Raw genomic sequence first — 57,671 nt, forward strand, 5'->3', positions numbered from 1 at the left:
ATTTCCATTTCCATCTGTTAAAGCAACAAGTGCAGCACCATTTCCAGCTGGGTTTGAAGCGTAAAATAATCCTGCTCGGCCTCCTGTACCAGATGATACTCCGAAAATTCCTGCTGTCCCAAAATTCCCAAAAATCGAATTTACTTCGCCACGAACAGCTGAACCAACGCTATTGGTGTTATTTAAAGTAAATGAGGCCGCATTCCCGATGGTATTATCAGGAATATTCCCATTAGTATTCGAAGTTACTTCAAAGGTATTTACATCAGTATTATTTGCATTGGTATTTATAAAATTACCCGCTTTACCCTTGCTGCCATTACTGCCTATTTCACCTTGAACACCAACTCCAGTGCCTGTTGTGCTTGTGCTAATAAAGCCACGCACTCCATAACCTCCACCATTATTACGCCCAACTACAGCACCAGCAATATCACTTGTAGCAATACCCACAACTGATTCTCCATTGCCAGTATTGGTTCCAAAAATAGCTGCTGAGGTTTGAGCAGATACTGTAGCTCTTACGGCCATACCTGTTCCACTAGATGACGATATTCCATCTCCGTTACCTGATGTTGAAACATTAATTACAGTACCATTTCCTAATGTACTTGCAGATAATGCAATGTTTGAATTGGAATTATTGTTAATAGCTATATTTGCTGCTGGGCCATTTGTAGAAGTTGCATATAATCCCGTTCCGCTATTACTATTGGCATAAACGCCATAACCGCCAGCAGATGAATTTCCATAAACCCCTAAGCCATTTGGTGTAACGCCATACACACCCCAACCACTTCCAGCTTGGCTTCCCCAAACGCCAATACCTAAGCCGCCTGTACCATTATTTATACCTCTTACAGCTGATGAAAATCCACCTGGAGCGGTTGAAGATACAATTCCCCTCACGGGAGCAATACTTGAAGTCGTTGTATTATTAACACCTTCAATAGAGGTTCCATCGCCATTATTGGTAATAGAAAATAAAGTTGCTGCATTATTTTCCGTAGCTGCATATGGAAGTGTTAGAGAACCACCCGCATCTGTTCCTGGTGCCCAGCTCGTTCCATTGTATTTCAATACCTGACCATTTGTAGGAGCTGTTGCAGAAATTGCAACATTTTGAATTCCCTTTACATTTGGGTTAGGATAATTACCCGTTAAATCTCCGCCCGCAACACCAGTTAAGGCTCCAGCAGGGCCAACTGGTCCTATAGGTCCGGCTGGGCCGGTAGCTCCAACCGGGCCTTGTGTTCCTTGTACACCTGCTGGTCCAACAGGACCAATAGGGCCAGCAGCTCCGGTTGTGCCTACTGGACCAGCTGGGCCTACGGGTCCAACTGCTCCTGTAGCACCGGTGGGTCCTGCCGGACCAGTTGCGCCTATGGGTCCTTGGATTCCTGCAGGTCCCGTTGCTCCTGCAGGTCCTTGAATTCCCGTTGGGCCAACTGGTCCGATAGGTCCTGCCGGGCCAATAGGGCCAGGGTTACCATTGGCTGCGTAAAGTGCAAAAGGAACGCTCATCAGTTGTGTAGTGCCCAAGTCTGCGAAGCTTCCGCCACCAATAGCCAATTCAACTTTTAAAAATTGATTGGCATTTTGCCACGGAACACCCGCAAGCGTACCTGTAGATGGACTCCCTTTACCAATTTGTAAAGTAAAAAGACCTAAATTATTTGTGCTTAAGTCATGTGTTTCTGAATATTGAACTGGACCATTGGCTGTATTTCCCAAAATCGAAATTCTAACTTTTATGTTTTGTTTCGCCAAAACCGTCCCATCATTATTACGGGCAACTGCTTGGTAATTTATTCCTGTTAGTCCACTTTGTGCATAAGCATTGCCAAAAAACAATGCAAGTGCGAGCGTAAGTATGTAAGTAAACTTTTTCATGTTAAATTATTTTAATTGTAGAGATAGTTGAAATTATTTATTGCTTGTTGCCAGTTTCCTGCTGCATTGGTGGCATTTTTACTTCAGATTTAGCCTCTTTTTTCTCCTCTTTTTTTTCAGTATCTGAAGCCATTTTTTCATTTGCCTGCGCACCTTTTTGAGTAGCATTAATACGAGTTTTTTGAACTGCTGGCGTATAGTTTTGAAATAACCTCTGTTTTGTTGGTGTACTTACATCCTTGGAAACAGCTTGTACCTTGGGTTTTTGCAACTTAAGTTCTTCTGTTGTTTTATTTGGGAATAAAGTGCCAATGGTCGATTTTTGAGCCTTTGCATTTGCGATGCCAACTACGGCCAACATCAGCAAGAAAAATAATTTTTTCATTTTTTTAGATGGTTTATTGGTTGTTTAATATTTTAATCAATTGAATAACTTAAGGTGAACTTGATCCCGTTTCTTAGTACGTATCTTTTAGAAACTGGGGCGATGTAGCTCATATCAAATTGAAACGGTTTTAATTTTAAGCCTATCCCTGCGGCAAAATGCTGTCTGTTTCCTTTCTCTGGATCCTCATAAAAATATCCCGAGCGGATAAAAAATTGATTCTGATAAGAAAATTCCACTCCTCCAGCGATTGTAAATTCTGATATTTCTTCTCTAAAGCCACCTGGCGCATCAAAAAGAGAAGAAAACAAAGCATTGGGAACACTTCTGTTTGGATCTTTACCTTTCTCGATTTCTGATGTAGCAATTCCATTTGCATCCAACTTATATCTTGGAGGAGTTGGCACCATCAGTTTATTTACATCAAGCAAAAAGGTTAAGCTGTTAGATTTATTTTTTAAGAGGGTATAACCACCGCCAATTCTAAGATTCATGGGTAAAAAAGATTCTCCACCCGGGGTTGATGAGTATTTTAATTTTGTTCCAATATTGGTTAAACTTACGCCCCATGCATATCTCGAATTGGTTAAGGTTTTTTCAGAGTATACACTAACATCGGCAGAATATCCATTTACTGCACTCACTTCCATGCCATTAAAAGTGCCCATTCCGAGGTCGCTTCTAATGTACCTGCCCGTTAATGCGATGGCAAGTGCATCTCCAAATTTTCTAGAGTAAGTTCCATCTATAGAGAATTCGCTTGCTTGATATTGTTGTAATAGGCCTCCGCTTTCATCTCTAAAATTGATGCTTCCCAAGTCTAAATATTTTAAGGAAAGTCCTATCGCTTCCCGATCTCCAAATTGATGATAGGCACTTAGATTCCCTAAATGTAAATTCTTATCGATTTCCCTTAACCACGGAACATAAGAAACACTGAGACCGGTTTTATCAGCAAAAGAAAGCTTGGCGCCATTCATAAAGCCAGAGTTTGCATCACTCATTAATCCGGTTCCTGCCTCTGCAACACCAGTACTTCGGGCATCGGGGCTAATGAGTAGAAATGAAGCACCTGTGGTTACAGTATTATATTGATTTTGAACTTGAGCGTGGCTGTAAAATGCAATGCAAAGCAATGCAAATACACCATATGCGATTTTGATAAGCGTTTTCATGAAAATATTTTAAGTAGGTAAAAATTAACTTTATTGAATAACGAGCTTTTCAGAAAATGTTCGGAAATTAACGTAAAGCACAACGTGATACATGCCAGAGGCGAGACCATTTAACGGAATAACATATTCTATTTTGCCCGCAAGGCTCGTAACCGTGCTAGAATGAACAATTTGGCCAGCGTTATTTACTAAATTGATCAGCACTTTGGCATCCGTTAATAAATCAAAATCGACTTTGGTTTTTCCAACTGCTGGATTTGGATATACTCTCATATTTCCAACTGCTGGCGCAGCTAAAGAGGAGATGGTGAATTCTGGCTGTTGAAAACCTTGAGTAAGTAAAACAGCAGAACTTTGTTGCGTAAGAACGGCAACTTCGCCAACAGTGAATTGAATAAGTGTATTGCCAGCCTGTGCGCTTCCGCCAGTACTTGCAACAACACTTCTTGTTAACGTGGTTTGAGCGTTAATATTTGTTGAAAGGAGCCAACAAAATAATGAGAGTACAATTACCTTTTTCATAGAGCGTCGAAATTGATTAGTTAATAAGAATTATGATGACATAACTCTTGTGATCAAATTTCCCATCGCTATTTTTAAAAAAATAATGATGTTGGGCTGTTGTTTGATCTACACAAATTGACATAAAGCAATTTGTTATTTCAATACGCTTTTTACGGTATTTTTACAGGTTTGTAGCCTTAAATAGATTGGTATCTGTATATAGAATACGTTGTGTTTTAATCAAGCCCCAAGAAAATTTTATTTTCCAAGGCATATTTAACCAATGATGCGGTATTATTTAAGTTTAGCTTATGAAAGATGTTTTTTCTGTGCGTATCTACCGTTCTAATGCTTAAATAAAGCATATCGGCTATTTGGGCATTTGTATTGCCATCAATAATTAACCGAACAATTTCAAGCTCTCTAGAAGATAGTAGCTGTGGCTTATTGCCCTTGTCGGGGTTTTTATTGTTTAGTAGAAACTCTTCAAGAATAGATTCAAGATCCTCGGTAACGTAAAACCTTCCATTGCTCACTTCATCAATGGCTTTGAAGAGATTTTTATCGTCTGTATTTTTGAAAAGATAGCCTTTTGCACCAGCTTCTAACATATTCCAAACGCTTCTTTTATCATTAAGCATTGATAAAACAATTACATTTATATCTGGAAAATCTGCTTTTATCAATTGGATTGTTTGATAACCATTTAGCATTGGCATATTAATATCCAGAAGAATTAAATCTGGTTTCTCTTTTTTAACCAACTCGATAACTTCAATCCCATTATTTGCCGATGCGATGACTTTAAAATCCTTTCTTACGGCTAAAATTAGTTTTAAGCCGTTGATCAGCATATTATGATCGTCTGCAATAAGTATTTTAATCATCTATCTTAAATTTTATATTCTGCCGTAAATTTATAATAATGGTTACGGCAACGCCTTTTCCAATCTCAGTGTCTAATTCAATATCAGCTTTTATGGCTTTTACATGGGCTTCTATATTCGATAATCCATAACCTCTCTTTACCGATTCATAGTCAAAGCCTTTTCCATCATCTTCATAAAGCAATATTAACTTTTCATCGCGGTTTATTATCGAAATATAAATATTTTTTGCTTGGGCGTGCTTTATTGTATTGTTAATTAACTCTTGGCAAATTCTATATAGTGCATATTGTTGGGCGCTTTTTAACACTGTGGTAAAGCCAGAATAATCGAAATGGATTTTAACAATTCCCAACTTTCCAATACTTTCTGTTAAGTCTTGCAGGGCAATAATTAATCCGCTTTCATCGAGCGTTTTCGGACTTAAATTAATCAAGGTTGTTCGCAGAACATTAACGGCTTCATCTATATATTCTGATGATAGGGTTCTAAGCTCTCCGCTATCAATCATTTTGTTAATATCACCAGCTAATAAATAGTGTTTCAGTGATGAAAGCTTTAGGCCAAGATCATCGTGCAGATCATCTGCAATTCTTTTCCTGTCTGCCTTTTGGAAATTAATCATTTGCCTCAATTGTAGAAGTTGCTGGTGTTTGATCCACCTTAAATATAAATACAGAACTAGCGCAGATAATAAAATTAAACTGATGGACATGGAAGAGATAAACCACCACTTTTGCCAGAAAGGTGCACCTATTGTTATGGACAATGTTGTTTTTAAATTACTCTGTGCATCCAATAATTCCAGTTTAAAACTTCCCGATGGCATATTTGGAAATCGAATTCGATTACTCCCTAAAACAGTTACTTCCTTATTATCATAGCCAACCATTCTATAAACTATTTTACGTTGCTTGGGGTTAATGTAATCCATTGAACTAAAAGCAAAAGTTAGCGTATTTTGATTGTGCTTTAGGTTTAAATTGTTTGTTGTAATGGGATTTCCAGACTCAGTGTATGGTTGATCATTTATTAAAATCTCGGTAATTTTTGGCTGAGAAACGCTTTTATAAATATTTGTTTTATTCGGATTGAAAAGATTTATGCCATTAATCCCGCCGATTGCAATTTGATTTTCGTCGATCAACGAAATGCTGTTGGAATTAAAAACCATGCTCTGCAAACCATCAGATATGGTGTAACGGGTTTTGCTCTGCTTTTGGTTGTCATAAAAATAAAGCCCATTATTGCTTCCAATCCAAAGGTTTTGATTTTTATCGGCCAAAATACTTGTACAGTTTGCGTCGAAAATACTTAGGTTATCTAAAATACTGGTTGTCGTATTGTATTTTATTAATCCCGATGTTGTAGCCAGGAAAATTTTATCTCCAATGGTTACATTCCCATTAATGGCATACGGTGATCTGCCAATTTCTTTTTCGTATTTAAATTGCCCATTATTAAAACTGTACAGATAAGTGCTGGTGTAAAATGTCTGAACTAAAAGTTTATTCTTCGAAATGGGAATAAGTCTTTGAATATTTGGCCAGTTGAGCGAGCGATTGATATCATCAACCATATTCAAAAACAAAGATTCATTATTTCTGATATTTGCCTTTGCAACCCCATACTCTGTTGCTGTATATAAGTCATCACCAAATTTCATAATCTGGTTTATTTGAACCTTTCCGTTGTAGGTTTTCGAAAAACTGGTTTTTAAAGGCAGGAATTTATCGAGTGTACGAACATAAATATAAAATGAACCGGTAGAAAGTTCGATTAAAAGATTGCCATTATCAAGCTCCACCAGCTTGCTAATTCCCATTTTTAAAAACTCATGTCTGGCTGATTTATCCAGGCCCTGATTATAAATAAGTAAGCCAGAGTTTTTGGTTCCACACCAGATTTTTCCATATTTATCTTTTAAGATATAGCTGATGTCGTTGTCGAAATTTGCATTATTCGATTCTTTTTTATCTAAATATCTAGGAAAAATAACCTTGTTTAAATTTGTATAATCCAGACCATAACCATCTACTGAAATAAATAGATTTTGTTTTTTATCAATATAAATCCGTCTGATATAATTGGCCGAGAGACTAAATAAATTACTGGATTGATGTACATATTGATCAATGAATTTTTCTGTTGTTAAATCAAAAATCAATAAACCGTTGTTCCGGGTTCCTACAAAAAGCCAGGGTTTTCCAGGATATTTAGCTATAGCTGTGCAAGCAATATTTTTTTCTTTTAGGTAGCTATTAAAGGTTTGATATTTTTTTGATGCGGGATTTAATTTTATCAAACCCTTATCGCCGGCCATCCAAAATAATGTATCAGAAGCAAAGTACACATCTTCAATATGGCTTACTAAAGTTTGGCTACCCATAAAAAATTCTTTAACATGCTTTTCTTTTACATCATTTGCCTCATTTAAATAAATTCCCTTTACACCTCTACTTACAAACCAATTTAGCTTTTTGTAACAAGGAATGGGGGTAAAGGCATACCCGTTTGAATATGTAGTTACATAACTTAATTTTTTCTGCTTCTCTGCATATTTATATACATTGCCTGCCAGATAAACCCATAAATTTTCCTCGGCATCAATGTAAAATGGAAATGAATAGTAATTTGATTTTAGGTTTGGATTGGAAAAACTATAAGCTTCAAAACTATCTTTTGCTTTATTGTATTTAACAAGATTACTTTGCGAACCAATAATTAAATTACCCCCCTTATCTTCAATAATTTTTGTGATGTAATTCCCGGGAAAGCTCGATCTATTTTTAGCTGATTCTTTGTAAGTGATACACGATGTCCCATCAAATCTATTTAAGCCATTCTCCGTACCGATCCACAGGAAATTATCCTTGTCGGTATGTAAGGCCTTAATTGTCGGATCACTCAATCCATCTTCTTGAGTTAAATGTTTAAATAGTAAGGTTTGCTTATTTTGAGCGATGACTTTTGTTGTAAAAACACAAGAAAATGCAATCAGCAGCTTTAAATAAACAATAAAGGTTGAGGTTGTTTTCTTTATCATATTGATAAAATTGAGCTGGACTTGCAATTTGTTCAAAATCAAATATAGAAAATTATAGCTACTAAAGATTTCTTGATGGCTCATTTTCAGGTTTTTGAATTCTGAGGAAATCCCAACATATTTTTTAAAAGATATTCCGGTGCAAATAGTATATATTTGTGCTACTCAAAGGGGTGCTTTTTAATGATGCAATTTCTGTTGCAATTAACTGGCTGAGATTATACCCATTACCTTGAGGAATGACCAGTACGAAATAATCAATATCAGATTTTTGAAATTGTTTATTTAGGGATTGTGAATTCCTTAAAGTATGCACCTGATTCGGATAATGCCGACGTAGGGAAGAGGTTGACTTTACAATACTGTTTCGCCCCGAAAACAGTACTTAGCGTATTTTTTTGGCTTTAAGCAAAATGTATTGTAAATGAATTTTCAAGATTGGTTCGGGCTTTTTATAGCGCAGATTTTAAACACCTCCATCATAGAATGGCTAGTTGTAGGCTTTGGTGTTTCAGAAGTATTATTAGCTAAAAAAAATAACATTTGGTTGTATCCAACAGGCATTGTCTCTATTTTATTAGGGATGTTTTTGCTTTTTAAAGCAAATCTGTATGCAGAAATTATCCTTAATTTTTACTACCTCATTATGAGTATATATGGTTGGATAATTTGGAAGAACAAAGAAAGCCATCATCATACAGAAGTGTATTGGTCTACAAAAAAAGAGCTTATTATTGCTGTATTAATCTCCATTATTGGTTTTGGAGTCTTCTACTTTTTATTGCTCAATCTGCCCGAGCATTTCATAATTAATGGAGCCAATATTTATTTTACAAAATCGGATGTTCCATTTGCCGATGCTTTTGTGTCTGCTTTTGCCTGGGCTGGAATGTGGTTGCTAGCCAAACGCAAAATCGAAAACTGGATTTTTCTAAACATTTCGAATATTGTAGCCATCCCGCTATTAATTCATAAGAAATATATAATGATGAGTTGCTTAACCACCTTTTTATTTGTGGTTGCCATTTTTGGGTATCTCGATTGGAAAAAAATTGTGAATAAGAAAAAATTGGCGCTGAATTAAAAATTAGGCACAGATATAAAATCATTGCTTACTCAATCATCCCCTAAAGGAAAAACATGCAAGATACATTAGTACAAACCTGGCAAGAAAAAGTCAATGCTTTGGCCGGTTATTCAGAAGAAATGGGGCAACTTCACCCAGAAATTTTAGAACTCGCTTATCAAGAGCAATGGTTTAAATTGTTTGTGCCGAAAATTTATGGTGGTCCCGGTAAAAAGTTGCCGGAAATTTTAAGGCTTGAAGAATCTTTAGCAGAAGCAGATGGAAGTTTGGGCTGGACCATTACGCTTTGTGCTGGAGCTGGTTGGTTTGCCGGGTTTTTAGATCCGGAATTGGCCAAAGAAATTTTTGCAGATCGAACGGTTTGCTTTGCAGGCAGTGGTGCGGTTGGTGGAACAGCAATAAAAACTTCAAACGGTTATTTAATTAATGGCCATTGGAAATATGCAAGTGGCGCCTTACACGCTACAATTTTTACAGCCAATTGTGTTTTAAAAAATATAAATGGATCTGACATTTTGGATGAGGCCGGAAATCCAGAGATCAAATCGTTTATCCTAAAAAAAGATGAAGTCAATATTTTACCGGGTTGGTCTTATTTTGGTCTTATTGCAACAGGTAGCCATGCGTTCGATGTTATAGATATTGAGGTTCCAGCCAATAGAACCTTTAAAATAAATAATACCATCGAGATTGAGGAAGAAGGTTTTGACTATCCGTTTTTACAATTGGCAGAAACAACACTTGCCGTGAACAATCTGGGCATGGCAAATCATTTTGTTGAATTAGTTAAACAATCCTTTTACTCAAGATCTGGATTAAAACGGTATACCGAAGATCAAATCGCATTTTTTGAGATGGAGCTGAATTCAGGAAGAAATACTTTAGCAAATATTAAGTCAGCGTTTTATAAGGCTTTTGATGAATCCTGGGATGAATTGGTTAACAATAAAATCATTACAGCTGAAAAGCTGAAAAGCGTTAGTGCATTGAGCAGAAAGCTTGCGCATGCCTCACGAAAAGTAGCCGATTCTTTGTTTATTTATTGTGGATTAGAGGCGGCAAGAAAAGACACAGAGCTGAATAGAGTTTGGAGAGATTTACACACGGCAAGTCAGCATGCCCTGCTTACATTCGAATCTTAATCTATTTTGCTTCTTGAGGTATAATTTTATCCTTAAAATCTGATGCAAATTTGTTGAGTTTAGGCTGTATTACAAAAGCACAATAAGGTTTACCCTGATTTTGATTGAAGTAATTCTGATGGTAATCTTCAGCCTCGTAAAAATCAGATATTGGGCAAATTTCAGTAACGATTGGACTATCGTAAACCAATTCCTTTGTCAGTTTGTCAATCATTTTTACCGCCTGTTCTTTTTGATCTTGATTGGCATAAAAAATAACGGAGCGATATTGAGTGCCCGTATCATTACCCTGCCTATTTAATGTTGTAGGATTATGAGTTTTAAAGAAAATTAATAAAAGTTCGCTAAAGCTGGTTACTTTTTCATCAAACTCAATCTGAATTACTTCTGCATGACCGGTATCTCCGTTACAAATTTCCATATATGTAGGGTGTTTTAATTCTCCACCCATATAACCCGAAACGACTTGACTTACACCTTTTACTGATTGAAAAACGGCTTCGGTGCACCAAAAGCACCCACCTCCAAAAATTGCTGTTTGCATATACTAAGTTAACGAAAACCATGCCATTTCGGATTTTTTAACAGGCATAAAAAAACCTCGTAAAAATTAATTTACGAGGTTATGATAAATTGATATTAATTATTGATACTGAATATAGATCGGTTTCGGCGTAAGTTTTAATAATTCCTCTGGAGTCATTAAACGCTTAGGCTCTTTTTTCAGATCATTTTTATAAAACAATTTAAATCCTGTAAACTGAACAGGTTCACCATAAATAAAATGGCGGTATGTTCCTTTTTTCAGTTCTGGTTCACCCCATCCATCCATATGCATAATAACCTGAACTTCAGGACGTAATTTAATGTTTTGATAATTGGTTACCATTTTCTTGGTAAAACGGTGCAGTGTGAAAACCTTTGGAGGCAAGTTGTGTTTTTTAACAATATCTGCTAAATAACCCGTTACATAGTTAATATCCGCCGCATCGTAAGTTCCAATTTTTTTGCCTGGCAATGTACCATCTTTCATAGAAAACTCAGGGTCGATTCCCAAATGTACGTAAGGCAACTCCAAATATTTTTCGATGTGAGGCAATTCTGCTTTTATAGTACTTAAAGCAACCTGCAAATCTAAAAATACAATTGTTCCCGGTTGCATTTTAGCAATGGTTAAAACCGAATCAATTTGTTTGTTGCCCATTCTGTTGATGTACTTGCCATCTTTTCCTGGTGTTCCGCTGGCTACCGCTGCAATGTAGTGTAAGCCTGGTTGTACCGGGGTAGAAGGATCTGCTTTTTCCCAATGTTTAACCTCTGCATTTAAGCGTTGCCACATTTCTTTCGGAGCATATTCTCCCAAAGCACCCATTTTTTTTGAGTGGAGATTACCATAATAAACCACAATGCGTTTAAAAGGCAATATTGCACCTGCTAGTGGATAAGGCTGTTTTTTTACAGGCCATTTTCCGGTTGTATCTCCGTTAGCCAATTTGCGCACTAAAGAATCATAAAGTTTCGGATCAACAGGCTTCATTACATTTGCTGTAGAATCTGTTTTCTTTTTTGTTGTATCCGAAGAGAAGATTTTGCTTACGCCACCCTTGCCATCCGAATTGCAGTTGGCAAATAAGCTGATCGCGGCAAAACCAAGCATTAGTGTGCCCGCTAATTGAGGTAATTTCATAGATTTATATATAGATTTTAATGTTTAATCAGTTTTTCCGAATCTGTATTGTATGAAAGTAGGATGGAAAACCGGTAGTGCAAAATAAAGTATTCAACATTTACACATTGCAGAATTTGCCAAAAACGCCCAATGGAAGTTTAATGCCTGCTGTGGCTTGTAAATACAATTCACCGGTTTCTAAATTTGTAACGCTAGGGAAGGATGTGCGAATTAAATTTTCTACAATAACGGAAGAAAATCCCAAAGAATAAGTATTAAGAATTAAAAAATGTTCCTTTTCATCCAAAAGCTGTACAACATCCTGCATCATTTCCTGAATGTGGTCTTCCAGCTTCCACTTTTCGCCATTTGGACCATGACCATATGCGGGTGGATCTAAAATAATTCCATTATATTTTTTACCTCTCTTTAATTCTTTCTTAACAAATTTCAGGGCATCTTCAACCATCCAACGGGTATTTTTTAAACCAGATAGTTCTTGGTTTTCATTTGCCCAGGTAACCACTTGCTTAATAGAATCTACATGGGTAGTTTCTGCGCCTGCTGCATTTGCAATTAAGGAAGCAGCTCCTGTATAAGCGAAAAGATTTAAAACTTTTGGGTTTGGCGTAGTAAATTTTTTGATTGATGAAGATATAAAATCCCAGTTCACTGCCTGCTCAGGGAAAACCCCCACATGCTTAAATGAAGTTAAGCCTAATCGAAGTTTAATGGCAACTTCGTTGTTTTTATATTCTACATGCCAACGATCTGGCAATGCAGGATTTTTTTTAACCCATTCGCCAGATGTAGCCGAACGACCTCTAAAAGTTATATTGGCAGTTTTTTTCCATTCTTGTTCTGATAATGTTTTTTTCCAAACCGCCTGAGGTTCAGGTCTGATTAAGATAACATTGCCAAAGCGTTCTAATTTTTCAAAATCCCCGCAATCAATCAGTTCATAGTCTTTCCAATGGGTTGGGGCAAGTAATTGTATCATTTATTATAAAATATAACTCGTCATTGCGAGGTACGAAGCAATCTAATCGATATAATTAAAGAGATTGCTTCGTGCCTTGCAATGATGATCGTTAATTGAAATCTAATGGTTTATTGAAATCATCAGCAATATAAAGTATAGTGCCCTTAGCTGCTCTATATAAGCTTTTTGGCTCTTCAACAATATTGCCCTCTTCGCTAGTTGATTTAGAAAAACTTTTGTAATGCTTAGCTTTTAAAAAATCGATAAAATCTTCCACCTCATTTACCATATCATCAGGCAAGGTTTGCAATTTATGAATGATATTTTTTGTAGCCGTGGTCATAATCAAATATAATGATTTTCTTAAAACTTATCCTTTGCAGCTTTCATGAAACGGCTGGCAAATACAAAATCATTAAGTTCCTGAATATCGGTATGGGCAATTTCTTTATTGCTGCCTTCCCAGAATTTTTTTCCTTCATGCAAAAATAAGATATAATCACCAATTCCCATTACTGAGTTCATATCGTGGGTTACTACAATTGTAGTGGTTTTGTATTCTTCAGTAAGCTCCTTAATCAACTCATCAATAACGATGGATGTTTTGGGATCTAAACCTGAATTGGGTTCATCGCAAAACAAATATTTTGGATTCATTGCAATGGCACGAGCAATACCAACCCTCTTTTTCATCCCACCTGATAATTCGGATGGAAATAATTTATTTTTTCCCTCTAGGTTAACGCGTTCCAAACAGAAGTTTACTCGATCAAGTTTCTCGCTGCGGGTTTGGGTGGTAAACATATTTAAAGGAAACATAATATTCTCTTCAACGGTCATACTATCAAACAGCGCAGATCCCTGAAAAAGCATCCCAATTTCTTTACGAACATCAATTCTTTCCTCGTAACTCATCGGGGTAAAATCCCTTCCATCATAAAGTACAGAACCAGAATCTGGCTGGTGCAAACCAACCATACATTTCAAAAGCGTTGTTTTTCCCGATCCAGAACCTCCAATAATTAAATTGGTTACGCCTTCTTGAAATACTCCTGAAATGCCTTTTAAAACCTCATTTCCGGAAAATGATTTATAAATATCTTTTATTTCAATCATTACAATAATAGTTGAGTAACCAAATAATCGCAAACAAGAATAGAGATACAGCTAATTACAACTGCTCTGGTACTTGCTAATGAAACTTCTAATGCACCGCCTTTAACGTAGAAACCTTCATAGGCGGGTACCGATGTAATAATAAACCCGAAAACAAAAGCCTTAACCAAGGCAACTGTTATGGTGTAAGGGTTAAAATCTGTTGTAATCCCTTGAATATATTCTGCAGGAGTAACTGCACCTGATATAGAACCGCCAATGTAACCACCTGTAATACTCAAGAACATAGAAATGATTACCAACATGGGTACCATGGTTATGCCCGAAATAATTTTAGGTAGAATTAGATATCCTGGAGCGTTTATGCCCATAATTTCCAAAGCATCAATTTGTTCGGTAACACGCATAGAGCCAATTTCCGAAGAAATTGCCGAACCGATCTTTCCGGCCAGTACAATTGCGCTAATGGTTGGGCTAAGTTCCAAGATGCTCGAATCACGATTTACCGATCCGATAATTGTTTTTGGGATAAAATCGCTCACCAACTGGAAAGCAATTTGTAGTGTCATTACCGCACCAATAAAAGTAGAGATAATTGCGATAAGTCCTAAAGAGCCAACACCCACATAATCCATCTGTTTGGCAATTTCCTTAAGATATATCTTCAGTTTTTCCGGCCTTCTAAATACAGATTTGAGTAGCAGGATGTATCTGCCGAAATTGGTAAAATTCATTCCGTATGTTTTTGCTTAATTTAAATGATCATTCTATAATACTACAAAGAAACAATAAAAAAGTTGTAGGCTTGGGTTAATTACAGAAATATTCGTGGTTTTAAATATAAATATGGTTTTTTGCTTACAAAAATTAAACCACAAAACATGAAAGCGGTAATAACAGGGGCAACAAAAGGAATTGGAAAAGCCATAGCAATTAAACTTTGGAAAGAGGGTTATCATCTGGCACTTGTGGCCAGAAGTTTAACTGAACTTGAAAAACTTCGTGATGAATTATTCATAACCGGACGAACTGTTTTAATTTACGCTGTTGATTGTTCCATTAAGGAAGAAGTGTATCAGTTTCTAAATCGTGCAGAAACCGAGTTCGGCCATATTGATGTATTGGTAAACAATGTTGGCGCTTTCTTGCCAGGATCTATGTTGGATGAGGACGACGAAACCTTTGAAAAACAGCAGAATATAAATGTTAATGCAGGATATTATATTAGTAAGTTTTATGGTAAAAAAATGCGGATGGAGAAGCGTGGGCACATATTCAACATATGTTCAGTGGCAAGTAAAGCGCCTGTGAAAAATGGTGGCAGTTATAGTGTAACAAAAGCAGCGATGCTAAGTCTTAATCATGTATTGCGGCAAGAGTTAGCACCACACAACGTTAAAGTAACTGCCTTTTTGCCGGGCTCAACCAAAACCTCATCATGGGAAGGAACTACCATTCCAGATGAAAAATTTGTACAGCCCGAAGATATTGCAGAAACTTTGTTCACCATTTTAAACTTAAGTAAAGGGGTTAATGTTGATGAGGTTTTAATTACTCCGCTCGATTTTTAAACACAAAATGAACAAGATTATGGAAAGGAAGCTTTTTAGAAACGAACACGATAAGATGATTGCCGGTGTAGCTTCAGGCCTTGCAGATTACATGCAAGTAGAGGTTACCATAATTAGATTGTTGTTTGCATTATCGGCTATTTTTATGGCCGGGGGTGGCTTAATAGCCTATATTATTATGTGGATTATTGTTCCGGTAAATAACGATCCGGCTTCAAGATTCTCGAAATTTAACGATTACTTTAACAAGAACAACCCAAATACGCCACCATTTGGAGCCGCTGATCCCTTTGCTTCTACAAATCCAAACTGGAGCCAGCCGATTAACGAAGGTGCAGAAAAAAAACCTTTTGAAACCCAGCCAGATTTTGGCAAGTTTAACAAACCAAATGATACTGGCCGTACCGTTGGAGGTTTATTGCTCTTAGTAATTGGATGTTTCTTTTTAATGCGTGAAATGGATTTTATTCCAGATTGGTTCAGCTTTAGAAACTTATTTAAGTTTATGTGGCCTCTAATTTTTATTGCCTTGGGTGTAAGCGTTATCGCCAAATCTAAGCGAAAAAATGAATGGAATGCGTTTCAGAACCAGCAAGCTACTGCAGAAGAAGAACCTAAAAAACCTGCAGATTTCTCAGATGCAATTGTTGTGGAAGAAACACCCAAAGATGAAAACAATTCAACCCCTACAAACCCTCAAATATAAATATTATGAAACTAGATAGATTAATTTGGGGTATAATCCTGCTTTTTATAGGCGGTGTACTCTTACTGGAAAACTTTGGCGTTATCGATTTTTACTGGCGCAATGTATGGAGCTTTTGGCCTCTGCTACTCATCATTTTTGGATTAAATATCCTTTTCAATAAAAATAATTCTCAAACCGGAAGTTTAATTTCAATTGGAGTTTTGGTAATCGGTTTATCATTTCTTTTTTATCGCGGACAACAGCCTCCAGAACATACTTCATGGTGGGGAAATCATCATTTTAAAAAAGATATTGATATTAATTTAGATGATGATGACAACGACAACGATAATGATGACAACGATCGTGATACCGCCTTTAGTAGTTTAAACCTTACACAGCCATTTGTATCTACCGAAAATGCTAAAAAAACGGTTTTAAATATATCAGGAGGTGGAATCTCTTTCAATCTTGATGGCGAAACGGATGAACTTATCCATGCAGATGTTAAAAAAAGACATGGCAATTTCTCGTTAAATAAAGTAGTTAGCGATAGCGCAACCGTTTTAACCTTTAAAATGGATGACAAGAAAAACAAATGGAATTTTGGAGATGGGGGTAACGATGTAGATTTCAAATTAAATAAAGCCCCTAACTGGGATGTAATTATGAAATTGGGTGCAGGTGAGGCCGATTTTGATTTTGCTGAATATAAAGTTCGTACCTTCCGTTTCGATGGGGGCGCAGCATCCTTAGATATAAAATTTGGAGATTTATTGCCAATTACCGATGTAATTGTAAAATCTGGCGTTGCCGATGTTAAAATAAAAGTTCCAACCAATTCAGGTTGTAGAATTAATACGAAAACCGGCTTATCGGCTAAAGATTTTGAAGGATTTGAAAAAATTAGCGATGGTGTTTATGAAACCTCAAACTATAAAACATCAACCAAAAAAATCTTTATCAATTTAGATGGTGGATTAAGTAACTTTGAAGTGAGCAGATACTAAAGCTCGAAGGTGAAAGCTTAAAGACTAAAGCCTGATGTTCGACTTTAATCTTAAAATCCAATGAATCTCGATCAGTACACAGTAGTTATTAACGGTAAACCCCAAGGGCCATATAATTTATCGGAGCTTAGTGATTTAAACATCTCACCGAATACATTTATCCGCAAACCCGGAATGGACGATTATAAAGAAGCTCATGCAATTCCCGAATTGCGTGAGCTTTTGGGTTTTAGCTTTCAGAAAACAGCACCACAGTATTTTGCGGCTTTTGACCAACGATTATTGGCTTCAGTAATTGATCATTTTTTAATCTTTGGCATTTATATTCTCTTAATTTTAATCAGCTTTATTTTTATAGAAGGAAAAGACCAAAGAATTATGGCCTTTCTTATTCCATTCCCGTCAATTTTTATAGTTAAATTAATTTATGGAATTTTTGCAGAATCCTCTGAAAAGCAGGCAACAATTGGCAAGAGGTTGATCGGGATCAAAGTAAGTGATTTAGAGGGCAGTAGAATTTCATTCGGAGTCTCAGCCATTAGAAATTTCTCTAAAATTTTATCGGTTCTACCGATTTTCTTTGGCTATTTATATAGCTTTTTAAATAAAAAACATCAGTGCTGGCATGATATTGCCGCAAATACACTGGTTATAAAAGATCGGCTAATTTAGTGTGTTAAAACTAGTATAGTAATCCAAACATCCACAACGGAATTTTATTTCCAATCCCTGCTTCCATATCATCATAAGCAATAAAGGAATTTTCTAAATCCATTACTTGCTTTGCCGATTTCCCTTTACCTCCAATTTCGAAAGTAAATTTATCGTCGATAAAAAAATCGCCTTTTAATGGTAAGCATACCTCATGCTGTGCGTTTTTTACCTGATTCATAAAAAAGGCTTCTCGCAAGGAACCTTTATCTACATTATTTGGACTAAGAGCGAACGACAGATTGGTGTTTTCTAAAAATATCTTATCGGGTTTTTGCAATGTGCTTATGCTTTTTCCGGCAGCCGAGGGCGAATTTATCAGTTTTGCTTTATTAAGATAATATAGATATTCTATAATCATGTTTCGACTTATTCCCGTTTTTTCACTAAGACTGCTAATATTGGGTTTAAAAGGAACATTTGTTGATAGGATATAGAGGAGTTGGTAAATTTTTCGAGAATGGTGCGGGTTAAATCCTGCTACAAACTGTAAATCTTCTTCAATAATCAGTCTTACAACTTTTTCTAATCGCAAATGGTAGGTATTGGTATTTTCTATAAAAAACGGGTAATAACCATATCTTAAAAAATCATTAAAGTGCTGTAAGGGTTTGAAATTTGAAATTAAGGTATTGGCAATCTCAACATGGTGGTTAAGCAAATCTTTAAATAAAATAGGTTCTACATTAGCAATGCCTGTAAAACTTAAAAATTCCCTATAAGATAAACCAGTTAATTCATATTGAACTGCTCTGCGGCTTAAATCTGTATTTTGCCTGGAAATATCAATTATTGAAGAACCCGTAAATACAATATTTATGTCTTTGTAAAAATCGTAGATGTTTTTTATTTCCTTTGCCCAATCCGGATATTTATGTATTTCATCAATAAACAATGTTTTTCCACCATTCTGTCTAAATTCTTTGGCAAAATCTGAAAGTAAGTTGTTCGTAAAATAAATATCATCCATCGTAATGTACATTGCCTCATTACTTAAGCCATATATAGATTTAATTCGCTGCAACATTAATGTTGTTTTTCCTGTTCCTCTAGCACCCAGTATACTTATTAATCTATCATCCCAATCTATAGTTTTTGCTAATGGTCTAATAATATCCGTAGCTTGTTGTTGAACAATTAGATTAGATTTTACTTTTAAATTTTCCATTTTGCTATAAATTTATAGCAAAAATAACAAAAAATGCTATTATTTTGTAGCAAAATAAGATTATACAATGTTTAAATAATAGTATTTTTGTGCAACGCCAAATGTCAACCCCCTAGTTGGTGGCTCACCAAACATTCCGTAACCCAAATTAAGACAAGATAATAATCTATAATTTAATCATCTCATCTAAAAACAATTTACAACTTTCCAACATTAAAACATTCCAACAATCCTTATCTTTGCAATCGCATGGAAAATTTATCGGTAAAGCATGATTTAGAGGGCGGATATTGCAATAGTTTAACGCAATATTCTAGGTTTTTAACCCGTGAAGTTAAAATTGGAGATATCGCTATGGGTGCTCATAATCCCATTCGAATCCAATCAATGACAACTACCGATACCATGAATACTTTGGCAACGGTAGAACAAACCATTAGAATGGTAGAATCCGGCAGTGAGTACGTTCGTATTACTGCACCAAGTATTAAGGAAGCCGAAAATTTGGCTAACATTAAAAAAGAGCTTCGCTATCTTGGTTACGATGTGCCATTAATTGCCGATATCCATTTTACCCCAAATGCTGCTGAAATGGCCGCAAGAATTGTAGAAAAGGTTCGTGTAAATCCAGGCAATTATGCCGATAAAAAGAAATTCGAAAATATAGAATATACTCAGGATACTTATGATGCCGAATTGGCAAGAATTTACAAAAAGTTTATTCCGCTGGTAAAAATCTGTAAGGAATATGGTACGGCCATGCGAATCGGAACCAATCACGGTTCGCTTTCCGATCGGATTATGAGCCATTATGGCGATACACCGAGAGGAATGGTAGAATCGGCAATGGAATTTATCCGCATGTGCGAGGACCAAAATTATTACAATCTGGTTATTTCCATGAAAGCCAGTAATACTCAGGTTATGGTTCAGGCTTATCGCCTGCTGGTGGAAACCATGACCAAAGAAGGCATGAATTATCCTTTGCATTTGGGCGTAACCGAAGCAGGTGATGGGGAAGATGGACGAATTAAATCTGCGGTTGGAATTGGTACCTTGCTTGAAGATGGGTTAGGCGATACCATTCGTGTATCTTTAACAGAAGATCCAGAATTTGAAGCACCTGTAGCAAAAGCATTGGCAGATCGGTATCCAAAAAGGGTTGAAAGACAAAAGTTAAAAGCTGAAAGTCATAAGATCGATGGTACATCATCCATTTTCCATGCCACATCTTCCATTAAAACCTATTCTCCTTATTCCTATTCAAGAAGAATTAGTGAATCTGTCCAGCATATTGGTGGGCATCACCACCCGGTTGTGATGATTGATGTTTCTAAAGAAAATCTTAAAGACCCATACTTTTTAAATTCAGTAGGATACAATTATAGCGCAGGTTTAGATAAATATAATCTAGCAGATCAAGCTTGCGATTTGGTTTATTTGGGTGATAATCTTCCATCATTCTCCTTTCCGGGAAACTTGAAACAGATTTATAATTACCAAACCTGGTTGGGCTTAAAGGATAAAAATAATTGTCACCCACTGTTTTCTTTAGAAGAATTTAATAAAACTGGTGTTAAGGACGAGTCTATAAATTTTGTTGAAATTGATTCTACACAATTAAACAATTTAATAATTAACCAGTTAAACAACGTGGTACTCATCCTAAAAACCTCTGCATTGCACGGTATGGCTGAGCAAAGAGCGTTTTTTGTTGCTTTACAACAACAGAATATTCAGGTACCCGTAATTATAAAAAGAACCTATTCTGATTTAGATGCAGATCATTTAATGCTTTATTCGGCAACAGATCTTGGCGCACTGTTTACAGATGGTTTTGGAGATGGAATTTGGATTGATGCTCCTGGTCAAAATTTGGCTTTAATCAATTCGACTAGTTTCGGTATTTTACAAGCAACACGAACACGCATAAGTAAAACTGAATACATTTCTTGCCCGAGCTGTGGCAGAACGCTTTTCGATTTACAGGAAACCACTCAGCTTATCCGTTCCAGAACAGATCATTTAAAAGGACTTAAAATCGGCATTATGGGTTGTATCGTAAATGGTCCGGGTGAAATGGCTGATGCTGATTATGGTTATGTAGGTACAGGGCCAGATAAGATAACTTTGTATCGTGGTCAGGAAGTGGTTAAGAAAAACGTAAACACAGCTTTTGCTTTGGATGAATTGATTGACATTATAAAAGGTGATGGGAATTGGGTAGAGAAAGTTTAAGCTTGAATTCGAAATTAAGGGATTTCGCATTTTTTCCATTTATGGTTGCCGATTGGTAAGGCCTAAGCATTAAATCTCCGTTCTACTTAAATCCGGCCTAACAAATTTTTGGGCATGAAGTTTCCGGGCCAACTTGCTGACTTTAATACAAAAATTTTCAGCCGGCAATTTTTGTTTCTTTCTGTTGTCAAAAAGAAAAGAGCCTGTCCGGCCAGGACAACAAAACATCATCTTATATTTTCTAACTAATAAACCTAAATTACCTTAATGAAAATCCCAGAGTTCCAATCCATATTTAATGAACTTAGAAACTGGCTAAGTAGCAGGGGTCTTGCGGGTAACGAACTTATTTACTCTTATTTCTTTATCGGATTAGTTGGTGTTACACTATTTCTATTCATTACCATATTCATAACCAGACAGGTTTTTATTGGAGCAGTAAAAGGCGCAAGAACCAAATCCAATTGGCAAATAGCCTTATTCGAGTTTAGGGTTTTTAGAGCATTTGCATTAATTTTTGGTGCATACATTATCTACAATGCTGTTCCATTTGTTTTTATAGATTTTAAAAACTGGCTTTTTTATGCGTTAATTTTTGCCAGAATCTATATCGTTTTGGCTGTAATGTTTGCAATAAATGCATTTTTAAATGCCTTGGTTTCTATAATGGAAGCCTCCAGAAAATATGCCGATAAACCCATCAGAAGTTACAAGCAGGTGGCTAAAATCGTATTTTATATTGTTGGGTTTGTACTGATTCTCTCCATTATTCTGAACGAATCTCCTGTGTATATTTTCGGTGGATTTGGAGCTGTAACTGCTGTGTTCATTTTGGTTTTTCGCGATCCTATTCTGGGTTTTGTGGCATCCGTGCAAATGAGTGCGATAGATTTGGTTCGGGTAGGAGATTGGATTACAGTAGAAAAGTACGGTGCCGATGGAGAAGTAACGGAAATTAATTTAACTACAATTAAAGTTCGAAACTGGGATAAAACCGTAACCATTGTTCCGAGTTATGCTATTGTAAGTGAGTCGTTTAAAAATTGGCGGGCGATGGAAGAAAGTGAGGGAAGAAGAATTAAACGCCACATTAATATTAAAATCTCGAGCATAAAATTTTGTGATGAAGAATTGATTGGTCGTTTAAAAAGCATAGATTTTTTAAAAGATTACCTTAAAGAAACCCAGCTTCAAATAGAAACGTTCAATGCGGAAAATACTGTAAACCCAAACAATCTGGTTAACGGTAGGCACATGACTAACATTGGAACGTTTAGGGTTTATGCAGAGAAATATTTGGAAAGTAATCCTTTTATTAATACCGATTTAACTTTTATGGTTCGCCAGTTGCAGGCCACTGAGAACGGACTCCCGATAGAAATTTATGTATTCTCAAAAGAGAAGGGTTTAAAGAAATTTGAAGAAGTTGCTGCAGATATTTTTGATCATCTTTTGGCTGCGGTTCCATATTTTGATTTAGAGATTTTCCAAAGCCCAAGCGGAAGCGACATGCGTGATTTTGTGAGGAGAGGGAATGATTAAAACGATTGTCATTCTGAACGCAGAGAAGAATCCCTAACCTATTGTCTTTACACTAAAATATAGCATTGCTATTTTTGACGATGGGTTAATTAAGGATTGCGTTTTATCGCTTAGAGATTCTTCGCAAACTCAGAATGACAGACATTGTTATTCCCTCAGAAACAACAAACACTTTTCGCAAACCTTAAATAAAAGCGGCGGTAAGGTTTCGCCATCATAAGGTTGTGTTGCTCCATAAACATGATTTGCAGCTTCAATTTTAACCAATCTGCTATTTGGATTAGCATCTGCCAATTTTTGTGCATGTTCAAAAGGAACGTTTACATCATCATCGCCTTGAACAATTAACCACGGAATATTGATGCGTTTTGAGGCATTCAGAATATCGAAGGTTTCTGCATTTTCTTCAAAATCTTTGAGCAATGATACATTTAAAGGCATTTGTTCTTTGGTTCTTGCATTAACAACGAAAATTTTTCCTGTCTTTTTCCATTCCGATTCTTGCTCCTTTTTCCAAAGACTGTTAAAACTAGAAATGGCACTCCAGGTAATTAATTTGTTAATTCGTAAATCGTTCGAAGCTTCGATTATTGCCAAACCACCGCCACGACTATGACCAATTAAATTGATTTCTGTTTCTTTGCCATAAGCTTTTTCAATAAAATCGAGCACGGCGTTCACATCGAAAAGTTCTTTTGAAACGGTATTGCTGGCGAAAGTTGCCATATCAGTAACATCTTTCGGGTTATCGGTAGGAACACCGCTATGCGATAAATTAAATTTGATATACCGATATCCGTTGCTGGCAAAGTAGCGAGCCACCAAATTATGAGCGCCCCAATCTTTAAATCCTTTAAAGCCATGAACAAAAAGTACGATTGGCGTATTTGGATTTTTATCATCAAATGTGATGTCGCCTATAATTAATTTTCCATCTGCGCCACTAAGGCTAAATTTACTTTGTGTTATCATAGTTTTAAGAAATAGGTTCAAATTATAAACCTACGAAATCGAATTTTGTTATATTTTACCTATTGAGATTTTTAAAGGCTTTGAGGGGTAATTCCCCTCTTTAAGAGGGGTGCCCAAAGGGCGGGGTGTTTATATTTCCTGCACCATCCCAAATTCTATAAACCCGATAAAAGTGGAAATACTTTTTGTTGCAGGTCTTCGACAAGCTCAGACTGACAATTACAAAAAGATTGGAACGAATAGCGGGACTAACCTTAATATGAAATACAGAACCTTGCTTTTCTAGTCGTACAATTATATTCTAAAATTAATGATTTACCATTAAAGAAATCATAGTCACCTGATTTTGGAAGCCTTAGGAATTAAACCTTACCAGGATTTCTGAAATAATACCAAGCCCACCAAATAAAAAATACCTGAAACGGCAATCTCAGCCATGCGATAAATGGCATAATCAAAATTTCGCCAAGCATAAAAGGCGCAATCTTGATCATGTAAATATGAACGGGTATAAAAGCAAGAAGCATTAAGATTATGAATAGTGATGCGAGTTTTCTGGTATTTGAGAACAGCAATAAAATGCCCAGAATAATTTCAACAATGCCAGATAGGTAAATTAAAAATTCATGGGCGGGCAACCATTTCGGCATTATGGCGTAATACCCATTGGTGGAGATAAAGTGATTACAGCCCGCAAGGATATAGAATACGGCATAAATGAGGAGAAAAATTTTATAACGCATGAATATTTGTAGTTATAGTCTATTTATTTAAAACCGTTCTAAATTGATGTAAATTACAGGTTAATGACAGTCACATGCCTTGACCATGTTACTTTTGTATCCCGATAATAGTTAATAACGGAAGCACTTGGAATATTTAAAAGTAATCGCTTTTACGCATCACCACATCGACCTAAAATCTTTAGGGAAGTTAGTTATTTGTGATGAGAGTCTGGATAACAGGTTGAAGAATATTCAAACGGAACTTCCCGTTAGCGAAATTTTTTACATAGGTACCTGTAACCGTGTAGAATTTGTTTTTCTTACCAAAGAAAAAACCGATAAAGAATTTGTAACCAAGTTCCTTACTGTTTTGGATATGGGCTTGCCGGCAGAGTTTATGGAACGTTTCCTAGATAATGTTACGGTTTACGAAAACGAAGAAGCTTTTAATCACCTTTTACGCACATCCTGCTCTTTAGAAAGTTTGGTGGTTGGCGAAAAGGAAATTCTTGCTCAAATCCGTAAAGCTTACGAAAATTGCAGAGATGCCGGTTTTACAGGCGATTATATGCGCATGATTATGGATCGTGTGGTTAAAACAGCGAAAGAAGTTTACACACACACCAACATCTCTAAAAATCCCGTTTCTGTTGTTTCCTTGGCTTATCGCAAGTTAAAAGAATTAAACATGTGTGGCAATTCACGCATCTTAATTATTGGAGCCGGCGAAACCAATCAAAATATTGCAAAATACCTCAACAAGCATAAATATTCTAATTTCTCCATTTTCAACCGTACCCTTTCTAAAGCCGAAACCTTGGCAGAAGAGTTAAACGGTAAAGCATATCATTTAGATGCTCTAGAAAATTTTACTGAGGGTTTCGATGTTATTATAACTTGTACAGGTTCTACCGAAGCAATTATTACTGAAGAACTTTATGCTAAACTGCTTAATGGCGATACAGGTAAAAAGGTAATTGTCGATTTGGCAATCCCTAACGATGTTGCGCCTGCCGTTGTTCATAATCACCCAATTCATTATATCGAGGTAGAATCTTTAAAAGAAGTTGCCCGAAAAAATATCCAGGAACGTTATAATGAACTGGTTCATGCCGAAGACATTATTAGTGCAAACATTGCCGAATTCTTCACGGTTTTAAAACAACGCCGTATTGAATTAGCAATGCAGGATGTTCCCCGCAAGATTAAGGAAATTAAGAACACAGCCATGAACGGTGTATTTGCAGATGAAATTAGTCAGATGGATGAAGCATCTCGCGAAGTTTTAGAGCGTGTGATGAACTACATGGAGAAAAAATGCATCAGCGTTCCTATGATAATGGCCAAAGAAATTTTGGTTAATCAATCTTAGGTTATAACCAATTTTTATACTGTCGTCATTGCGAGGCACGAAGCAATCTTAAAGCGCTGGGTTAGTGTGCTGTAATTTTCAGTGTTACTCCTTAAATGATATAATAATTTGAAAAGCAGTCTTATGTGCTTTTCGGTTAATTCACCCCCGCTTTCCGTTTCAATCTTTTTAAACTTCGGTCGTTCTCCAATTATCGTCATTGCGAGGAGGATCGACGTGGCAATCTTTTTCGTTAGCTCATTAAAAAAGTATTTACACTTTGCTGAGGGCATCCCTTTGGTACAATCGGGTTTAAAGAACTTCATTCAGTAACCCTTTCGAACTATCCTCCTAATCATATCGTCATGCTGAATTATTTCAGCATCTGAATGGAATAGAAGATATCCCTGGCATAAATGTCAATTAACAATCAATAAACGCAGTAACTCTGTAACCTCACTGTCTCATTTTTAAACATTTTACCAGATAAAGCCGTATTTAGTTAGATTTGCAGATCATTTAACAAAACAGTGAAGAAATTAACCATCGGAACACGCGGCAGCGACCTTGCTTTATGGCAGGCCAATCATATTAAAGATGAATTGGCTTTAATCGGAATAGAAGCCGAAATTAAAATCATTAAAACACAGGGCGATAAAATCCTGAACTTAAGATTGGATAAATTAGAGGGCAAAGGCTTTTTTACAAAAGAACTGGAAGAAGAACTTTTGGGCGGAACAATCGATTTGGCTGTACACTGCCTTAAAGATCTGCCAACTACGCATCCTGCTGGTTTAACCATTGCTGCAATCCCACCTCGAGAAGAAGCAACAGAATATCTTTTAATCTTAAAGGATTGTGTCGATGTTTCACAAAAGCTTTCTTTGAAAAAAGGTGCAATGGTGGGTACATCATCCAACAGAAGAAAAGCACAGCTTTTAGGCCTACGTTCTGATTTGGAAATTGAAGATTTACGCGGAAACGTTCCAACCCGCATTCAAAAACTACGTGATGAAGATTACGATGCAATTATGTTGGCGAAAGCTGGCATTAAACGCCTGGGTTTAGATGTTAGTGAATTTCATGTAGAAGAATTAGAACCGACTGAATTTGTTCCTGCGCCAGCTCAAGGTGCTTTGGCAATTCAAATCAGAGAAAATGATACAGAACTTTTTAACGCACTTCAAAAATTGCACGACCCTGCAACAGCTGAAGAAGTTGGTGTAGAGCGTAAAGTGCTAAACATTTTTGAAGGCGGTTGCCATATGCCTTTAGGCTGTTATTGCAAAAAAGAAGATGGCGCTTTTGAGGTATGGACATCTAAAGCAGAAACTGCTGAAGATTTTCCGGAGCGTTTATTCTTACGTGCTGAAACAACGGAGGGTTTGGCAGAAAAAATTGTAGCTAAATTTTCTAAAGAAAGAAAGAAGCCTGCTAAAGTTTTCATCTCTCGCGAGATTGGTGAACACAGTTATTTCCGTAAAGCTTTAGAAAACAATAATATTGAAATTGAGGGCCGTTCGTTAATTCGTACGTTTCCTATTGTTACCGTTTTAGACCAATTTATTCTAAAAAACATCGATTGGATCTTTTTTAGCAGTAGAAATAGCGTGGAATATTTCTTCAATTTAAAACCTCAGTTACCAAAGAAAACACAATTTGGTGTTGTTGGCAGAGGTTCAGAAGATGCCTTGCGTAAGTTTGGTCATTTTGCGGATTTTGTAGGCACAAGTGGCGATATTACTGAGGTTGCGGATGATTTCGCTAAATTGGTTTCAGGCAAGAATGTCCTCTTTCCAAGAGCACAGGATTCTTTGCAGTCGATTCAAAAATCTTTACCGGCAGATGCTAAAATTATCGATTTGCCAATTTATGAGACGGTAATTGAAGAAGATATTGACCAAAGCTATGCCGATGTTTTGATTTTTACCAGCCCATCTAATGTTGATGCTTATTTTGCTGATAATTTATTGGAGCCTGGACAGCAGGTTATTGCGATTGGAAATTCTACAGGAAAGAAATTTGATGAAATGGGCGTAACTTATGCCTTGCCGTATTCGCCTGATGAAATTGGATTGGCTGAAGCAGTTTTTGGAATAGAAATTAAATAAGGAAGTCCGAAGACGGAGGTCAGAAGTTTGGAAGCTGAAAGACTAAAGCGAAAAGCTTAGCCATATCTTCATTGCGAGGTACAGTTTTTTGACTACTAGAGAAAGAAGTCTTAGTATAGACATTTAGCCGCAACCTTGAATATTGCTGTCATGCTGAGGCACGAAGCATCTGCAACCGATGAAACAGATTCTTCGTTCCTCAGAATGACAGGCGTTCAAAAATAATACTCAAGTCTTGATACTTGATAACAATTACTAATACACTCGCTAAGCCCTCACCTTTGGGGTGGGTTGGGTGAGGCTTTAATACTATAAACATGTTACATCGTCCGAGAAGATTAAGGAAAAACCCGTTGGTTAGAGAGATGGTAGCCGAAACCCGACTATCGAAAGATATGTTTGTGTACCCTTATTTTGTGGTGCCAGGAACGAATGTTACGCATGCTATTGATGCCATGCCGGGCGTAAACCATTATTCGGTTGATGCTTTGGTTAAGGATGTTGAAGCGGGATTGAAAAAAGGCTTAAATAAAATTATGCTTTTTGGTGTGGGTGATGAAAAATCTGCTGATGCAAAATCGGCTTACCACGATCATTCATTAGTTCCAACTGCGGTACGCGAACTTAAAAAACAATTCGGAGAAGATTTATATGTAATCACTGATGTTTGCGTTTGTTCTTATACCACTCACGGTCATTGCGGCATTATGGAGGACGATTATGTTCAAAATGACAAAACCGTTGATGTAATTGCAAAAATGGCCTTAACACATGCACAGGCTGGTGCTGATATGTTCGCCCCATCGGATATGATGGATGGTAGAATCGAGGCGATGCGTAATGTATTGGATGAAAATGGTTTTGTAAATGCGGCCATTATGAGCCATGCCACAAAGTTTGCATCTGCATATTATGGGCCGTTTAGAGAAGCTGCCGATTGTGCGCCAAGTAAAGGAGATAGAAAAGCATACCAAATGGATTTCAGAAACCCATTAGAAGCGATGCGTGAAGCACAGTTGGATGAACAGGAAGGTGCTGATGTTTTGATGGTTAAACCCGGACTGGCTTATTTGGACATTATTCAACGGTTGAAACAGGATACCAATTTGCCAATTGCAGTTTACAATGTTTCGGGTGAATATTCGATGGTTAAAGCTGCTGCGGAACGTGGCTGGATTGACGAACAAAAAGTAGTAATGGAAACCATGTATGCATTTGCCAGAGCAGGCGCTAGCATTATTACGACCTACCACATTAAAGATATTTTAAATAACGATTGGCTTTAAAGAGTTGTAAGTTATAGGTTTTAAGTTTTACGTTTTAACGTAAGTTTAGAACTTACTACTTACCATTTAAACGACGAGTTGAAATTTAGGTTTAGTTTATGCGTTTGGCACTTACTTAAAACTTAATACGTACAACTTAAAACTTACTATGATGTTAGATTCATTAAAGAAAATGTTTTCAGGCAACGAGGCCGATATTCCGGTAAATACAGGAAGCAAACCTGATATTTCTAGAGTAAAATCTGCAGAATTGTACGAGAAATCAAAAACGTATTTTCCAGGAGGTGTGAATTCGCCTGTTAGGGCTTTTAAATCTGTTTACGGAACACCGCTTTTTATTGAAAAGGGCGATGGCTGCTACATTTGGGATGCCGATGGAAACCAATTTATTGATTTTTGTGGAAGTTGGGGGCCATTGATTTTAGGCCATAACAATCCTAAAATCCGTGAAAAAGTTACTGAAGTGATGCAAAACGGAATGAGTTTTGGCGCACCAACAGCTTTGGAAAACGAACTGGCAGAATTGATTATTAAAAACAATCGTTTCGTTGAAAAAATTCGCTTCACAAGCTCCGGTACAGAAGCTGTAATGTCAGCGATTCGTTTGGCAAGAGGTTTTACAGGTAGAGACAAAATTTTAAAATTCGAAGGTTGTTACCACGGTCATAGCGATTCGCTTTTGGTTAAAGCGGGTTCTGGTTTGGTTACATTTGGCGAAACCTCTTCTGCAGGTGTACCAAAATCTTTTGCTGAAGAAACGATTGTGATTCCTTTGAATGATACAACGGCTATTGAGCAAGCTTTTGCGCAATTTAAAGATCAGATAGCTGCGGTAATTATTGAGGGCATTCCTGCTAATAACGGCTTGATCATGCAAGATGAGGAATACATTCACTTCTTAAGCAAGATCTGTAAGGATAATGGTTCTTTACTGATTTTTGATGAAGTAATTACAGGTTTCCGTGTTGGCTTTGAAGGTGCTGCGGCATATTATGGGGTTAAACCTGATATTGTTACTTATGGTAAAATTATTGGTGGAGGTTTGCCAGTTGGTATGTACGGTGCTTCTGCAGAAATTATGGGTCATATTTCTCCTGATGGTGGCGTTTACCAGGCAGGAACATTATCTGGAAATCCGGTGGCGATGGCTGCAGGTATTGCAACTTTGACTGAATTGAATAAATCTGGTTTTTACAAAGATTTGAATAACAAGACACAAGAATTTGTAGCCAGTATTCAACGTTTTGCTGCGGCTAGAAGCTATAAATTTAAAGTATTTACAGTAGGTTCTATTTTTTGGTTTGCATTTACTGAAAAGGATAAAATTCAATCTGCTGATGATATTGACGCAAGCAGCATGGACAAATTTAAAATCATGCACCGTGAGTTGTTGAATAGGGGAATATATTTGGGCCCATCGGGATATGAAGTTGGTTTCGTATCTTCAGCACATACAAAGATAGAATTGGAGAAAGCAAAGAGAGCAATATTTGAGGCGTTAGACTTGGTGTTTAAGAAATAGCATCAGCCCTTGCGACTGATAGTTTACCATAGAGAACACGGGGTTTTTCACAGAGGATAAGATTTAACCATATAAGGCATATAAGAAATATAAGCTTAAGAAGTCGAATCGGAGACTTTGAGGGGATTCCCCTCTTTCAGAGGGGTGCCTGAAAGGCGGGGTGGTTCTTTTATTTATGGCACAATCCCAAGTTCTCTAAACCTGATTGAAGTGGAAATACTTTTGAATAAACCTCGTAGGTTTTTAAAACCTACGAGGTTTGAGAAGATTGCAACGAAAAGCGGGGCTGAAATAACCAAAACGTACAGAAACTTGCTTTCGAATAATAAGAATTAAATGTTTCGCAAGGACACAAACCATTGCGAAAATTAATAAATTAAAGCCCCTTTAGGGGTTGGGGTGTATGAAGAAATCCATTATCATATTTTACGCATTATTACTTTACGCATTAATTCAGCTTATTTCATGGGGTACTTTGGTGGTGCGTTTACAGCCAAGCCGAATGACGATGATTATGGGCGAGGGATCTGTATTTCTATTTCTGCTTTGCATCGGCGGTTATTTTCTGCATCAATCGTTAAAGCGTGAAGATAAGTTAAGGGAGCAACAACAGAACTTCCTGATGTCGATTACGCATGAATTGAAGTCGCCTTTAGCGGCTATAAAACTTTCTATACAGACTATTGTTAAAAGAGATTTAGATAAGGCAAGGCAAACATCTTTATTGAATAATTCGTTAAAAGATATAGAGCGTTTGGATGATTTGGTTGAAAATATGTTGTTGGCAACCAAAATTGAAAACCGTTCCTACACTTTTCCGAAAGAGGAATTTAATTTCTCGGAACTGGTTTATAAAATTACAGACAGGTTGCAAGTTCATTCTTGTGGCAACGAACAACTAATAAATGCGCATATTCAGCCAAATTTGCAGATATTGGGTGACAAATTTGCCTTATCGTCAGTTGTGACGAATTTGATCGAAAATGCAGTTAAATATTCAAGTCCTTGTGACGAGATAAATGTGCATTTAGATAAGGTTGACGGACATATTCAATTAAGTGTTATAGATAAGGGGCCGGGTATTTCAGATGCCGAAAAAATGTTGATATTTGATAAGTTTTACCGCGTTGGTAATGAGAATGTCAGAAAAGCGAAAGGAACAGGTTTAGGCTTGTTTATTGTGAAAGAGGTTTTACAATACCATGATGCAGATATTACAGTTAAAGACAATTTGCCCCAAGGAAGTATTTTTGAAGTAACATTTAGTTAATCTCAATTATGTCACAAAAATTAAGAATTCTATTGGTAGAAGACGAGGATCACTTGTTAGATGCTATCAAATTAAACCTCGAACTTGAGGGTTATAAAGTTCACGCCGTTAAAGATGGCAAAACCGCTCTTAAAATTTTCAAAGAAGAACGCTTCAATCTAATTATTTTAGATGTAATGTTGCCTGAGATGGATGGTTTCCAGGTTTGTGAAACAATTCGCTTAGAGAATGCAGAAGTTCCGATTATGTTTTTAACAGCTAAAAACACTTCAGAAGACCGTGTTTTAGGTTTGAAAAAAGGTGCTGATGATTATTTGGTTAAACCTTTCAACTTGGAGGAATTAATTCTTCGTGTTGGTATTTTGGTTAAACGCAGTTTGAAATCTGATGATTTAAAAGAATTAAATTCTTACAAAATTGGAGATAAAACAATCTATTTTAACTCTTTCGAATTGAAACACGATGATGGAACCATCACGCCGTTAACTAAAAAGGAAACGATGTTGTTGAAGCTCCTAATCGAGCGTAAGAATGATGCGGTTTCTCGTGAGCAGATTTTAGAAACGGTTTGGAATTATGATGTTTATCCATCAACCAGAACGATTGATAACTTTATTTTAACGTTCCGTAAGTATTTCGAACCAGATCAAAAAAATCCAGTTTATTTCCACTCTATTCGTGGTGTTGGTTATAAATTTACTGATATTCATTAATGTACAATAATAAAGGCAGATATGCTTTAATGGCAGTTTTTGTGCTGGCTGGTTTTGTTTGTGTTTTGTACAATCAATATCAACTGGCAGCTGTTTCATTGGTCTTATTTGCCTTTGTTATTTGGAGTCATTTTAAGCACAGCTCTGTGTTAATGGCTTCTAAGCATTTTAAGAATAATGAGTTTGAGAAAACCAAGAAGCTGTTAGCCGAAGTCTCAAATCCTGAGCGCTTGGCTAAAAGCAGAAGGGGATATTACGAATATATGCAAGGTAAAATGGCTTTGAGGGAGCAAGATTCTGATAAAGCCGAATATCATTTTCAGCTTGCGAGTAGATTTCCCTTTGGTGGAAAAAACGAGAAATCTTATGTCTTAATTTATTTGGCCACTATTGCCTTGCAAAAGGAAGATAAGGAGCGGGCAGAAGCTTATACCAAACTTGCTAAAGAACTTGCCGAAACGCAACGGTCAAAAGATATAATTGCCAAAATTGAAAAGGAAATAAGCAAAATATAATATTAATAGTGTCATTTTGAATAAACGAAGCACCGGTTTAGGAATAAAAAGGTACTTCGTTTTTTTTTTATTTATACCTTTGCGCAATTAAAATTTGCTCAATCGTCATGCTGACCTGAAACGAAGCGAAAAGCTAAACAGTAAATTTATTTCAGCATCTTTCTGCAATTAAGACCCTTAAATAAATTCGGGGTGACGACTAGGCGACACAAAACAAAATATGAAGAATAATTTATTTTTAGACGCTGCATTTTCGAAACAAACAGAACGCCCGCCAGTATGGATGATGCGTCAAGCTGGTCGTTTTATGCCACAATACTGGGAGATCAAAAACAAGTACTCTTTTTTAGAGATGTGCAAAACTCCGGAAATTGCGGCTGACGTAACCATGTTGCCTGTGGATCTATTAGGAATTGATGCGGCGATTTTATTCTGTGATATTTTAGTAACTGGCGAGGCAATGGGAGGCGATTTGAGTTTCACACAAGGCGTTGGTCCTAAATTTGCAAACCCTGTTCGCACAGCTCAAGACATTGAGAACTTAAATGTTGATTGTCTTGATGAACTTCAATATGTTGCCGATGCGATTAAAGTTATTCAACAACGTTTAGATGGTAATATTCCGTTAATTGGTTTCGCTGGTGCACCTTTTACAGTGATGAGTTACTTGATTGAGGGTGGATCATCTAAAGATTTTAAACTAACAAAGCTTTTTATACACAATCAGCCAGAATTGGCACACAAGCTTTTGGCTAAAATTGCCAAAGTAACGGCTGATTATTTGAATCTGCAGATTGCTGCAGGGGTTAACGCAGTTCAGATTTTCGATAGCTGGGCTCTAGCTCTTTCTTGGAACGATTATCAGGAGTTTTCACACCGTTATATTCAGGAAATCATTTCAAACTTAAACAGAAAAGATATTCCGGTAATTTCGTTCTGTAAAGGAAGTTCGGTTTTTGCCCCAATTATGGCTGAGGCTAAGCCTGACGTAATTTCGGTAGATTGGAATGCAGATTTATTGAACATTAAAAATGCTTTACCAGCTGGGATTGCCGTTCAGGGAAATTTAGACCCACACATTTTATATGCAGATAAGGCTGTAATTAAGGCGCAAATCCACAAACTGTTCGAGCGTATGCGTGGTACAGAAGGATTTATCTTTAATTTGGGTCATGGTATTATGCCCGATATTCCTTTCGATAACGTAAAATATGCTATCGAAGTAGTAAAAGAGTTTAGGTATTAACCCCTAATGGAACTTTGAACAGCGATAGTAAAATGTTATATTTGGTATATAAGTTTGAATTTTTTGTAGTAAAATTTTTCTCATGAAAAAAACCGAAATCATAAATACGTTGAAAGAAATGCCAGACGAGTTTTCTGCAGATGAGCTAATTGAGAGAATTTTATTGCTCCAAAAAATAGATGCTGGATTAAATCAGGTTAAAGAGGGAAAAGTTTACTCAGAGGATGAAGCTGAACAAAAATTAGATAAATGGCTAAAATAGTCTGGACTGAAATAGCTATTGATGATTTAAATAATATTGCAAACTACCATAGTCAATACTCTAATAACTTTGCGTCCTCATTAATTAAAAAGCTTTTTAACAAACCAAAAATTTTAAAAGGCATGCCTGAATTGGGGCGAGTTGTTCCCGAACGAGATAATGAATTTATTCGTGAGCTAATTGAAGGTAATTATCGAATTATTTACTATTACGATAGTGAAATCGATACAGTTGAGATAATTACTGTTCATCATGCATCCCAGCCATTTTTATAATAATTCTATGTCAATCTGCTTAGAAAATGAAGATAATGTTCCGATTGAGGATATTATCAAAGCTGTTAACAAAAAGCTAAAAGAAGTACATCAATTAATTTCTGAATTAAATTTGGGTAAAACTGAAGTGAAAGTGGATGGGGTTTATAGAACTTTTAACGATGGCGAAATAGTAAAAATAGTTTCTGGTTCATTTAAAAAAGTTCAAGTACAAAGTAAAATAATTAAACTTTTCTAATGATAGAAATCCTACAACCATATTATCGTTATTTTCTTGCGGTACATATTGTATTCGTAATCAGTTGGATGGCAGGCTTGTTCTATATCTTAAGTCTTTTTATTTACCATACTGAAGCCAACGAGAAGCCCGAACCTGAAAAAAGCATCCTCATAAAACAATTTGTTAAAATGGAGGCAACATTATGGAAAATTATCGCAACCCCTGCGATGATTATTTCTGTTTTAGCTGGTGCATCAATGCTTACTTTAAATAGCGCTTTGCTCCAAATGGATTGGATGTTGGTGAAGCTAGGCTTTGTAGTCGGTTTACTTATCTATCACTTTATTTGCCAAAATTTAGTTAAACAACTTAAAAACAATCAGTTTAAACTAAGCAGTTTTCAACTTCGTTTGTGGAGAGAACTGGCCACAATTTTTATGATCGCCATTGTTTTTGTAGTAATTCTTAAAAGTGCAATTAACTGGATTTACGGTTTAATTGGTATTATGGGCATTGCAATGGCGATAATGGTTGCGGTTAAGCTCTATAAAAATTACCGCAAAAAACGTGGTGAATAGCCTTAACCATAGACACACTAAGAAAACCAGAGAAAATTATAATTCATTGTAGTTAAACTTGGTATCCGTGGTGTCTTCATACTTGACTAGAAAAACTTCTTTGTTTTCTTTGCGTAAACTTCGCGTTCTTTGCGGTTGAATAAATAAAAAACTATCCTAAATTTGACCGATAAAATAAAAACCTCATGTTTAAAACTATGGGTCAAAAAACGGCCTTACTAATAATATCATTTCTCTTTACATCATATCTCGCTTCGGCACAGTTTAATCAATCTGCTTTCGAAAATAGAATCCGCCCAGACAGCAGTTTAACCAATGAGGTTCATTTCAGTTTCTACAACCTAAATTACGTTCGCAACTACGAGTATACCAACGATTTTCATGATGGTTATACTTTGTACGGAACGCAGCTACAACCACAGATTGTTTATTATGCGCACCCCAATCTGGCCATTACTGCGGGTGCCTTAATCAGAAAAGATTTTGGGAGAAATGGGATTTCTGATGCAAAACCCTTGTTTAGTGTTAAGTACCATAAAAGAAATTTAACCTTAATTTTTGGAAGTTTAGAAGGTGGTATTCAGCATAAATATATTGAACCATTATACGATTTCGAAAGAACCATTACTACGCCAATTGAATACGGTACACAGTTATTGGTAGAACGTAAAAAATTTACTTTAGATGCCTGGATTGCCTGGCAGAAAATGATTTACAAAGGCGATCCTGCAAAAGAAGAAATTATTGGCGGCTTATCTACAGAAACAACTCTGGCAGAAAATAATGGATGGAAATTAAGCTTCCCTGCTCAATTTCTAGCTTTTCACCAAGGTGGTCAAATCGATATGCTGAAGGAAATTCCCATTACAACCATGTTAAATGGTGCAACGGGATTAAAGCTTCACAAAGAAATTGGAACAAACATTAAACAGGTTTATACTGATAATTACGTTGCTGTTTATAAAGATCTATCTCCTGATAAAAGAAGAGCTTATCAAGGTGGTTTTGGCCTATGGCTAAATGCCGGTGTAGAAAGTAAATGGGGAAGTTTGGTGGCCTCGTACTGGAAAGGAAATAACTTTATTTCTATTAAAGGAATGCCATTATATGAATCAGTTTCTGATAATTTATATAGCCCAGGTTTAAAGCAGAGCAGTCGGAACATTGTTTCATTACGTTATGCTTATCAAAAGGAATTGATTCCGCATTTGTATCTCGATGTTCGTTTTGAGCCACATGTTGATTTGGACAATACAGACAAACAATTGCAGTTTAACCATTCTTTTTTCTTAACCTACAAGCAAGATTTTAAGCTCTTTAAGGTTAAAAAGCAAGCAGAATAATCCATACTATTAAGATAATCTGGACAGTAACTTTTTTAAGTTATCGTCATTTTCAAATGTGTTTTTCGCTTTTAGCTGATGTAAGGCTCTATTAAAACTCCGCACTGAAATACCCAAATAAGCTGCCATATCTTCTTTTGAGATGGAGACATGTTCTTCTGTTTGAAGTTTTAATAATTTGATCAGGCCATATTCTAAAGTATACAATTGCTGAAAGGATGCTCTACTGCTCGTTTGTATAATTCTGGTTGATAATTCTTGGAGCAAAATTTTAGTAAATGCAGGATTGTCTTCAATCAGTTTAAAGAAAAAATGATCCGGAATGGCATATGCAGTAACATCGCTTATGGCTTCAACATTACAAAGGCAATCGATCTTTTTAATGGCCTCCAGTTCGCCAACAACTTCTCCCTTCCCTAAAAATTCGATTATAAAATCCTTACCGTTTTCTTCAGAAATGAAGCATTTAGTAATTCCATCATTGACGATATAAATATTTCTAATTTTTTCGCCCTGCTCTACAAATCTAAAACCCGCCGGAAAAGATTTTAAGACAATGTTTCGATCAGGATCCTGCTCTTGGTAAAAAGCTTCTATAAAGGATAAAAATGTAAGGTTTGTTCTCAACATATTTTCTAAGCAGGACAATTGTCCTTTCGTATTCGATTGGGTTGATTTACTTTTGTCGCATTAAAAGTAAGCATAACAATGAGAAATCAAATTACCGTAATCGCTTTTGATGCTGATGATACCCTTTGGGTGAACGAACCTTACTTCCGTGAAACAGAAGAACAATTTGCCGGTTTACTAGAAGATTTTCTTCCTCATCACAGTATCGTTGCCGAGCTTTATAAAACTGAAATTGCCAACTTACCACTTTATGGCTATGGAATTAAAGGCTTTATGTTAAGCATGATCGAAACCGTGTTGAGAATTACGGAAGGTAATGTAAATCCAGAAATTATAAACAAAGCCATCCAATTGGGGCAGGAAATGTTAAACAAACCCATTGAGCTTTTAGATGGGGTAGAAGATGTTTTGAAAGCATTGCACGGCAAATATAAGTTGGTTGTAGCTACAAAAGGCGACCTTTTAGATCAACAAAGAAAACTCACAAAATCTGGTTTAGATCATTATTTCCATCATATTGAAATTATGAGCGATAAACAGGAACCTGATTATCAAAAACTTTTAAAGCATTTAGATTGTCCGGCAGATCAGTTTTTAATGCTTGGCAATTCCCTAAAATCGGATGTTTTACCTGTGTTGGCAATTGGCGGGCATGCCGTTCACATTCCCTATCATACCACTTGGGTGCACGAACATATTGACCACACCATAGAGCACGAAAATTTTCATCAGATGGAAAGTCTGTCTGAGATTTTACCAAAATTAATTGAATGAAAGAAAAAATAGATATAAACACCTGGATCAGAAAAGATCATTTTAAATTTTTTAGCGCATTCGAAGAACCCTTCTTCGGCGTAACAGTAGATGTAGATTGCACCGCGAGCTACAAACAAGCAAAAGAAATGGGCGTGTCGTTCTTTTTGCTTTATTTACACAAATCGCTTTTGGCCGCCAATAAAGTAGAACCTTTTAGATATCGGATTATTGATGGAGAGGTTTGGAAATTTGATGAAGTACATGCATCAGCAACCATAAATAGAGAAAATGGTACTTTTGGATTCGGCTACATGGATTTCCACGAAGACTTTGACAATTTTAACAGGCAGGCAAAGATTGAAATCGAAAAGGTTGAAAACAGTATAGGCTTAATTCCAGCTTCCTCAGGAGAGAACGTAATCCATTATTCTGCCTTACCTTGGCTAAATTTCAAATCGATGTCTCACGCAAGAAACTATTCTTTTAATGATAGCTGTCCAAAAATCTCCTTCGGGAAGGTGAGAGATAAAGGCAAAAGAAAAATTATGTCAGTTTCTATTCACGTCAATCATGCCTTAATGGATGGCTTTCATGTTTCTCAATTTGTAGATGCCTATCAGGAATTATTAAATACAGATACAGTTAATACCACATTAATTTAACGATGCTTTAATCCGCAGATTTTAACTTGGGTTATGTTTATAGCTTTTGTTATCATCCCGATATACATCTTGGGGGTCATCGCCATGATTTACATGAAATCATTTTACAAGGCTTTGATGCTGTTGGTAACGATGCTTATTGCAACATTTTTACTTTTTTTGTTTATTACATACCCTTTTCAATCGGCTATTGTTATTTGTTGTATAGTATCTATGCTTGCTTTTGGGCATAAACATTAATTATCATTTGCATTAGAAAAACTAATTGCTATTTTTGCTCCACGAATTTTAATATTCGCCCTTTGATAATTGAATATTGTTTGATTATAAAAGTTTATAACTGGGGGATTAGCTCATTTGGCTAGAGCGCTTCGCTCGGCTTGAAAGGGATGATCGCTTTGAATATCATTGATGATTTATAACTTTGCTTATTGATCATTTTAACAATGGGGGATTAGCTCATTTGGCTAGAGCGCTTCGCTCGGCTTGAAAGGGATGATCGCTTTGGATATCATTGATGATTTATAACTTTGCTTATTGATCATTTTAACAACGGGGGATTAGCTCATTTGGCTAGAGCGCTTCGCTGGCAGTGAAGAGGTGATCGGTTCGAATCCGATATTCTCCACCCGTAAAAGCCGATTTATTAAGTTAAATCGGCTTTTATTTTGGAATTAAACTATACCGAGATTTAATTTATACCATTCCGAATAATGAGGAAAGTTGCATGAAAAGTGTCTTTTTCTTTCTAAACCAAGCAGAAGACCTTTTTATTACCTTGCATAATTTAAGGTTCTAATCTCCAGGCTCTTGGCTAAACCGTAAATAATATTGAATATTAGAACACTTAAATATTCTCTTTTTAAGAAAAAAATGGGATTAGTTAATCACATAGATTACTGTCAAATGCGATTAAATTGCTAATTTTAGCCATCCCTAATTACGCTTAATGAAATATGTGAAAAGACTTGTGAAAGCCCTTGGCGTTAAATTAGCCTTAACAGCTATTAGAAAAAAATACTTAAAATTAAACGGCTTCGATTTACTCACCATCCGTGAAACCATAGATTTTATGGAGCCGTATCAAATCAAAAAGATTTCAGGGTATTTAACACTCTTACCTAAAAAAGCAAATTGTCTAGATCCAAGAAATACACTTTTTCCTGTAAAACAAATTGTTGTAGATGACCTTTATGTATGGGAGTATAAAAATTTAAAAAAACCAATTGGCCTATCAGTAAATGGATCTGTTGTATTGGAGAAAAAGGTTTTATGTACGGATCATAATCACGATAGTTTTTATAATGCTGGCTTAAAAAAAGATTTAAGACCTGTTCTACGTGTGCCAGGTTTAATTGCACCATTTAGCCATGTTAGAGAGGATGTAGGTTTTATCGGATACTATGATTTTGTGATATTTGTGCTTGTAAAGATTAGTAGAATAAAAGACTCCTTACCTGATGAAATATTCTCAAATCTCACCATTTCTTACCCACCTTTTAGCGGAAATTATGAAACTGAGTATCTGGAGCTTTTAGGGCTAGATACTAACAAATTTATTGATAGTACCCAAACTAAAGTCATTTCTCCACATGTAATTACAGCGAGTGGCGGAAGCTGGCATCCAAATATTGAAGACATAAGATCGTTAAAAAGAAACATTTTTAAAAAAATTAAACCAACTGAAAGCCTTAAAAAGAGAATTTATATTAGTCGGGTGGGCACAAGGCGCATCCTAAATGAAGAAGAATTGATTAGCCTCTTAAAAAAATACAATTTTACAATTATTGAAGATACACCAAGATCTCTGAGTGAACAAATATCAATCTATTATAATGCGTCTTTTATTATTGGTCCGCACGGGGCTTCATTTACAAATATCATATGGTGCCAGCCCGGTACACATCTGTTCGAGCTTTTCTCAAGCAATTATCTTCCTGATTATTTTCTTCATTTAACCAAAGAGTTAAATATGGAATATTCTGCGTATTGTGAAGAGTCCTTTAAAAAAGATATAACCTATTTTGAGAAATTGACTGAAGATATTCAAATTTCAATACCGAAGTTAGAAAGTTGTTTAAAGGATCTTTTTGAAGATTAGTAGTAAAGCTGATTGGATAATTCGCGATTTTAAAAAATAAAATACCCGAAAGGGCTTTTTTAATTTATAAGCCTTATTTTTGCCCGAAATATAAAAACATCAAAGAGTAAATAAAATGAACCGAATGTACTTTTGATGCGTCAACTCTATTTAAAAACATAATTTAACCAATGACAAACGACAAAAAAGAAATATTTGACAACGTTGCACAACGTTTAAAAATAGAAGGTTTTAATGTAGTAAACCGCGATGAAACTCGCCCTTGGGGTGGTTTCTTTGTAATTGATGAAGCACAGGCACAACAATTCGCCGATACCTATTTTGATGGGCTTGATGTAGAGAGCTTAAAAATCGGGGGTAAATTAAGTCCTAAAATTTTAATCGTTGCTCCAAATACCCGCCTTTCTTGGCAGTATCACCACCGTAGAGCCGAAATTTGGCAAGTGGTTACCGGTACGGTTGGCATTAAAACCAGCGCAACCGATGAAGAAGGCGAAGTAAAAAAATATGTACCTAAAGATCAAATTAAATTACAACAGGGTGAGCGTCACCGTTTAATTGGTTTAGAGGATTGGGGTGTTGTTGCAGAAATTTGGCAACACACAGATGCTTCAAATCCATCTGATGAAAGCGATATTGTCAGAGTTCAAGACGATTTCGGTAGATAATATAATATTTACGAATCCTGTTCTAATTGTAGAACAGGATTCTTTTTTAATAAGATTACGCATTTCTTTTGGTTTGCCGACTCTCCAAAAACTAAACGCCCTCAAATTTCGTTTATACAGCATACACATCATACATGATTATCCTCATTTTCTTTCTTTGCCATTGGTTTTTGTCCTTGTTTAGCCAAACCTTTTTCCTACACCGTTATTCATCACACAAGATGTTTAAAATGGAACCTTTCTGGGAAAAGTTCTTTTATTTGGTTTTACTGTTTTCGCAAGGATCATCATTTTTAAACCCAAGGGCTTATGCCATTTTGCACCGTATGCATCATGCATATAGCGATACAGAGAAAGATCCGCATTCTCCTCATTTTTTTAAGGATGTTTTTGGGATGATGATTGCAACTAAAAATATGTACATGAACTATCTTCATTTCAAAATTCAGCCTGAACCTGCTTTTCAGGGCAATTATCCTGAATGGCCAATGGTTGATAGAATTGGAAATTCATGGTTATGGAGAATTGCTTGTGGGTTGTTTTATATCGGTTTTTATATAATGTTTGCCAATCATTGGTGGTTGTTTATTTTATTGCCTGTTCACTTTTTAATGGGACCATTACATGGTGCAATAGTGAACTGGTGCGGTCATAAATATGGCTACTCTAACCATGATAACGATGACCATAGCAAAAACTCTTTACCTTGGGATTTTCTTTTGATGGGGGAGTTGTTTCAAAATAATCACCATAAGAAACCAAACAGTCCGAATTTTGCGACTAAATGGTGGGAGTTTGATCCAACTTATCCGGTTATGAAAGTGTTGCACTGGGTTAGAATTATTAAGATTAGAAAGGTATAGCTTTTGTACTAGCCGAACAAGCCCTTTTCTTTTTGATGTCAAAAAGACCTGCGAAGCAAGCTTGAACACGGATAAAAAATATAAAATTGTGAAAACACAAAAAACACCGGCTGAAAATTTTTGTATTTAAGTTTCTACTTAGGCTTTATCAGTGCATCCCCAAAAATTTGTTAGGCCGGATTAAAGTAAAACGGAGATTTACTACTTATGTCTGGTTAGGTGTAAAAGCATCCGAAAACCAACAAAAATACATTAATGGTAGCTTGCCGTAGAGCGAATGATTTGAATAATCAAATTTGTCGTTTTCCCTGCACCGTTTTTGTTATATAAACCTGACAGGAGCGAGCATCCCGATTTTTCATCGGGATAAAGCGGATGGCGGGGCTTGCGGAGCCGATGTTAACAGAAACCTGCTTTTCAAAAAAAATAAATCTCATCTTATGATAAACTTCCTCAAAATCGTTTTCTCTGCACTTTTGGTTTTTATGTGCTATAAAGTTATTTCTACTTCGCTAGAAAGTAATCTTTTTCAGCAATGGGATTTCCTCGGTAGTATTCCCTGGATGCGGGCAACCCTTTGGGATTTTTATGCTAACATCTTCATTATCACCTTGTGGATGTTCTATAAAGAAAAAAATATTATTCTTAAAATCTCTATTACAATTTTGTTCGTATGTTTAGGTAGTATAGCAACTTTAGCCTATGTTTTGGTTCATTTATTCAAACTAAAAGATGGCGAAGGTGTTAAAGAATTACTGGTAAATAAAGGTTAAAAGTTAATGGACAATGGTCTGATAGCTTTCTAACCATCAACCAAAAACTATTAACCTAAATGGATTATAAACATCTACTTTTTATTGCTCTTATCTCCCTTATCGCTTGTTGTACCATCATGGCTTTAGTTTGGCTATGGGCAAAGCGAATAAAAAATGCAGGTGTTGTTGACGTTTTTTGGGCGCTCAATTTCCCAGTAATCACAATTATTACTTTTTTCTTATCGGAAGGATTTGAAACCCGCAAAATTTTGATCTGCGCTATATTTTTATTGGCTGAGTTACGATTAGGCATTCACTTATGGCAACGTGTTATTGGTCATTTAAATGAAGAAGAGGGGAGATACCAGCAACTTCGTAGCGAATGGGGCGATAAGGCTGATCGGAATTTCTTTGTTTTCTTTCAGTTTCAGGCCATTTCAAATGTGTTGCTTGCCATTCCGTTTTTCATAATTGCCGCTAATCCTTCAACAGAACTTTCAATTTTAGAATACATTGGCTTGGCCATTTGGGCAGTTGCTTTTATTGGTGAAATGATAGCCGACAAACAATTAGCTGCGTTTAAAAAAGACCCGAAAAACAAGGGCAAAGTTTGCGATACCGGCTTATGGTACTACAGTCGCCACCCCAATTATTTCTTCGAATGGTTAACCTGGATGGCTTATTTCATCTTTGCGCTAGCATCGCCATGGGGAATTTTAGCGGTGATTAGCCCTGCAATTATTTTATACCTATTAACCCAAGTAACGGGCGTTCCGAACAATGAAGAACAAAATTTAAGGAGCAAACCCGAAGCTTATAAAAAATATCAGCAAACAACATCTTCTTTTTTTCCGTGGGGAAAAAAGGATGGATGATGGCAGATGGAAAATGGATAATGGGCAATCCACTATTTCTTTTCCATCTTACATTAACATTTACTTTCCCATTATCCATTAACCATCTTACATTTTCCATATTATGTGGTACGATAAACTTTTAGAAAACGATAAACTCCCTGATACGGCCTTACGCCTCGGGATTAGAAAACTTTGCAAACAACGATTAGATGATGAAACCTTAGGCGATGAAGAATTGCAACAAGAGAAATTTATGGATTTGGTTGATGAATTAAAGCAATCGCCTATTGCTGTTAATACTGCCGAAGCCAATGAACAGCATTATGAACTGCCAACTGAATTTTTTCAATACTGCTTAGGTAAAAACTTAAAATACAGCAGTGGCTATTGGAAACCAGGTGTTAAGGATATTGATACATCAGAAGATGATATGCTGGCTTTAACCTGCAAAAGAGCAGAATTACAAAACGGCCAAAACGTATTGGAGTTGGGTTGCGGTTGGGGTTCGCTGTCTTTATATATGTCGGCTAAATTCCCGAATAGCACTTTTACAGTGGTTTCAAATTCTGCCACTCAGAAGATTTTTATTGATGAAACAGCCAGGCAAAGAGGGATTCAAAATCTAACAGTCTTAACTGCCGATATGAATACGTTTACCATTGCCGATACTTTCGATAGAATTGTTTCAGTAGAAATGTTTGAGCACATGCGTAACTATAAATTCTTGCTAAATAAAGTCGCCGGCTTCTTAAAGGCTGATGGAAAGCTGTTCGTCCACATTTTTACGCATAAAACTTTAGCCTACAAGTTCGAGGTAATTGATGAAACCGATTGGATGAGCAAATATTTTTTCACGGGTGGAATTATGCCGTCGAACCATTTGTTTTTTTACTTCAATGATGATTTAAAAATCGACAAACATTGGGTAGTAAACGGAACCAATTACGGCAAAACTTCTGAAGCTTGGTTAAGCAATATGGATAAGCACAAAAAGGAAATCATGCCGATTTTGGAAAATACTTATGGCAAGGATCAGGCGGTGAAATGGTGGGTTTATTGGAGGTTGTTTTACATGAGTTGCGCCGAACTATTCAATTACAATAAAGGTAACGAATGGATGGTTTGCCATTATTTGTTCGAAAAGAACAAATAATGGTGTATGAGGTAAACGATGAAAATGGATGATGGGAATAGCATGGAGCTCACCAATAATTCATGACATGGTTTACATTATGTTGTCATCATGCGGCTTACATCATCCATTTTACATCTAACATATTACATTTTATTATGCAAAAGCTCGCCATTATAGGTTCTGGAATAGCAGGCATGGGTTGTGCCCATAAACTGCAACATACATACGATATTACGATTTTTGAGGAAGCCGATTACATTGGCGGTCATACCAATACAATTACACTCGAAGAAGATGGTAAGCCCATTTATCTGGATAGTGGTTTTATGGTTTTCAACTATCAAACATATCCTAACTTAACCGAAATGTTCGCAGAAATTGATGCGCCTGTTATCAAAACGGATATGTCTTTCAGCGTGCAGTTCTTGCCTAAAAAGTTAGAGTATAGCGGTTCGAGTTTAAACCATTTATTCGCACAGCGGAAAAATTTGTTCAATATTTCTTATTTAAAAATGTTGATGCAGATTAACCGTTTTAACAAACAAAGCATCGAGATTTTAGATAAGCCCGAATATCAGGATTACTCTATCGGTAGGTTTTTTGCAGCATTTGGCTATAGCGATGATATGCTTTGGCAATACCTGATTCCGATGAGCGCTGCCGTTTGGAGTGCACCAATGGAACAGATTTTAGATTTCCCGGCCGTAACGTTAATTCGTTTTTTTAAAAATCATGGCTTTTTGGGATTAGATACCCAACACGAATGGTACACGTTGGAGAATGGAAGCCAAGCGTACCGCGAAAAACTGATTGCCCCATTTCGGGATCGGATTAAAATCAACAACAAAATTGTTTCTGTTCGAAGGTTGGAAAATGGAAAGGTTGAAGTAGAAAATTCAAAAGGAGAAAAATTTGAGTTCGATAAAGTGATTATGGCAAGTCACGCAGACCAAACTTTCGAAATCGTAAAAGATAAAACACCGCTGGAAACAGAATTGCTTTCGAAGTTTAAATATCAATTGAATAAGGCGGTTGTTCATACCGATGAAGATCAGATGCCGAAAGCTAAACTGGCCTGGAGCAGTTGGAATTATCGGGTAGAAAAGCAGGGCGATAAACTTTTGCCAAGTACCATTTATTGGATGAATAGTTTGCAGGGTGTTTCTAAAAGAACCAATTATTTTGTTTCCATAAATCCAACTGAGACTTTAAATCCGACTAAAATAATTAAAGAAATCGATTACCATCATCCTTTGTTTGATGTACCGGCAATGCAGGCTCAAGAACGATTGCATATATTAAACCAAAGTGGCCCAATTTATTATTGTGGCAGTTATTTTAAGTATGGTTTTCATGAGGATGCGTATAAAAGTGCGGTTGATTTGTGTCGTGGACTTTAATTCGTTTGCGTCATTTCGATAGCAGTGAAGAAATCTTTGGATTAACTATTTTTGTCCTGGCCGGACTGGCTTTTTTCTTTTGACAACAAAAGAAACAAAATTGCCGGCTTAAAATTTTTGTTTTAAAGTTTCTGCTTTGGCTTGGCTGTTACAACCCCAAAAATTTGTTAGGCCGGATTAAAGTAGAACGAGGAAACTGTGGTTGAGGCTTAGCTAAATGGAAATCGAATGTTGTTATGCATTTTGCCTACTCATTGCCGTCGTGCTTTAGCCGACGGAACAAATGATAATTTTTAGTAAATTGAAATCATAAATGTCAATAAACTCATCCATCTTTACTGCAAAAGTGATGCATCATCGTTTAGCACCAAAAAAGCATTCTTTTTGGTACAATGTATATATGTTTTATATCGATTTGGATGAGATAGATTTACTCGCCAAGAAACTCCGCTGGTTTAGCCATAATAAATTCAATATTTTTTCCTTTAGAGATGCTGAACATTTGCAACTCCCTAAAGAAAATCCCGATCAAAACAAAAATATACGCCAGCATTTAGAACTATACCTAAAGGAAAACGGAATTGATGGATCGAATTTTAAAATCAGGTTGCTTACCAACTTAAATGTTTTAGGCTACAACTTTAATCCCGTATCTTTTTATTATTGTTTTGATGAAAATGAAAATCCAGTTTGTTGCATCGCTGAAATCAGCAACACGTACCGGGAAATGAAACTATTTTTCTTCGGAAAGGAAGAATTATATGGAGATGTTTTTAAAAAAATTACCACAAAATATTTTTACGTTTCACCATTTATTGATCATGATGATTCTTTCGATTTTAATCTAAAAGTACCTTCAGAAAGATTGGATATTAAGATTGATGATATTGATAAAAGTGGTAATAAGTTCTTTTTAACCACTTTGAAGGGGAATCGGAAGCCAATTACCAATGCAAGTTTACTGGCCAGTTTTTTTTCCATTCCATTAATTCCATTACAGATTATGGGGATGATCCATTGGCAGGCTTTGAAATTATGGCTAAAAAAAGTATCTTTTCATCCAAAGGCCGAAAACCCTGAACTCCAATGTAACGTATATAAACCCTATAAACCATAAACATAACGCTCAATAGAATATGAATTCCCTAGTCGCTACCAAAACATCCACTAGTTTTTTCGAAAGAATTGTAATCAATGCCCTTTCCAAAATGAATTTGGGTAAACTGGAAATTACTTTACCAGGTGGCGAAATCCTTGTTTTTGGTAACGGGGAGCATAAGGTAGAAGCAAACATTCAGGTCAATCATCCAGATTTTTTTAAATCGATTGCTTTATACGGTGATATTGGTTTTGGTGAGGGTTACACTGCCGGACTTTGGGACACCTCAAATATCACAAATGTAATTAAATGGGTAATTCTAAATATCGAAAATGCACCCTCAATTACTGGAAGCAAAGTGAAATCTGTCGCACTTAACCTTTTTAAATGGGTAAATAAACTTACGCATATCCGTAGAGCCAATACCTTAGCAGGTTCTCAAAAAAATATTTCAGAACATTACGATTTGAATAACGATTTCTTTGCAACGTTCTTAGATAAAACAATGACTTACTCTAGCGGTTATTTTAATCCACCAGATTTAAGTTTAGAAGAATCTCAATATGCAAAATACGATAGATTGGCTAAGCAACTTAAAATCAAAGCCACTGATCATGTTTTAGAAATAGGAAGTGGTTGGGGTGGAAATGCAATTTTTCTAGCTAAAAATTATGGATGCAAAGTCACTTCAGTTACCATTTCAAAAGAACAACAAAAGCTTGCTGCAGAACGGGTGAAAGCAGAAGGTTTAGAAGATAGGGTTTCCGTAATTATTCAGGATTATCGCAAAATTGATGGAACTTTTGATAAAATTGTTTCAATAGAAATGTTGGAAGCAGTTGGTCATCAGTATCTTGAAACCTATTTCGAAAAATGCCAGCAACTTTTAAAGCCTGATGGAATTTTTGCATTTCAGGTAATCACCTCTCCAGATTGCCGTTACGATAAACTTAGAAACGGTGTAGATTGGATTCAAAAACATATTTTCCCAGGTTCTTTATTGCCATCTGTTTCTGCAATGAATAAAGCAATAAATAATACCGGCGATTTAACAATGGTCGATTTAAAAGATATGGGTTTAGATTATGCCAAAACGCTCCATCTTTGGTTTATAGAATTTAATAAAAATCTTGATAAGGTTAAGGCTTTAGGTTTTGATGATAAATTTATCCGCAAGTGGAATTATTACCTTAACTATTGCGAAGCTGCGTTTGCTATGAGAAATATTAACGTAATGCAGATGGTTTATTCCAGACCAAATAACACGAGCAGATAAAACATAGTTACCGAGATGGAAGAATAATTTTATCTTCCATTTCATCATATGTTATATTTCTTCTTTCACATTCTTTCAATTCTGTTTTAATTTCCGTTTTTTTATAATCTTATTGTTTTTAAGTCAGTTATATCTTCAACTGATTTAAAAATATATTCATCTATTTTAAAATAGTTAGTTTTTTTACCGAGAAAAGTCAGACCTTTGCCGACCAAACAACCAAACTCGCGTAAAAAGTATATTACATCTATGTAACAAAATGCAATTTGCGTAGACTAAATTAAAAGACTAACAATTATATGAAACAATTTCTACTTCTATCCCTCATCCTAGGAACACTATTTACTGCCCATGCTCAGTTTCCGGCAGGTGGTTTTGGTGGGGGAGCGAAAAAATCTACCGTTACAGGTCGTATAACCGCTACTATATTAGATTCTCTTACAAAAAAACCAATCGATTATGCTACAGTTTCTCTTGTTAACGCAAAAGATAATAAATCTGTAAATGGTGGGGTAACCGATGAAAAGGGAAAATTAACCCTACAAAATATATCGCCAGATTCATACAAACTAATGATTGGTTTTATGGGCTATAAAACAAAATCGGTTGCGGTAACAACAACTCCGGCAAAACCAGATTTTAATTTAGGAACAATTTACATTTCTTCTACCGAAAATACCCTGGCTGATGTTCAGGTTCAAGGAACTAAGGCCGTAATTGAAAACAAAATCGATAGAATGGTTTACAATGCAGAAGCTGATGGTACAAATGCCGGTGGAGATGCAACTGATGTAATGCGTAAAGTACCGATGCTTTCAGTAGATATTAATGGAAATGTTCAGCTTCGAGGCGGTGCAGTTCGTGTCTTAATTAATGGAAAACCATCTGGTACAATGGCCAGTAGTGTTTCTGATGCATTAAAAATGATTCCTGCCGAACAAATTAAAAGTGTTGAGGTAATTACAAGCCCATCTGCTAAATACGATGCTGAAGGTTCTGGTGGGATCATTAATATCATCACCAAAAAATCTAATGCTCAAGGAGTTAGTGGAAGTGTAAATGCATCTGCTGGAACACGTCAAAATAATGGGGCCTTTAACTTAACAGCAAAAACAGGACGTTTAAGTCTAAATACCGCTTTAGGAGGCAATTTTGCATATGCTCAAAACTCTAGGGTGGTACTTATAAATAACACACAGTTAAATGCAGGTGGTTTCAATAATGTATCTCAAGATGGCTATTCTAAGTGGAGCAGAGATGGGATGAATGGAAGTTTAGGCTTAGATTACGATTTTAATGCCTATAACAACATTAGTTCTACTGTCAAATTCAATCGTTTTTCTAATGGAGGCCCAGGTGCTGCCGATTATATTATTAATGGCTTGGCCGCTCAAAATATAAGCGATATGGATATGACCTTCAATAATATGGATTGGAATGTTGATTACAAGAAAACGAGTAAAAAAGAGGGCGAAGAATTTTCGGTATCCGGCCAACTTTCTACAGGCCGTACACCAACAAGCTTTAGCAATATTTTAATTTCGGCTTTAAATCCTGGAGGGGTAGAAACCTTTAGCAATAACACTGGTAAAAATAATGAATACACTGCGCAAACGGATTATACTTATCCCTTCAGCAAAAAGACCACTTTAGAGGTTGGTGCAAAAGGGATTTTTAGAGAAATCAAAAGTCAGTTCGATAATTCTGCTCAGGATTTCGACTATAATCAAAATGTTGGAGCGGCGTATGGCGTAATCAGTTTCGACTTAACCAAAAAGCTTAAGGTAAAGGGAGGTTTAAGAGCCGAGTACACACAGATTGATTTTAATACGCAAACAAGTGGAATTCAAAAAAACGATTATTTTAATTTATTTCCCAGCGTTGTTGTTTCACAGAGTTTAAAAGGAAATGCAACGCTAAAATTGAGTTATAACCGTAGGGTACAAAGACCAAGTCAGTCTTATTTAAACCCTTTCCGTAATGAGAGCAATCAATTTAATATTATGCAGGGAAATCCTCAGTTAAATCCCGAACTAAGTGACAATTTAGAGTTTGGGTACTCAACTTATATAAAAGGATCGGTTATTAATGCATCTGTTTTCTATCGCCGTACAGCTGGTGTAATTGAAAGTTCAATCTCGCCTGTTACAGAATCTGGCATTAGCAAAACCTTAACATCTTACATCAATGTAGGTACAGCGCAAACTTATGGCTTCAATATTTTTGGATCTTACAATCCTAAACCAAAATGGACATTGATGAGTAATTTTGGCTTGAATACTTATGAAGTGAGCAATAACAACACAGGATTAAGTACAGGTACCTATGTTAATTATAATTTGTTTGCCCGTTCAGCTTATGGTTTTGGAAAAGGATATAACTTCGAATTATTTGGAGTTGTAAACTCGCCCCGTAGAACATATCAAGGTAAAACCGATGCAATGATTTTCTACGGTGCTTCGTTTAAAAAGGATGTATTAAACAAAAAAGGAAGTGTTGGTGTAAATGTATTGAATCCATTCAGTCGCGATTTACACATTCAAACCGTAAACAATTCTATAACTGCAACGGGCTCGGTTTACCAAAGCCAGAATATTTATTATCCATTGCGTTCTTTTGGAGTTAACTTTAGCTATTCTTTTGGTAAACTAAAATTCACCGAAAAGAAAAAAATTAAAAACGATGATATTAAACAAGACCAACAACAAGGTGGTGGTGGAATGGGTGGTGTTCAAAACTAGTTAAAAACCCAATCTTAATATAAATGCAAAGCCTTCTGATTTATCGGAAGGCTTTTTTTTGCCAGTAAGTTAAATCAACTTACGAAATTTCGATGGGCCAAGCTGGGCAGAATTTCGTCAGTTTTAGAGTTTCGCCAAATCGACTTGCGAAATTTCGATGGGCCGAGCTGGGCAGAATTTCGTCAGTTTTAGAGATTCGCCAAATCAACTTGCGAAATTTCGATGGGCCGAGCCGGGCAGAATTTCATCAGTTTTAGAGTTTCGCCAAATCAACTTGCGAAATTTCGATGGGCCGAGCTGGGCCGAATTTCGTGAGTTTTAAATTTTCGCCAAATCAACTTACGAAATTTCGATGGGCTGAGCTAGGCAGAATTTCGTCAGTTTTAGAGTTTCGCCAAATCAACTTGCGAAATTTCGATGGGCCGAGCTGGGCAAAATTTCGTCAGTTTTAAAAGTACAAACGCTTACGAAGTTCCCTCAAATACTATTTTTAAAACTTCGGAAGTAGAATTTACCGCTCTTCTACAATGATATTTTGAATGAGCAAAACTTATTTTTACGCCGAGGCCAAAAATTCACTCTAATTTTCAGAAAGACAGAAATTTTCAAAAATGTTTTCAATTGTATTCTTAATACTACACATTAATCATGGTGTTTTTTATCGCGTTTTTGAATAAAATTACCAACCAATCGTTTTTATCAATAATCACGAATTTTATATCATTGTTATACTCTAAAACGTTTAAGTAAAATACTTTACCACATTCAGTACGTTTCATTTTATCATCAGCTAAATGTTTCGATAATTGTTTCTATAGCATAAATCTGACTATTTTTTAAGAAACCTTACCTCAAAATCCTCACTAAATTACATCTTTCCAAAAACATGTATTATAAAAAATACACTGAAATCATGGTGCTTATTTTATGATTTTGGGGTATTTTTTTCTCTTTCCTTCTCCTCATTTTTGATGCGGGCCTGTTTATGGGAGACTCGGGTGCATTTGATGGTCGGCGCTTTGGCTCTACGCTGAAGCGCCAAACTATCTTTTTAAAAATATACATCAAATAACAGCTCGATCGCTACGCCCAATCTTATGGATAGGGACGGGGCGAGGCTCTTCAATACCAATTATTATGAAACAAAAATTTACTTACCTCTTATTCCTCCTTACATTCTCTACCTTAATCGGTATCGGGAATATGGCGGTTGCACAAACTGTAAGTGGCACGGCAACAACAACAGGTTGCAGCAGCGGCGGTACCATTACGGCAACCCAAACGGGATTGGGTGCCACGCCACAGTACCAGCTTTTACTGGCAGGAACAGTTGTAGCCCCAGTTGCAGGCGATGCGACGCAGTTTACCAACAGCAATGTGTTTACTAGTTTGATCAGTGGCAGCTATACCCTGAAGGGTAGGGCAAGCGCTGCGGGTACGGTCTATACAAGTTCGGCCATAACAGTAGCCAATGGTTATACCGCAATGAACGTGGTGACACCAACCAAAACCACGCCATGTGCGACAGGTACGGTTGCATTGGTAACCACGGTAACAGGAGGGAAGGCAAATTATGTTTACAGTATAGCTTCGCAGTCTGCGCCTGGCACAGCCCTACAGACTTCTACAGCAACAAGCGCATTAACCTTTACATTTAATGCATTGCCTGTAGGTGCTTACATTGTTAGCGTAACCGATAACTGTGGTGCAACGGTAACCAGTGCAACTTCTATTACCCAAAGCGGTGCAACAATAAACCAGATTTTCCCACAATCATTCGTTATAGGAAGATCAGTTGCTGGAGACTGTTCTAATAAAATAATTATAAGAGCTAAAGATAATTTTGCCTATGTGGGCCAAACAGTTGTTATGAGTTCTACTGATAAAGCTAATTTCAGCTGGCGCTTAGAATTTAATGGCTTAAGTTATGGTCAGGATACCAATGCGGATGGCAATCCGGATTTGGGCGGGGCAGATTTTCCATTAACAACCTACCTAACTACTTTGCCAGGTGGAATAACCGATATAAGTGCAGCATTAGCAGGTGGTGCTAAAATGGTCATCTACGATAAATGTGGCAATTCCAAAAAATTTACACCGGTCACTACAGGAGTTTCATTGACAGCTAATACCTGCGGTTCAAACGGTACGATGATTTTAAATGAAGGTGGAGGTATTGGTACCTATTCAATGGCTTGTTACCCACTAAACTTCGTTTTTACAAGTGCAGGTCACCCCACTATTAATTATAGCTTAACGAGTGCTTATGCAACCGTTTCTGGATTTGTTCCAGGAGCCACTTATAGTGTAACTTACTCTGATGCGATAGGAACAACAACAAACTTATCAACCAATGCAACCGTATCTTTTCCAAGTGCAACAAATACTGTAGGCATAGCAGGTGCTCCAAGAAGAGTAGGGTTGTTCTATAACCAAGGTTTAGTTTACTTACAGTCTACTATAAACAATCCTGGAGATGTAATTAGTGTTAAGGTATTATCTACGGATGTACCATCTATGGCAGGTTATACATGGACATATAATGTAACTTCAACGGCAGCTATTGGTATAGACGTTCCTGCTGTTTCATCACCTTATTGGCCTGCTGGAAATTATACACTTCAGCTCACTACGGGTTGTGGTACACAAAATATTAACTATACAGTTTTTGGGTATAAAGGCGTACTAAGCAGTTTGAGTACTTCACCTGTTTGTGGAGGTTTTAATGTTACTGCAAATACAACCTTAGTTGAAGATCCTACATATTATGAAATTGTTATAGTTTCCGGCCCATCAAACGTAGGTGATGTTCGTGCTTTGGTGGATGTAAATACCAGCCAGCCATTCAATGGCCTTGCTTACGGAACTTATGTTTTTGGCATTAGACCAAAAAGTGGAAATGTTTTCAACACTGTTTCGGTTACCTATTCTGCAGCTAACGCGATTACTGTAGATAAGGCCAACACGGGCGGTTTCGTCTGCAGTGCAGGCGCAACCAATGGAGTATTAACCATAACAGCTGCTTCGAACTCACCATCTCCTGGCAATGTGCTGCAATATGCACTAAGCACCGATGGTGGCGGTACTTATGGCGCCTACCAGTCCGGCAATACCTTTTCGGGCTTAACCAATACCACTTATTTCTTTAAGGTAAAGGATGCCTGCGGGAACGAGATCACCAGTTCGGCACAGATCAGTGTGGCGGCAGCGCCAACGGCAACAGCCAATGGTCTTCCAAGCACCGCACAGGTATGCAAAACAGCGGGCGGTACCATGGCACTCAATGTAGATGCGGTGGGTACTGGCGTTACCTATACCTGGAGCGGTCCGGGCATTTCCAGCACTGTTGGCGATCCGGCCTATAAGGGGCTTAAAAATCCGGTCATCAGCCTTGATGGCCTTACCGCAGGTGCACAGAGCTATTCGGTATCGGTACTGAACCCGGCCTGTAGCGCAACGGCAACCGTATCCAACCTTTCTGTAAATATCAATGCACTGCCAACGGCATCGATTTCATATCCAGTCGGCATCTGCCAGTCGGATGCAGCTAAAAGCGTAACCCTAACCGGGCAAACGGGCGGAACCTATACCGCACTTCCGGCAGGATTGACCATAGATGCAACAAGTGGAGCAATAACGCCATCGAGCAGCACCACTGGTACATATACAGTGACCTATACCTTTACCAACGGTACCTGTCCGAATACGGCAACAGCCTCGGTAACCATTAATGCACTGCCAACAGCAACCATTGCCTATCCTGCAACACCCTACTATGCAACAGGAACGGCAGCAGTAGTACAAACAGGGCAGGGTGCAGGTACTTATACATCAAGTCCGGCAGGTCTGAGCATCAATGCCTCAACAGGTTTGGTAGATCTTGGTGCAAGCACGGTGGGTACATATACAGTAACCTACACTTTCAGCAATGGAACCTGTTCGAGCACAACGACTGCTCCTATCAAAATTTTAAGCCCGAGCGTAACGGGAACGCCCGCAACCACAGGCTGTAAATCTGGTGGAAGCATTACCGCGGTGCCAACAGGTTTGGGTGGAACGCCACAGTACCAGTTACTTAAGGGCGGGGTGGTATTGGCACCGGTTGCGGGCGATGCCACTCAGTATACCAATACGGCACTTTTCACGGGGCTATTAAGCGGAACCGATTATGTGATCAAGGCAAAATCGGCTCCAACGGCAACGGTTTACAGCAGTGCGAACATTACCGTAACCAATGGTTATACAGATATGGCAGTTTCTACCCCAACAAAAGTTTTAACCTGCGTTGGCGGAACAACGACTCTAACTACAACGGTTACTGGCGGAAAATCTACCTATATCTACAGCATCGCGCTTCAGAGCAGTCCAGGTACAGCAATAGAAACCAGCGCATCAACTAGTGCAACATCTTATACTTTTGGTTCTTCTACACCTTTACCGGTAGGAACTTACTTGGTGAGTGTAACGGATGCCTGCGGAATTACGGTAACAGGTGCGACAAGTATTTCAAATCCAACTGTCGGATTGGCTGATATTGCTGCATCTACTGCTTATCCAAATAGAGGAGCGAATTGCTCCAATCCGATTCAGCTTAGCGTAGAGAGTGGATTTAGATATGTATCTCCTGTTCAAAACTTATCAGCAGCTGATGCCGCATTGTTTACATGGAAATATAAATATTTAGGCCAATTATATGGACAGGATACCAATTCAGATGGTTATCCTGATATAAATGGTCCGGGTTTCCCATTAACAACTACAAGCCCAAGATTTCCTTTAGGAGCAACTAGAGCAGCTATTGTAGCTGATATTCCTAATATGAGAGTCGTAATTTACGATGCTTGCGGAAATACAAAAGAATCGCTTTTGAGGAATTACAACACAACTGTTTCTAGTATTTCAGCTACCAATTGTAGTGGTAATCCTATCTTATTGTCACAAATTAATGCAGGTTTAGACTGCCTTCCAGTTCATCTTACTTTTACAAGATCAAATAATCCTGCAGAAATCTATACATATGATGTTACTTCATATAATCAAACGTTTACACTGCCATTAGTAGCAGGAGGAACATATAATATTACTTATATAGATAATGAAGGTTTTACAACAGGCTTATATGCCCCAACTTCAAATACAATAACAGTACCTGCTACACCAACTATAAATGTTAGTCAAAACCTTTTTGGAACACAAGAAAACTTAAATGCCTTAAATTATGGATTGCTGAGGATTGCAGTAAGTCCTTACAATGTTGGGGATATCATAACTTATACTGTAACTGCTTCTAATAATCCGTTGGTACCAGTTGGTACAAATGGTAGTGCAACATTAGATGGATTAGGTTATACATTTTTACCTAAAGTAAATTCCTCAGATCCGAATGGTTACTGGCCAAAAGGAAATTATACCATATCGGTTAGTAGTGGTTGTGGTGTTAAGAGCACGAATGTAGTTGTTGCCGGATTTAAGGCAAGCTTGACTGGAAATACCTTAACCCCTGTTTGCGGTGGTTTCAACTATGT

At 36.7% G+C, this 57,671-nt stretch carries 51 protein-coding genes and 1 tRNA gene (2 of these 52 cut by a window edge); 35 read left to right on the top strand and 17 right to left on the bottom strand.

Annotated features, from left to right (window positions below):
• From DF947_RS22655 to DF947_RS21000, 6 genes are all read right to left on the bottom strand, one after another.
• Positions 1-1,893, bottom strand: the 5' portion of a protein-coding gene (locus tag DF947_RS22655) for a collagen-like protein (RefSeq protein WP_240615435.1). The gene continues 1,104 nt to the left of window position 1, outside the view; only the first 1,893 of its 2,997 coding nucleotides appear in the window; the start codon lies at positions 1,891-1,893; its stop codon lies off the left edge, out of view.
• Positions 1,894-1,930: 37 nt separating this feature from the next.
• Complete coding sequence (locus DF947_RS20980) at positions 1,931-2,278, bottom strand: hypothetical protein (protein ID WP_109932697.1); 348 nt, start codon at positions 2,276-2,278, stop codon at positions 1,931-1,933.
• Positions 2,279-2,310: 32 nt separating this feature from the next.
• Positions 2,311-3,453, bottom strand: a complete 1,143-nt coding sequence (gene porV / locus DF947_RS20985) for a type IX secretion system outer membrane channel protein PorV (protein ID WP_109932699.1) — start codon at positions 3,451-3,453, stop codon at positions 2,311-2,313.
• 30 nt (positions 3,454-3,483) lie between these two features.
• On the bottom strand, positions 3,484-3,975 hold the full coding sequence (locus DF947_RS20990; RefSeq protein ID WP_109932701.1) for a T9SS type A sorting domain-containing protein: 492 nt from the start codon (positions 3,973-3,975) through the stop codon (positions 3,484-3,486).
• 218 nt (positions 3,976-4,193) lie between these two features.
• Positions 4,194-4,844, bottom strand: a complete 651-nt coding sequence (locus tag DF947_RS20995) for a response regulator (protein WP_109932703.1) — start codon at positions 4,842-4,844, stop codon at positions 4,194-4,196.
• Positions 4,837-7,890 (bottom strand): ligand-binding sensor domain-containing protein, encoded by a 3,054-nt coding sequence (locus DF947_RS21000; RefSeq protein ID WP_158526307.1) that lies wholly within the window; start codon positions 7,888-7,890, stop codon positions 4,837-4,839. The genes DF947_RS20995 and DF947_RS21000 overlap by 8 nt, the downstream gene beginning before the upstream one ends.
• 424 nt (positions 7,891-8,314) lie before the next feature.
• On the opposite strand from DF947_RS21000, the gene pnuC reads away from it, so the two are divergent.
• Positions 8,315-8,974, top strand: a complete 660-nt coding sequence (gene pnuC, locus DF947_RS21005; RefSeq protein ID WP_109932707.1) for a nicotinamide riboside transporter PnuC — start codon at positions 8,315-8,317, stop codon at positions 8,972-8,974.
• A gap of 56 nt (positions 8,975-9,030) precedes the next feature.
• On the top strand, positions 9,031-10,119 hold the full coding sequence (locus tag DF947_RS21010) for an acyl-CoA dehydrogenase family protein (protein WP_109932710.1): 1,089 nt from the start codon (positions 9,031-9,033) through the stop codon (positions 10,117-10,119).
• 1 nt (position 10,120) lies between these two features.
• On the opposite strand, the gene msrA is transcribed toward DF947_RS21010, so the two are convergent.
• From msrA to DF947_RS21040, 6 genes are all read right to left on the bottom strand, one after another.
• Positions 10,121-10,663 carry a peptide-methionine (S)-S-oxide reductase MsrA gene (msrA, locus tag DF947_RS21015; protein ID WP_109932712.1) on the bottom strand — a complete coding sequence of 181 codons (543 nt, stop codon included), beginning with the start codon at positions 10,661-10,663 and terminating at the stop codon, positions 10,121-10,123.
• A gap of 99 nt (positions 10,664-10,762) precedes the next feature.
• Entirely contained in the window at positions 10,763-11,806 is a 1,044-nt protein-coding gene (locus DF947_RS21020) for a hypothetical protein (RefSeq protein WP_109932714.1), read from the bottom strand.
• 100 nt (positions 11,807-11,906) lie between these two features.
• On the bottom strand, positions 11,907-12,788 hold the full coding sequence (locus tag DF947_RS21025; RefSeq protein WP_109932716.1) for a class I SAM-dependent methyltransferase: 882 nt from the start codon (positions 12,786-12,788) through the stop codon (positions 11,907-11,909).
• A 91-nt stretch (positions 12,789-12,879) separates the two neighbouring features.
• Positions 12,880-13,113 carry a DUF2281 domain-containing protein gene (locus DF947_RS21030; protein ID WP_109932718.1) on the bottom strand — a complete coding sequence of 78 codons (234 nt, stop codon included), beginning with the start codon at positions 13,111-13,113 and terminating at the stop codon, positions 12,880-12,882.
• Between the two features lie 20 nt (positions 13,114-13,133).
• Entirely contained in the window at positions 13,134-13,886 is a 753-nt protein-coding gene (locus DF947_RS21035) for an ABC transporter ATP-binding protein (RefSeq protein WP_109932720.1), read from the bottom strand.
• Positions 13,886-14,620, bottom strand: coding sequence for an MlaE family ABC transporter permease (locus tag DF947_RS21040; RefSeq protein WP_109926842.1), 735 nt, complete (start codon positions 14,618-14,620; stop codon positions 13,886-13,888). The genes DF947_RS21035 and DF947_RS21040 overlap by 1 nt, the downstream gene beginning before the upstream one ends.
• A 147-nt stretch (positions 14,621-14,767) precedes the next feature.
• Between DF947_RS21040 and DF947_RS21045 the strand changes: the two genes are divergently transcribed.
• From DF947_RS21045 to DF947_RS21060, 4 genes are read left to right on the top strand one after another with little or no spacing between them, the layout of a single operon-like run.
• Positions 14,768-15,457, top strand: a complete 690-nt coding sequence (locus DF947_RS21045) for an SDR family oxidoreductase (RefSeq protein WP_109932723.1) — start codon at positions 14,768-14,770, stop codon at positions 15,455-15,457.
• Between the two features lie 19 nt (positions 15,458-15,476).
• A complete protein-coding gene (locus DF947_RS21050) occupies positions 15,477-16,163 on the top strand; it encodes a PspC domain-containing protein (protein WP_158526308.1) in 687 nt (228 codons plus the stop codon).
• A 5-nt stretch (positions 16,164-16,168) separates the two neighbouring features.
• Positions 16,169-17,155 carry a LiaF transmembrane domain-containing protein gene (locus DF947_RS21055; RefSeq protein ID WP_109932727.1) on the top strand — a complete coding sequence of 329 codons (987 nt, stop codon included), beginning with the start codon at positions 16,169-16,171 and terminating at the stop codon, positions 17,153-17,155.
• 60 nt (positions 17,156-17,215) lie between these two features.
• Positions 17,216-17,827 (top strand): RDD family protein, encoded by a 612-nt coding sequence (locus DF947_RS21060; RefSeq protein WP_109932729.1) that lies wholly within the window; start codon positions 17,216-17,218, stop codon positions 17,825-17,827.
• Positions 17,828-17,837: 10 nt separating this feature from the next.
• Here DF947_RS21060 and DF947_RS21065 read toward each other — a convergent pair whose 3' ends face one another.
• Complete coding sequence (locus DF947_RS21065) at positions 17,838-19,034, bottom strand: ATP-binding protein (protein WP_109932731.1); 1,197 nt, start codon at positions 19,032-19,034, stop codon at positions 17,838-17,840.
• Between the two features lie 249 nt (positions 19,035-19,283).
• Between DF947_RS21065 and ispG the strand changes: the two genes are divergently transcribed.
• Positions 19,284-21,272, top strand: coding sequence for a (E)-4-hydroxy-3-methylbut-2-enyl-diphosphate synthase (ispG, locus tag DF947_RS21070; protein ID WP_109932733.1), 1,989 nt, complete (start codon positions 19,284-19,286; stop codon positions 21,270-21,272).
• Positions 21,273-21,539: 267 nt separating this feature from the next.
• Positions 21,540-22,814 (top strand): mechanosensitive ion channel family protein, encoded by a 1,275-nt coding sequence (locus DF947_RS21075; RefSeq protein ID WP_109932735.1) that lies wholly within the window; start codon positions 21,540-21,542, stop codon positions 22,812-22,814.
• Positions 22,815-22,961: 147 nt separating this feature from the next.
• On the opposite strand, the gene DF947_RS21080 is transcribed toward DF947_RS21075, so the two are convergent.
• Entirely contained in the window at positions 22,962-23,786 is an 825-nt protein-coding gene (locus DF947_RS21080; protein ID WP_109932737.1) for an alpha/beta hydrolase family protein, read from the bottom strand.
• Between the two features lie 362 nt (positions 23,787-24,148).
• On the bottom strand, positions 24,149-24,529 hold the full coding sequence (locus DF947_RS21085) for a DoxX family protein (RefSeq protein WP_109932739.1): 381 nt from the start codon (positions 24,527-24,529) through the stop codon (positions 24,149-24,151).
• A gap of 127 nt (positions 24,530-24,656) precedes the next feature.
• On the opposite strand from DF947_RS21085, the gene hemA reads away from it, so the two are divergent.
• The 13 genes from hemA (at position 24,657) to DF947_RS21155 (ending at position 37,203) form a co-directional block, all read left to right on the top strand.
• On the top strand, positions 24,657-25,883 hold the full coding sequence (hemA, locus tag DF947_RS21090; RefSeq protein ID WP_109932741.1) for a glutamyl-tRNA reductase: 1,227 nt from the start codon (positions 24,657-24,659) through the stop codon (positions 25,881-25,883).
• A 509-nt stretch (positions 25,884-26,392) separates the two neighbouring features.
• Positions 26,393-27,973, top strand: coding sequence for a hydroxymethylbilane synthase (gene hemC / locus DF947_RS21100; protein ID WP_109932745.1), 1,581 nt, complete (start codon positions 26,393-26,395; stop codon positions 27,971-27,973).
• Positions 27,974-28,290: 317 nt separating this feature from the next.
• On the top strand, positions 28,291-29,259 hold the full coding sequence (gene hemB / locus DF947_RS21105; protein WP_109932747.1) for a porphobilinogen synthase: 969 nt from the start codon (positions 28,291-28,293) through the stop codon (positions 29,257-29,259).
• A gap of 151 nt (positions 29,260-29,410) precedes the next feature.
• A complete protein-coding gene (gene hemL / locus DF947_RS21110; protein ID WP_109932749.1) occupies positions 29,411-30,781 on the top strand; it encodes a glutamate-1-semialdehyde 2,1-aminomutase in 1,371 nt (456 codons plus the stop codon).
• A gap of 403 nt (positions 30,782-31,184) precedes the next feature.
• A complete protein-coding gene (locus DF947_RS21115) occupies positions 31,185-32,051 on the top strand; it encodes a sensor histidine kinase (RefSeq protein ID WP_109932751.1) in 867 nt (288 codons plus the stop codon).
• Between the two features lie 8 nt (positions 32,052-32,059).
• A complete protein-coding gene (locus tag DF947_RS21120) occupies positions 32,060-32,764 on the top strand; it encodes a response regulator transcription factor (protein WP_109926856.1) in 705 nt (234 codons plus the stop codon).
• A complete protein-coding gene (locus DF947_RS21125) occupies positions 32,764-33,279 on the top strand; it encodes a hypothetical protein (protein ID WP_109932753.1) in 516 nt (171 codons plus the stop codon). Before DF947_RS21120 ends, DF947_RS21125 begins: the two co-directional genes overlap by 1 nt.
• Before the next feature lie 220 nt (positions 33,280-33,499).
• Positions 33,500-34,525, top strand: coding sequence for a uroporphyrinogen decarboxylase (hemE, locus tag DF947_RS21130; protein ID WP_109932755.1), 1,026 nt, complete (start codon positions 33,500-33,502; stop codon positions 34,523-34,525).
• An 82-nt stretch (positions 34,526-34,607) separates the two neighbouring features.
• Positions 34,608-34,787, top strand: a complete 180-nt coding sequence (locus tag DF947_RS21135; protein WP_109932757.1) for a hypothetical protein — start codon at positions 34,608-34,610, stop codon at positions 34,785-34,787.
• Positions 34,775-35,062, top strand: coding sequence for a type II toxin-antitoxin system RelE/ParE family toxin (locus DF947_RS21140; RefSeq protein ID WP_109932759.1), 288 nt, complete (start codon positions 34,775-34,777; stop codon positions 35,060-35,062). The genes DF947_RS21135 and DF947_RS21140 overlap by 13 nt, the downstream gene beginning before the upstream one ends.
• Before the next feature lie 7 nt (positions 35,063-35,069).
• Complete coding sequence (locus DF947_RS21145; RefSeq protein ID WP_109932761.1) at positions 35,070-35,300, top strand: hypothetical protein; 231 nt, start codon at positions 35,070-35,072, stop codon at positions 35,298-35,300.
• Complete coding sequence (locus tag DF947_RS21150) at positions 35,300-35,860, top strand: CopD family protein (RefSeq protein ID WP_109932763.1); 561 nt, start codon at positions 35,300-35,302, stop codon at positions 35,858-35,860. Before DF947_RS21145 ends, DF947_RS21150 begins: the two co-directional genes overlap by 1 nt.
• 185 nt (positions 35,861-36,045) lie before the next feature.
• The gene (locus tag DF947_RS21155; RefSeq protein ID WP_146202958.1) at positions 36,046-37,203 is read left to right on the top strand and encodes a hypothetical protein; all 1,158 of its coding nucleotides are present in this window, start codon (positions 36,046-36,048) and stop codon (positions 37,201-37,203) included.
• Between the two features lie 9 nt (positions 37,204-37,212).
• Here DF947_RS21155 and DF947_RS21160 read toward each other — a convergent pair whose 3' ends face one another.
• Positions 37,213-37,833 (bottom strand): Crp/Fnr family transcriptional regulator, encoded by a 621-nt coding sequence (locus tag DF947_RS21160; RefSeq protein WP_109932767.1) that lies wholly within the window; start codon positions 37,831-37,833, stop codon positions 37,213-37,215.
• 78 nt (positions 37,834-37,911) lie between these two features.
• On the opposite strand from DF947_RS21160, the gene DF947_RS21165 reads away from it, so the two are divergent.
• From DF947_RS21165 to DF947_RS21225, 13 genes are all read left to right on the top strand, one after another.
• On the top strand, positions 37,912-38,607 hold the full coding sequence (locus tag DF947_RS21165; RefSeq protein WP_109932769.1) for an HAD family hydrolase: 696 nt from the start codon (positions 37,912-37,914) through the stop codon (positions 38,605-38,607).
• Positions 38,604-39,251 (top strand): chloramphenicol acetyltransferase, encoded by a 648-nt coding sequence (locus DF947_RS21170; protein WP_109932771.1) that lies wholly within the window; start codon positions 38,604-38,606, stop codon positions 39,249-39,251. Before DF947_RS21165 ends, DF947_RS21170 begins: the two co-directional genes overlap by 4 nt.
• Before the next feature lie 554 nt (positions 39,252-39,805).
• Positions 39,806-39,879: transfer RNA gene (locus DF947_RS21175), tRNA-Ala, on the top strand.
• A 321-nt stretch (positions 39,880-40,200) separates the two neighbouring features.
• The gene (locus DF947_RS21180; RefSeq protein ID WP_109932773.1) at positions 40,201-41,352 is read left to right on the top strand and encodes a glycosyltransferase family 61 protein; all 1,152 of its coding nucleotides are present in this window, start codon (positions 40,201-40,203) and stop codon (positions 41,350-41,352) included.
• A gap of 170 nt (positions 41,353-41,522) precedes the next feature.
• Positions 41,523-42,020 (top strand): cupin domain-containing protein, encoded by a 498-nt coding sequence (locus DF947_RS21185; protein ID WP_109932775.1) that lies wholly within the window; start codon positions 41,523-41,525, stop codon positions 42,018-42,020.
• A gap of 134 nt (positions 42,021-42,154) precedes the next feature.
• Positions 42,155-42,883, top strand: a complete 729-nt coding sequence (locus DF947_RS21190) for an acyl-CoA desaturase (protein ID WP_109932777.1) — start codon at positions 42,155-42,157, stop codon at positions 42,881-42,883.
• A gap of 296 nt (positions 42,884-43,179) precedes the next feature.
• Positions 43,180-43,656, top strand: coding sequence for a DUF1475 family protein (locus tag DF947_RS21195; protein WP_109932779.1), 477 nt, complete (start codon positions 43,180-43,182; stop codon positions 43,654-43,656).
• 119 nt (positions 43,657-43,775) lie between these two features.
• Positions 43,776-44,513, top strand: a complete 738-nt coding sequence (locus tag DF947_RS21200; protein WP_158526309.1) for a DUF1295 domain-containing protein — start codon at positions 43,776-43,778, stop codon at positions 44,511-44,513.
• 103 nt (positions 44,514-44,616) lie between these two features.
• Positions 44,617-45,648, top strand: coding sequence for an SAM-dependent methyltransferase (locus DF947_RS21205; RefSeq protein WP_109932783.1), 1,032 nt, complete (start codon positions 44,617-44,619; stop codon positions 45,646-45,648).
• A gap of 137 nt (positions 45,649-45,785) precedes the next feature.
• On the top strand, positions 45,786-47,030 hold the full coding sequence (locus tag DF947_RS21210; protein ID WP_109932785.1) for an NAD(P)/FAD-dependent oxidoreductase: 1,245 nt from the start codon (positions 45,786-45,788) through the stop codon (positions 47,028-47,030).
• Between the two features lie 313 nt (positions 47,031-47,343).
• Complete coding sequence (locus tag DF947_RS21215; RefSeq protein ID WP_109932787.1) at positions 47,344-48,147, top strand: DUF1365 domain-containing protein; 804 nt, start codon at positions 47,344-47,346, stop codon at positions 48,145-48,147.
• Between the two features lie 19 nt (positions 48,148-48,166).
• Positions 48,167-49,405: an SAM-dependent methyltransferase gene (locus tag DF947_RS21220; protein ID WP_109932789.1), complete on the top strand. Its 1,239-nt coding sequence runs from the start codon at positions 48,167-48,169 to the stop codon at positions 49,403-49,405.
• A 299-nt stretch (positions 49,406-49,704) separates the two neighbouring features.
• Complete coding sequence (locus tag DF947_RS21225; protein ID WP_109932791.1) at positions 49,705-52,146, top strand: outer membrane beta-barrel family protein; 2,442 nt, start codon at positions 49,705-49,707, stop codon at positions 52,144-52,146.
• Between the two features lie 635 nt (positions 52,147-52,781).
• On the opposite strand, the gene DF947_RS22330 is transcribed toward DF947_RS21225, so the two are convergent.
• Entirely contained in the window at positions 52,782-52,925 is a 144-nt protein-coding gene (locus DF947_RS22330; RefSeq protein ID WP_158526310.1) for a hypothetical protein, read from the bottom strand.
• Between the two features lie 358 nt (positions 52,926-53,283).
• On the opposite strand from DF947_RS22330, the gene DF947_RS21230 reads away from it, so the two are divergent.
• A protein-coding gene (locus DF947_RS21230; protein WP_146202960.1) for a beta strand repeat-containing protein crosses the window boundary here: on the top strand, positions 53,284-57,671 show its 5' portion. The gene runs 2,965 nt beyond the window's last position; only the first 4,388 of its 7,353 coding nucleotides appear in the window; it begins with the start codon at positions 53,284-53,286; the stop codon falls past the right edge of the window.

This window comes from Pedobacter paludis, assembly GCF_003173575.1.
In the GTDB taxonomy this organism is placed as follows: Bacteria; Bacteroidota; Bacteroidia; order Sphingobacteriales; family Sphingobacteriaceae; genus Pedobacter; species Pedobacter paludis.

Excerpts from the sequence above, each read along its gene's own strand:
- DF947_RS20980 (WP_109932697.1), bottom strand. The coding sequence starts at position 2,278 with ATGAAAAAATTATTTTTCTTGCTGATGTTGGCCGTAGTTGGCATCGCA.
- porV (WP_109932699.1), bottom strand. The coding sequence starts at position 3,453 with ATGAAAACGCTTATCAAAATCGCATATGGTGTATTTGCATTGCTTTGC.
- DF947_RS20990 (WP_109932701.1), bottom strand. The coding sequence starts at position 3,975 with ATGAAAAAGGTAATTGTACTCTCATTATTTTGTTGGCTCCTTTCAACA.
- DF947_RS20995 (WP_109932703.1), bottom strand. The coding sequence starts at position 4,844 with ATGATTAAAATACTTATTGCAGACGATCATAATATGCTGATCAACGGC.
- DF947_RS21000 (WP_158526307.1), bottom strand. The coding sequence starts at position 7,890 with ATGATAAAGAAAACAACCTCAACCTTTATTGTTTATTTAAAGCTGCTG.
- pnuC (WP_109932707.1), top strand. The coding sequence starts at position 8,315 with ATGAATTTTCAAGATTGGTTCGGGCTTTTTATAGCGCAGATTTTAAAC.
- DF947_RS21010 (WP_109932710.1), top strand. The coding sequence starts at position 9,031 with ATGCAAGATACATTAGTACAAACCTGGCAAGAAAAAGTCAATGCTTTG.
- msrA (WP_109932712.1), bottom strand. The coding sequence starts at position 10,663 with ATGCAAACAGCAATTTTTGGAGGTGGGTGCTTTTGGTGCACCGAAGCC.
- DF947_RS21020 (WP_109932714.1), bottom strand. The coding sequence starts at position 11,806 with ATGAAATTACCTCAATTAGCGGGCACACTAATGCTTGGTTTTGCCGCG.
- DF947_RS21025 (WP_109932716.1), bottom strand. The coding sequence starts at position 12,788 with ATGATACAATTACTTGCCCCAACCCATTGGAAAGACTATGAACTGATT.
- DF947_RS21030 (WP_109932718.1), bottom strand. The coding sequence starts at position 13,113 with ATGACCACGGCTACAAAAAATATCATTCATAAATTGCAAACCTTGCCT.
- DF947_RS21035 (WP_109932720.1), bottom strand. The coding sequence starts at position 13,886 with ATGATTGAAATAAAAGATATTTATAAATCATTTTCCGGAAATGAGGTT.
- DF947_RS21040 (WP_109926842.1), bottom strand. The coding sequence starts at position 14,620 with ATGAATTTTACCAATTTCGGCAGATACATCCTGCTACTCAAATCTGTA.
- DF947_RS21045 (WP_109932723.1), top strand. The coding sequence starts at position 14,768 with ATGAAAGCGGTAATAACAGGGGCAACAAAAGGAATTGGAAAAGCCATA.
- DF947_RS21050 (WP_158526308.1), top strand. The coding sequence starts at position 15,477 with ATGGAAAGGAAGCTTTTTAGAAACGAACACGATAAGATGATTGCCGGT.
- DF947_RS21055 (WP_109932727.1), top strand. The coding sequence starts at position 16,169 with ATGAAACTAGATAGATTAATTTGGGGTATAATCCTGCTTTTTATAGGC.
- DF947_RS21060 (WP_109932729.1), top strand. The coding sequence starts at position 17,216 with ATGAATCTCGATCAGTACACAGTAGTTATTAACGGTAAACCCCAAGGG.
- DF947_RS21065 (WP_109932731.1), bottom strand. The coding sequence starts at position 19,034 with ATGGAAAATTTAAAAGTAAAATCTAATCTAATTGTTCAACAACAAGCT.
- ispG (WP_109932733.1), top strand. The coding sequence starts at position 19,284 with ATGGAAAATTTATCGGTAAAGCATGATTTAGAGGGCGGATATTGCAAT.
- DF947_RS21075 (WP_109932735.1), top strand. The coding sequence starts at position 21,540 with ATGAAAATCCCAGAGTTCCAATCCATATTTAATGAACTTAGAAACTGG.
- DF947_RS21080 (WP_109932737.1), bottom strand. The coding sequence starts at position 23,786 with ATGATAACACAAAGTAAATTTAGCCTTAGTGGCGCAGATGGAAAATTA.
- DF947_RS21085 (WP_109932739.1), bottom strand. The coding sequence starts at position 24,529 with ATGCGTTATAAAATTTTTCTCCTCATTTATGCCGTATTCTATATCCTT.
- hemB (WP_109932747.1), top strand. The coding sequence starts at position 28,291 with ATGTTACATCGTCCGAGAAGATTAAGGAAAAACCCGTTGGTTAGAGAG.
- hemL (WP_109932749.1), top strand. The coding sequence starts at position 29,411 with ATGTTAGATTCATTAAAGAAAATGTTTTCAGGCAACGAGGCCGATATT.
- DF947_RS21115 (WP_109932751.1), top strand. The coding sequence starts at position 31,185 with ATGAAGAAATCCATTATCATATTTTACGCATTATTACTTTACGCATTA.
- DF947_RS21120 (WP_109926856.1), top strand. The coding sequence starts at position 32,060 with ATGTCACAAAAATTAAGAATTCTATTGGTAGAAGACGAGGATCACTTG.
- DF947_RS21125 (WP_109932753.1), top strand. The coding sequence starts at position 32,764 with ATGTACAATAATAAAGGCAGATATGCTTTAATGGCAGTTTTTGTGCTG.
- hemE (WP_109932755.1), top strand. The coding sequence starts at position 33,500 with ATGAAGAATAATTTATTTTTAGACGCTGCATTTTCGAAACAAACAGAA.
- DF947_RS21135 (WP_109932757.1), top strand. The coding sequence starts at position 34,608 with ATGAAAAAAACCGAAATCATAAATACGTTGAAAGAAATGCCAGACGAG.
- DF947_RS21140 (WP_109932759.1), top strand. The coding sequence starts at position 34,775 with ATGGCTAAAATAGTCTGGACTGAAATAGCTATTGATGATTTAAATAAT.
- DF947_RS21145 (WP_109932761.1), top strand. The coding sequence starts at position 35,070 with ATGTCAATCTGCTTAGAAAATGAAGATAATGTTCCGATTGAGGATATT.
- DF947_RS21150 (WP_109932763.1), top strand. The coding sequence starts at position 35,300 with ATGATAGAAATCCTACAACCATATTATCGTTATTTTCTTGCGGTACAT.
- DF947_RS21155 (WP_146202958.1), top strand. The coding sequence starts at position 36,046 with ATGTTTAAAACTATGGGTCAAAAAACGGCCTTACTAATAATATCATTT.
- DF947_RS21160 (WP_109932767.1), bottom strand. The coding sequence starts at position 37,833 with ATGTTGAGAACAAACCTTACATTTTTATCCTTTATAGAAGCTTTTTAC.
- DF947_RS21165 (WP_109932769.1), top strand. The coding sequence starts at position 37,912 with ATGAGAAATCAAATTACCGTAATCGCTTTTGATGCTGATGATACCCTT.
- DF947_RS21170 (WP_109932771.1), top strand. The coding sequence starts at position 38,604 with ATGAAAGAAAAAATAGATATAAACACCTGGATCAGAAAAGATCATTTT.
- DF947_RS21180 (WP_109932773.1), top strand. The coding sequence starts at position 40,201 with ATGAAATATGTGAAAAGACTTGTGAAAGCCCTTGGCGTTAAATTAGCC.
- DF947_RS21185 (WP_109932775.1), top strand. The coding sequence starts at position 41,523 with ATGACAAACGACAAAAAAGAAATATTTGACAACGTTGCACAACGTTTA.
- DF947_RS21190 (WP_109932777.1), top strand. The coding sequence starts at position 42,155 with ATGATTATCCTCATTTTCTTTCTTTGCCATTGGTTTTTGTCCTTGTTT.
- DF947_RS21200 (WP_158526309.1), top strand. The coding sequence starts at position 43,776 with ATGGCTTTAGTTTGGCTATGGGCAAAGCGAATAAAAAATGCAGGTGTT.
- DF947_RS21205 (WP_109932783.1), top strand. The coding sequence starts at position 44,617 with ATGTGGTACGATAAACTTTTAGAAAACGATAAACTCCCTGATACGGCC.
- DF947_RS21210 (WP_109932785.1), top strand. The coding sequence starts at position 45,786 with ATGCAAAAGCTCGCCATTATAGGTTCTGGAATAGCAGGCATGGGTTGT.
- DF947_RS21215 (WP_109932787.1), top strand. The coding sequence starts at position 47,344 with ATGTCAATAAACTCATCCATCTTTACTGCAAAAGTGATGCATCATCGT.
- DF947_RS21220 (WP_109932789.1), top strand. The coding sequence starts at position 48,167 with ATGAATTCCCTAGTCGCTACCAAAACATCCACTAGTTTTTTCGAAAGA.
- DF947_RS21225 (WP_109932791.1), top strand. The coding sequence starts at position 49,705 with ATGAAACAATTTCTACTTCTATCCCTCATCCTAGGAACACTATTTACT.
- DF947_RS22330 (WP_158526310.1), bottom strand. The coding sequence starts at position 52,925 with ATGAAACGTACTGAATGTGGTAAAGTATTTTACTTAAACGTTTTAGAG.